The sequence below is a fragment of the Aliiglaciecola lipolytica genome (genome assembly GCF_018860635.1).
Taxonomy (GTDB): domain Bacteria; phylum Pseudomonadota; class Gammaproteobacteria; order Enterobacterales; family Alteromonadaceae; genus Aliiglaciecola; species Aliiglaciecola lipolytica_A.
The window spans coordinates 1-57,671 of sequence record NZ_JAHKPT010000016.1; the positions used below are offsets into that span (position 1 = coordinate 1).

Sequence of the window (57,671 nt, forward strand, 5' to 3'; positions counted from 1 at the left end):
ACGGACGCTAAACAGTTGGCTAGCGCTCGTTCCTCGCAATTTTAGCCAACTATTTTTCGCCGCTTAGTAAGGCGTTAGATTTAATAGTGGTAGCGAAGTTGCGCTATTAGGATTGTATCTTCTTGATATTTATAAACGAGTCTATGTTCATCATTGATTCTGCGTGACCAATAACCTGAAAGGGCATGTTTTAAAGGTTCTGGTTTACCAAGTCCTTCGTATGGTTCACGCTGAATATCTTTAATTAATGTATTAATCCTTTTTAAAATCTTTTTATCCGTAGTTTGCCAATACAGATATTGTTCCCATGCTTTCGTTGAGAAGGTTAATTTCATTCAAGCAATTCTCTGGGGGTACCATTCCCAGCCTCTAACTCAACTATCGATTCTATTAAGGCTCTCGTGTTTGCTGGTGATCTGAGTAGGTAGGTAGTTTCTTGCATTGATTCATAATCATCTAATGACATCATCACAACAGGGCTTTCGCTCTTTCGTGTAATTATTACTGGAGCATGGTCGTCGCATACTTTTTCCATCGTTTTCGCTAGATTTGCTCTTGCAGCTGTATAACTCATTGCTTCCATTTTTCTGTACCTGTACTTTATTCTGTACCAAAAGTATAATTAAACCTAACAAACAAATCAACAAGGACTAAAAATGTTTGGCTCGGCTCACTTCGTTCGCTAGTATAGCCAAACGTTTTTAGCCCTTTATTTGAAGCGTTGGTATGACTCCCTTTGTCAATAAAAACCGAGTATCTCCCTGACATTTTTTCGGTCCATAATTAGTTATTCTTTCACTCAAATAAATTGAACTAACGCACTGAATGAGGCAGTAATGTTGTCGGTTGGTATGCTGGTATCCGAAGGTTACTTATTCAGTGAATAAACAGAGCTGACCTTACTCGTTTTGTCCCGCGCCGGTCACCGGTAGCACCTTCTCATCAGTCTATGCTCGTGGATCAATCACCTATTGATTCTGCCGCAATTCAATCTGGTAAGAAAACGAGTTAAAAAAACGCCATTTATTTTGCCGAAATAAACACACCTTGGGTTTTGCCGTGTCCGGTGTCTTGGTCGTATTGTTTATTCTGTAGTTGGTAGAATTTTACGAGTTTGGCGACTTGTTTGCTGGCTTGGGATTTTAATTGGCTGCATTGAAAATGGGGAGGCATGCTTTTTAGTTTTCGTTCAATGCTTTCACCAGCTTCAATCCAAATAGCCTGATGGCCTTTTTCGTGATCCAATAAAGCAGTGTAATAATCGTCAAAGGTTTGTTTTAAGCTTTCTGCTGCAGTTTTTCTGTTAGACATTTCGGGCATGGTATAAAGCCCCTCTAAATACACTTTGATGCCTACAAGTCGACATAGGTTGCCGCTAGTTTGTAATCCAAAAACCGGTGTTAACTGCCATTGAGTGCGACCGTGAAATAGTTGATTTTCTTTCACTACGGGGGAGTTTGCGCGCAATTCAATTTTAATTTGCGGTCGCGTCGTGGGGGCAATGGAATAGTGTTCGAACTTTTCAGTTAACACAACCTCAGAAAAAGCATTTAAGCTTGTAAACAGCAAGAAGCCGCAACTCACGCGCTTTATTCCAGCTAAAAACATCAATAATTCACCGTAACATCAAACGAATAAACTCTAAATTACGGCTTTATAGCCTAGATTGAAAGAGGTTTACGCTGACTATCCACTAGCTTGCCATGAATAATTCCTTTTATTTAGCTTAAGATTGTTATCAACCTGACAAATGCTAATTAATTGTATAAAATTTAAACAGGGAAGGTGGTGGTAACACCATCAATTTATAATGGAAAGGTTGATACTTTGAATACAGCTCGCACTAAAAGTAACCCTATGATTATGGTTAGCTTGATTGTCGCACTGCTACTTTTAATTGCGGCTATTGTGTATTCGAGTTCTAAACCCGCCACAGGACCAAAGGTCATCCATTTATCTTCAGGTGAATGGGCTCCGTATTCGGGAGAGTCTCTACCGCAAAAGGGAATTGCGAGTGTCATAGTCACCTCTGTATTTGAACAGATGGGCTATCGAGTCGATTTGCAATTTATGCCCTGGAGTATTGCCCAATCAAAAGCGGAATTGTCGCAGCAGGATAGTCAAATTCGAGGGACTTACCCTTATATCAAAACCGCAGAGCGAGAAAATCATTTTTACTTTAGTGAACCTATCATTGATGTTCCTAACGGGATTTTCTTTCACCTGAAACATACCCCACAGGCGGCCAACATTAGCGAACCGTCTGAGTTACAAAATTATGCGGTAATCACCTTGGCAGGTTACGAATACACACCTAGATTGGGACAGTATATTCCTAACAATACCTGCAATTTCAAAGATACGCTTCAGGGCTTTGAAATACTTGATGCTAACCAAAACTGGATACTGATTAGCGAAAAAAAGTTAACTCAAAGACAATTAGTTGAAGTAGCTAGTAGCGCAGAAGCAAAAAGGTTGAAGCTGACCGAAAGGGTACTTCAGGTTAAACAAGTGAACCCATTTCACTACAACCAAATAGATCCTCAACATTCTCAACCCCTTTATGCTTATCAATCAAGTGAACAGCAATTTCACTCAGGCAGTGAGTTAATCGAGAATAGTAATCTAATTGTTACCCCTGATGTCGCGTCTAAAACAGCAATAAAATCGAATCAGCCCACAGTTTGTCAAATGCCGATTAACACCGCGTTAATATGGCTGGCTTATACCTCTAAGCCTAAAGTTTTCATTGAATCTCAGCAAGTCGGTGAAACCTTATTAACCCAGTCGATGCCAACGTTATCGGCAAAAATAGGCTTTGCAAAATACGTTGATTATGTGCCGCATAGCGTGATGTTTTCTAAAAATAATCCGAATAATCTCTCACTTAGAAATCAGTTTAACCAGGTTCTAGATAATCTAAAAAGTAATCCGCAGGCCTATGACAGCTTGTTGACGCAAGTTGCAAATGAAATTGATATGGCTGATTCAGTGAAATTGGTATCAACTGGTGGTAGTGCCCTTGTAGAAGGGCAGCGGTATGATCCTCAATCAAATCGTTGTTCGCCAACCGAAGTATTTACCTTTCCAAAAGGAAGCAAAGCGTTGGTGCGTCAATGGCCTGAAATTTTCTTAAATAACGCACGCATACTCACACAGCAGAAAGTCATTGCCAGTGTGTTAAATGGTCCATTGGCGTCAAAAACCACTTTATATTGTTTTGAGCCAACCGCTGTGCAACTACAATAAAGTTTGTTACGGAGAACCTATGAAACGTAAAAAAAACAGTAGTTTTTTATCAAAATCGGCACCTTACTTACTGACAATATATTGTTTGGCGGTGCTATTATTCTTTCTTGCTGAGTTAAAGCTCTTTGGCCTTGACGAATATTTGAGGGCCACCAATCAGGTATTGATCTTATTTGCATTGTTGATCATGCCATTTGTGATTATCAATATGCCGAGTTTTATTCAGTCACTCACCTTGAAGGTTTCCGATAAAGAGTTTCATGTTCAGCTCAATGAATTGGAATCAAATTTTAGTCAAACCATTGGACGGGTGCAGCAACAAGTCAGTACATCGGAGCAGTCATTCTGGCCAATACTGGCTGGAGAAGATGTATTGGCGTCAAAACGTCTGGAAGGGCCTAATCCGAAAATCATCATTGGCGCTAAAAATGACCTCTCTCAGATGTTTTTTACAGAGCTTTTAGCGTTGGCTATAACCCATGAGAATTCACATATTGTCTGCGAAATACGTTATCCAAATGGTGATAGCATGCATAACTTCGCCGAACTTAAATACCGATGGCTGGATGTTTACATGGACTATACCGGTACCTGCCTGCAATATTTTAATATCCATCATAAAACCGAAACCGGCGGAATTAAATCACCAGATGAGCTCACTGAGGAGTTAAATCAATATGGACAAGGGTTAGGCATTCAATGGTTACCTAATTTAGGTTGCAGCGAAGATTATTGTTTAGTTATGACCCCTGAATACGCTGAATCTGAAGAAATAATCAGTATTAGCGATTTAAAAACCAAAGGCGGTAAACTGACGTTTAGTGCAGATCCTGAATTTATGAACAGAAAGGATTGCCTTTTAGGCTTGTTAGACTACGGTGTGAAATTCAAATCTGTTTTACCTTGCAGTGTTACCGATCGTTATTCAGCCAAAGAAAGTGGCGAAGCTGAAGTGTTTGTAGGTTACGAATCTGACCCACAAGTATCAAGAGGCGAAGTGACTATGCTAAAAGATACTGATCAGTTTTTTCCTCGTTATTTAGCTCAACCGTTAGTGTCAGCTGCGGTTTTGAAAAAATTTCCGGAGCTTGAAGCACGGCTGTTAATATTGCATGACTGCATGGATACAGAACAATTAAATGAGATTGTTGCCAAAATAGGAAATTCGAATAATGATCCTGTGCGAGCTAAAGAGGAAGCGAAAAAAATATTTAAACAGGCACTGAAAAAGCACCAACAAAAAAACACAATGCAGATTTAACGACTCTGTCATAAAACAATCAGACTCAATACTCAAGATAACAGGGCGTTTGCGACCTTAGAGGTAGAAGACCGACCAAGCGCTTGCATTATATTGTTTCCCGCATTCACTAGTTTTTCGATATCAATGCCGGTGTGTATACCCATACCATTTAGCATGAATACCACATCTTCAGTTGCAACGTTGCCAGAAGCGCCTTTTGCATAAGGGCAACCGCCTAAACCTGCCACCGCGCTATCGATGGTACTAATTCCTTGTTGCAACGCGATCAAAATATTGGCTAAAGCTTGACCATAGGTATCATGAAAATGCACCGCAATTTTTTCCCTCGGAATAACCTGTTGAACGGCTTCTAACATCTTACTGGTTTTAATCGGTGTGCCAACACCAATAGTGTCGCCAAGTGACACTTCATAACAACCCATAGCCAATAAATGTTGTGCAACCTCTGCTACTTTTTGCGGCGCGATATCGCCTTCATAGGGGCAACCTAACACACAAGAAACATAACCTCGAACTGGCATGTTGTCTTTTTTAGCTTGCTCAACAATGGGAACAAAGCGCTCTAAACTTTCGGCAATAGAACAATTTATGTTTTTCTGTGAAAAGGTTTCAGAAGCCGCGCCAAATATAGCCACCTCATCCACATTTACCGATTTGGCATTGGTGTAACCTTGTAAGTTGGGAGTGAGCGCTGAATAGGTTATACCCGGTATTCGCGTTAACTCTCGAAATAATTGAGTACTATCAGCCATTTGTGGCACCCACTTAGGTGATACAAAGCTACCTGCTTCGATAAATTTTAAACCAGCCAGGGCCAAATCATCAATTAGCTGCAGTTTACTGGCTAAATCAATCAGTTGTTTTTCATTTTGTAGACCATCTCTGGGACCTACTTCGACGATTTTAACCTGTGTTGGATAACTGCTTGTCATAGGTTTACTCCTCGGCTTCAAAGTCGAGCAGCACAGCACCGCCATCTACAAGATCACCGGCGACAAAATAAAATTCTTTGACCACACCTGCTTTTGGCGCTTTGATGGCGTGTTCCATTTTCATTGCTTCCATCACCATTAACGTTTGTCCTTTTTCTACTTCCTGATTAACCTCTACTAATTGCGCAACTATGGTGCCATTCATAGGAGCCGCAAACCCGCCATGGTGATCATCTGCGTCACTGAGACCTAAATCTGCGGTATTGAGTTTACATTGGATGGCAAACTCTTTAGTAAATAGGGTCGTGAAGCCTTGATGGGGTTGCAGCTTCATCTGCAGATTTTGACCATTGATAGTGACGTCAAAGTGATGGCCATCAAGTTTGCCAACACATTCAAAACAACCTTCAGATGTGCTGACATTAATGACTGTGAAACCTAATTGGTTGCATGGTAAATACTCAACTGTCACTTCGATACTCTGCTGTTGAATATCAACGCTTAGCACTTCTGTGAACCGTTCGTTCATGCGCCAGTGGTTCTGTGCATGCCAAGGCGAGTTTTTATTATATGAGACTGACGTTAAAGCCTGCCGTTGTAATATTAAGTAGGTTACTGCCGCTGGGGTTATTAGTTCATGTTGCAGGGCGTTTTTGACAAAAAGTTCAGACTCATGTTGTTCAATAAAGTGAGTAGTTAACTGTGCTTGTTTGAAGGCTGGATGAGTTGCCAAGTTGTACAGAAAATCAATGTTTGTAGTAACCCCGTCAACTTGATACACACTTAAGGCGTCAGCAAGTTTGCTAAGGGCTTTTTCACGATTTTGATCCCATACAATTAATTTCGCAATCATAGGATCGTAAAAGGGTGTTACTTCGTCACCTTCTATCACACCTGTATCAATTCGAACGTTATCCGTTTCTGTTGGGGGCGATAACCGACTTAACAAGCCAGTAGAGGGTAAAAATTGATTATTTGGATCTTCAGCGTAAATTCGCGCTTCAAATGCATGTCCATTTATACTTAGTTGGTCTTGTTGTAAGGGGAGAGGTTCACCTTTGGCCACGCAAAGTTGCCATTCCACTAGATCTTGGCCGGTGATCATTTCAGTTACTGGGTGCTCTACCTGTAATCGAGTGTTCATTTCCATGAAGAAAAATTGGCCATCGGGTTCCAGCAAAAATTCTACAGTGCCTGCGCCAATGTAACCAATTGCTTGAGCGGCAGTTAAGGCTGCTTGACCCATTTGCTGGCGTAAGTCAGAAGTCATGCCTGGTGCAGGGGCCTCTTCAATGACTTTTTGATGGCGTCGTTGCACTGAGCAGTCTCGCTCAAACAAATAAACACCATTTTCATGGCTATCGCAAAACACTTGGATTTCTACGTGACGAGGTTGCGCTAAGTATTTTTCAACTAGCATAATGTCATCACCAAAACCTGACATGGCTTCACGTTTTGCCGCATCCAATGCGTCGTAAAACTCATTGCTATGAGCGACTTGTCGCATGCCTTTACCACCACCGCCGGCAGCCGCTTTTAGCAGAACCGGATAGCCCATGTCATCGGCATGTTTTTTTAACAATTCTGGAGATTGATCATCACCGTGATAACCCGGTACTAGCGGAACGCCAGCTTGCTCCATTATATGCTTAGCGGCCGATTTGGAACCCATAGCTTCTATTGCCGCAACAGGTGGTCCAACAAAGATAATATTATGTTGTTCACATAAACGACAGAACTGTGAATTCTCTGATAAAAAACCGTAACCGGGATGAATCGCATCCACGTTTAGTTTAATTGCCGCGGCGATAATCAGCTCGCCTTTTAGATAACTATCACGGGTTGGCGCGGGGCCAAGTCTGACTGCTTCATCAGCCATTTTTACATGCTGCGCATTGATATCAGCATCGGAATAAACTGCAACGGTTTTAATGCCTAACAATTTGGCGGTTTTTATAATTCGACAAGCAATTTCTCCGCGATTAGCGATAAGCAATTTGTCTATGTTTTTTAGGTCATTCATGATTTTTCCCGCCATGCTGGTTGTCTTTTTTCCAAAAACGCAGCTAATCCTTCTTGACCCTCTGCTGACACCCGTGTTGTCGCAATACGTAAACTGGTTTTCTCAATAAGTTCTTGGTCCAGTTGTTCGTCTTTAATATCAAACACTAATTGCTTGGCAGCGGCTACTGCGACAGGCCCGTTATTGATTATTTGAGTGACCAATAAATCAACTGTTGAATTTAATTCTTCCTCGGTAACCGCTTCACTGACTAAGCCCAAACGACGTGCTCTGCGAGCAGAGAAAACTTCCGCAGTCATAAAATAGCGGCGTGCGACTCTATCGCCAATCGCATCGATAACATAGGGGCTAATAGTCGCAGGTATCAAACCCAATTTAACTTCGCTTAAGCAAAATTTGCTTAAGCGGCTGGCAATGGCGATATCACAACAAGAAACTAATCCAACCGCACCACCAAATGCTGCGCCCTGAATTTTTGCAATAGTAGGTTTGGGCAGGGTGTAAAGAGTATGCAGCATATGCGCTAATGCATTTGCATCCGCTAAATTTTCTTCATAACTAAAGTTAGCCATGCGCTTCATCCAGTTGAGATCCGCGCCAGCGCAGAAACTCTTGCCATTGGCTTGTAATACCAGTACTCGCGCTTTGTCGTCTCTGGCCACCCGCTTAAAACAATCGGTAAGCAATGCAATAGTGTTATCGTCAAACGCATTGTGAACTTCTGGTCGGTTCAAGGTAATGGTCGCAACGCCGCGGGAATCAAGGGCGTAGATTACATCTTCTGAATGTGTTTGTAGGGTACTAGGAGTATTATTCATAACGGAAATCACCTTACATTCTAAACACGCCAAAGCGTGTTTCTTCAATGGGTTTATTGAGTGCCGCAGAAATTGAAAGCGCGAGCACAAAACGGGTATCAGCAGGATCTATTACACCATCATCCCAAAGTCGCGCGGAGGCATAATAAGGGTGGCCTTGTTGTTCATAGGTATCAATAATAGGTTGTTTAAATGCGTTCTCTTCTTCTACACTCCAGCTTTCGTCGTGCCGTTGTTTTTGATCTCGTTTGACTTGCGCTAGCACGCCAGCAGCTTGCTCTCCACCCATCACCGAAATTCGCGCATTTGGCCACATAAACATAAACCTAGGATCATAAGCTCGGCCGCACATACCATAATTTCCAGCGCCGAAACTACCGCCAATTAACACGGTAAATTTAGGCACTTTGGCACAGGCTACTGCGGTGACCATTTTAGCTCCATGTTTGGCGATTCCGCCCGACTCGTATTGTTTACCCACCATAAAACCGGTGATATTTTGTAAAAAAACTAATGGAATTTTTCGTTGTGCACATAGTTCAATGAAGTGTGCGCCTTTTTGTGCAGACTCTGAAAATAAGATGCCGTTGTTGGCAACTATTCCCACGGGATGACCGTAAATACGTGCAAAACCGCAAACTAGAGTAGTGCCGAACAGCGCTTTGAACTCATCGAACTCTGAGCCATCGACTACTCTTGCGATTATTTCACGGACGTCGAACGGTTGTTTACTGTCTTTGGGAATAACGCCATAAATATCGCTAGTGGGGTAGGCAGGCTCTTTAGGTTCAATTAAGTCCAAATAATTGGGTTTAGGTCGGTTTAGACGGGCAATTGCATTTCTGGCTAGTTGCAATGCGTGATGGTCATTGTTAGCTAGATGATCGACAACACCCGATGTACGGCAATGCACGTCACCACCACCTAGTTCCTCAGCCGTGACCACTTCACCCGTGGCGGCTTTCACTAAAGGTGGGCCACCTAAGAAAATCGTACCTTGGTTCTTGACGATTATGGATTCGTCAGCCATGGCAGGCACATATGCACCGCCAGCGGTGCATGAACCCATCACAACCGCTATTTGTGGAATATTTTGCGCAGACAAATTTGCTTGATTATAAAAAATTCGACCAAAGTGCTCCCGATCTGGAAAGACTTCATCTTGTCTTGGAAGATTCGCACCACCTGAGTCCACCAGATAAATACAAGGTAAATTATTTTGCTCGGCTATGGTTTGGGCGCGTAAATGCTTTTTAACGGTTAAAGGATAATAGGTGCCACCTTTAACCGTCGCGTCATTTGCGACTATCATACATTCCACGCCTGATACTCGACCTATCCCAGCTATTACGCCCGCTGCGGGGACATAATCTGCATAGACATTCCATGCAGCAAGTTGGGACAACTCTAGAAAAGGAGAGCCACTATCTAACAGCGCATTTACTCTGTCTCTGGGGAGTAATTTCCCTCTTGCGGTATGACGTGCATTGGCCTTATCACCGCCACCCAATTTAATTTTGGCGATAACTTCTTTTAAGTCGTTAACTTGCCGAGCCATGTTGGCAGCGTTATCGATAAACTCTTGGCTTTTAACGTTTAATTTGCTGACGATAGGGGGCATGCATTCGCTCCTAATCCGGTTAAGTAAAATTTAACCCCATTGTGATGACATCTAAATGTCAAAAGTTGGGAATTAGCGGGTTTCGTTAAATAATTCGCGACCAATTAACATGCGACGTATCTCTGAAGTGCCAGCGCCGATTTCATACAGTTTTGCATCACGCAACAAACGACCTGCTGAAAACTCATTGATATAACCGTTACCACCGAGTAACTGAATAGCATCTAAGGCCATTTTGGTTGCTAATTCGGCCGAATAAAGTATCGCGCCTGCTGCATCTTTACGGGTGGTCTCACCTCGATCACAAGAACGCGCTACGGCATAAACGTAAGCTCTGGCGGCATTCATCTGGGTGTACATATCAGCAACTTTGCCTTGTACTAATTGGAACTGACCAATAGATTGACCAAATTGTTTGCGGTCATGAATGTAAGGAACAACAAGATCCATGCAGGCTTGCATGATCCCAAGTGGTCCACCTGAAAGCACTAATCTTTCATAATCTAGTCCACTCATTAATACGCGGACACCGCCACCTTCTTCGCCAAGGATGTTTTCCGCAGGCACTTCGCAGTCTTGGAAAACAAGCTCACAAGTATTCGATGAGCGCATACCTAATTTGTCGAGTTTTTGAGCTTGGCTAAATCCAGCAAAAGATTTTTCCACTATAAAAGCGGTAATGCCTTTGGAACCAGCTTTTACATCTGTTTTTGCGTAAATGACAAAGGTGTGGGCATCAGGGCCATTGGTTATCCACATTTTGTTGCCATTGAGGATGTATTTATCCCCTTGTTTATCGGCTCGTAGTTTCATACTCACGACATCTGAACCAGCATTAGGCTCACTCATCGCGAGCGCACCAATGTGCTCACCAGATACTAGCTTTGGAAGGTATTTTTGTTTTTGCGCTTCAGTGCCGTTTTTGTGAATCTGATTAACACAAAGATTTGAATGGGCTCCGTAACTTAAACCGATCCCAGCAGATGCTCGGCTGACTTCTTCCATGGCGATAGTATGAGCTAGATACCCCATATCTGAACCACCATATTGCTCCGCAACCGTCACGCCCAATAAACCCATTTCACCTAGTTTAGGCCAAAGATGATTAGGAAATGCATTTTCTTCATCGGCTTTTTCTGCCAAGGGCGCTATTTCTGCTTGGGCAAAATTGTATACGTGATCACGAAGCATATCGATATCTTCGCCTAATCCAAAATTAAGTGTAGGGTAGGGAGCGTTCATCAAACTTATCCTTTATTTAATTGTTCAAGTTCGTCTTTGCATCGAGACTCAACTTCATCTAGCTCGATCATCAGGACGTTTATATCTTCAAGTTGTTGAATCAAAATGGCGCGTTTTTCTGTGGTCATTTCTAACATAGCTTGAAGCTGAATTTTTGAATTTTGGTGGCTGTCGTAAAGGTTAAAAAGGGTGCGCGTTTCTGCTAAGGAAAACCCCAATCGTTTACCACGCAAAATGAGCTTTAATCTAACTTTGTCTTTTTTACTGTAGATTCGAGTTTGCCCCGCACGTTGCGGAGACAACAACCCCTGTTCTTCATAAAAACGTATGGAGCGGGGTGTTACATCAAAATGTTTAGATAACTCCCCTATACTGAATGTGGGCGCGTCTTGTTCGACTCGAGAGCTGTGTTTCTCAGATTTATTATCAGCATTCATTTCGCATTCCTAAACGTGTAAAACGGCGATAGTGTGTATATGTCACAAGCTTGTATTTTTGTTTGTTTTAAAATTAAAGCTTACGTTTACGTTTACGTATACGTCAACTTGATGCCGAGAATAAACTACCTCAATTAGAAGATCAACTTTTTAACATTTCCCATTTAATATAGTTGATATTATTTATTCAGTTAAAACGAGTGAATAAATATGAAAAGCAAACATGACAAGAAGGTAGGTTAATAGATTAGCTTAGGGCAAAAATAACGGGCTTTAATTTGCCGCTGAATAACCAAAGTTAAGCGTCGGGTAAACAGCTTCGACTCACATTAAAAGTTTTACTGAGTAGCTAACAGCTTTAACAAGGTAAACTACTGATGTTGCGCAAAATATGCTTATTATTACTAATGCTAGTATTTCTAGTCTAGACAGTTTGATTTTTACGAACAAAATTGAATGCGATAAACCTTTTAAATAAACAAATCTAACAATTCTAAATTGAGTAAATAAATGCCAAGTCCTAAATCTTCACCTGCACAGCAAATTGATCAGCAAGCTCAACAATTAGATTCAACGGATAAATTGAGTGCGCTTAAAAGCCAGTTTGAATTGCCCGAAAACGGTGTTTATCTCGATGGAAATTCACTCGGCGCATTGCCTATTATTGCTAAACAACGAGCGCTAGAAACAGTTGAATTGCAGTGGGGGAGAGACTTAATTGCCAGTTGGAACAAGCACCATTGGATTGATCTTCCCATTACGGTAGGAGAAAAAATAGCGCGGTTAATAGGCGCAGGTGTTGGGCAAACTATATGTTGTGACTCCATCTCTGTGAATTTGTTTAAGTTGATCTGTGCAGCATTAGCTAAGCAACCGGGGCGAACGACGGTTTTATCCCAAGTTGATAACTTTCCAACAGACTTATATATGGTCCAAGGTATTGAGTCTTTGTTGAGTCAAGAACGCTGTCAGCTTAAATCGGTGAATGCAAATAATATAGAACAATCACTTACCGAGGAGGTGGCGGTTTTACTCGTAACCCAAGTCAATTATAGGACGGGCTACATTCATGACATGGCAAAGTTAACCAAATTAGCTCATGCTAAAGGAATTTTAGTTATTTGGGATCTTGCTCACAGCGCAGGCGTGCTGGATCTAAAACTTGACGATTGCCAGGTAGACTTTGCGGTGGGTTGTTCTTATAAATATCTCAATGGTGGGCCAGGCGCCCCTGGTTTTATTTATGTTGCTAAACGACATTTATCACATTTTAAACAGCCATTGAGTGGCTGGATGGGGCATAGTCAACCCTTTCAGTTCTCACCAACATTTGAAAGTGACAAGAGTATTTCACAATGTTTAACTGGTACACCTGCAATTATTTCTATGAGTATATTGGACGCTGCATTGGAGGTGTTTACGGCAGTGGATATGTCAGATGTAATGAGCAAATCTAAAGCCTTAACCTCGTTTTTTATGCAGGGTTTAAAAACACTTAAATTAGATCAAGAGTTAACCTGTATTTCACCTCAATCAGCAGAGTTGAGAGGCAGCCAAGTGGCGTTAACACATCCCTACGCATTTGCTATCTGTCAGGCACTTATTGCACATAAAGTTGTGGCTGATTTTCGTGCACCTGAGGTACTTCGTTTAGGTTTTGCGCCCTTGTATATTAGTTTCGAAAATGTTGCCACAGCATTACACAGGCTCAAAAAGATCATGCAAAATAAAGAGTATTTAAAAGCCGAATTTCAGCAACAGGGTAAAGTGACTTAAACAGCCTAATTACTTAAATTTTAATGATGGGTTAAGAATGAGTGGTCAGTTTATCGTTGTCTTTTATGATAAAGCGTTCTTTGTCAGCACTGAGTCTGCCGCCAATCTCATTCAATCGCTTACGATTACTGTTGCTTAATTCACGTTTGTCTAACTCATTAAATAGGCGCAATGTTTTCGCTTTTTTATATTCCGCTAAATTGGATTCCAATAACCCTTGCAGTAAATTTAAACCAAAGGCAGCTTCCTTAGGAAACAGAAGATAGGCTTGGTAGAAGTAATCTACGGATTCTTGATAACGTTGCTGATTGTGTAAATTCAAGCCCTGTTTGTTAAATTTGAGGGCTCTAGGGCGTCTTTCCCCTAACTCTTCTTCTTGCTGTGCAATTACCATTGAAGAGATGGTCTGGTCGGTTAGATCTTCTGTTTCTAACATTTTTTCTTCACAATCAAATAAGATTTGAGCCGCTCGCAATTCATCTCCTACACCTAACCATGCCTTTATGGCATCAGTCATTGTAGGGACATCTGCGGTCGTGAAGTCTTTTTGGTCTGCCTCTTCCAAAAGGGCTACGGCTTTATCTTGATCATTTTCTAACACGGCGACCAAAATGTTCATATAGTCACGTTTAATCGCAAGATTTTCTTCTAAATAATTGCGTCCTGCATTACCGATTAAAAATCGGGCTACTTGCAACGCGTTTGCTCTTTCATTTGCTTGTTTAGATTCTGCTATTGATAAGTAACAGCGCGCCAGTTCCAAGGATAATTCAGCGTATTTTTCACGTATATCTTTTGCGTTAAGCCGTTTTCGTTCCAACAAATCGATTGCTTTATCCATTTTGTTTTGCAACTGGTAAACATAGGATTTGAGCTTGGCCGCGGTCATTGAAAGTGCACTTTCTTTAATTAAGTCTATGTACTCTTCGGCTTCTTCATATTCTTTTCTACCAATACAAATTCGCGCAAGCCACTCGCAGGCTTTGTCATTGGTTAAGTGCGCACCTAGCATGTCTTTGAGTAATTCTTCACTGATTTCTATTTTGCCGGCTAAGTATTGAGCATGTATAACCCCCCATTTTGCCCAAATAACATTTTCTGCACTTTGTAACACGCTGTCATACAACGCAGTGGCTTCATCAAATCTTGAAAGCTTAAGGAGCAGTCTGGCGCGAATTTTTAACAGGGTAGTGCGGGACTTAGGTATCGAGTTGCTTTTAGCGATTTGTTCCAGCTTTTGTAGTGCGACATCCCAAAGCTTTTCATCCATCAGGGTTAGCACTGGCATCAGATGCCTACGAATTCTTAGTACGTTGGCGATGGTTTTTTCTAATATACGAATGGTGTAGGGCTTGATGACTAAGTCATCTGGATGGATATCAACAATTTGACCAATAATCAGTGGTAACCGGTCTGAGGTGACAAATATTAAACTGGTGGTGTTTTTTAACAGCTTTTCACGGTTCAACTCTTGAATAACTTCCACACCATTTTTATGATCACCAAGATGAAAGTCCATTAAAATCAAATCAAACTGACGAACCTTTAATGCTTTTTTGAGTTCTCTGCCGTGAATATAACAGGAGACATTCGAGTAGCCCATTTCTAGCAAATGGTTCCGTAAAAGAATTCGCGCCATGCCATTATCTTCAACTACAGCGATGTTGATTTTTGGTCCAACCACGATAATTTCTTCTTTCTGATCAATTTATTACGACAATATAGCAAGCATAGTATCAAAATAACAATGTACATTGCTATGGATAGATATTTATCCCTCGGCTTTTTACCAATTAGTTCGAAAAATCGGTAACTGGCAGCATTATATTGGCTGGTCTAGGATTACTGAAATGGTAAAAAAGTGGATTATTCATGATCAATATAACCCCATTTAACAAGTTTATGTTGTTGACTGTATACAGAAGTTGGCAGTATTTGATTATTTGATTTTAATTTACGTTAACGTTAAGGTGAGATTTTTGATAACCTTATTTACAAAGCATTAACACTGTCCATTTAATCGGTTTTCTAAAGGAAACTAGCATATGAATTTTGATTTAACCGAAGATCAAATCGCCTTCGTTGATACAGCGAAACAATTTGCAGATCAAGAACTTGCCCCCCACGCTGCGCATTGGGATAAACATCATATTTTTCCTAAGGAAGTAATTCAGAAAGCCGGTGAATTAGGCTTCTGTGCTCTTTACACCCCTGAAGATGCGGGCGGTTTACAACTTAGTCGTTTAGATTCAGCGCTTATTTTTGAACAATTGGCAAGTGGATGCACTGCCACCACAGCAATGATGACAATTCATAATATGGCCACTTGGATGATCGCGACTTGGGGTACTGAGACAGTCAAGTCGGCCTGGTGCCCAACGTTAGTGACGGGCGAACATTTAGCATCCTATTGTTTAACTGAGCCGGGATCTGGCTCAGATGCAGCATCATTGCGCACCTCTGCGGTAAAAGAAGGTGACCATTACCGTATTAATGGCTCTAAGATGTTTATCTCTGGTGCGGGAGAAACCGATGTTCTGGTGGTTATGGTCAGAACAGGTGACAAAGGCCCTGGCGGTATCTCAGCCGTGGTGATCCCTGCTGATGCTGAAGGGGTCATTTATGGTAAAGCAGAAGAAAAAATGGGCTGGAATGCTCAACCTACTCGGTTGATTACGTTTCAAGATGTTTTAATACCCGTTGATAATCTTCTCGGAGAAGAAGGGGAAGGGTTTAAATTCGCCATGATGGGACTCGATGGTGGCAGGGTAAATATTGCAACTTGCTCCATTGGTACTGCGCAACGGGCGTTGGAAACTGCTACTGAATATATGCAAACTCGCACTCAGTTTGGTAAACCCCTTGCGGCATTTCAAGCACTACAGTTTAAATTGGCTGATATGGCGACCGAATTAGTCGCGGCCCGTCAAATGGTAAGATTGGCTGCGTTTAAGATTGATAGCCAAAGCCCAGATAAAACGACTTACTGTGCCATGGCTAAACGATTTGCAACAGACGTGGGTTTTCAAGTTTGTAATGAAGCGCTACAAATTCACGGTGGTTATGGTTACATTCAAGAGTACCCACTTGAGCGTCATGTGCGGGATGTGCGTGTACATCAAATTTTAGAAGGTACAAATGAAATTATGCGCGTCATCATCGGTCGACGTTTATTATCAAACAGTGATAGCCAAATCCTTTAGGAGTTTAGATTATGGAATTACCTGTAGTTTTTGATATTCAGACTTGTAAAAATGGCAAATCTATTGGAATCGCAACGCTCAACAGACCTAAATCGTTAAATGCATTAGATTTGGAAATGGTTAATTTATTGCTATTACAATTACAGTCTTGGCAGCACAATAACGACATTGCCATTGTGGTTCTAGACAGTCGCGGAGATAGCACTTTTTGCGCCGGTGGCGATGTGGTTTCAATGTACAATGCAATGAAAGACTCTAAAACAGAACAAAATAATCCGGCTATGGTTCCTGAATTACTCGAAACATTCTTTAGCCAAGAATACCGTTTGGATTATCTAATCCATACTTATCCGAAACCTATTTTAGCGTGGGGCAACGGCATCATAATGGGGGGCGGACTAGGATTGTTGGCTGGGGCGAGTCATAGAGTCGTAACCGAAGATGCCTTGATTGCCATGCCTGAAGCAGCCATCGGTTTGTACCCTGATGTCGGTGGTAGTTGGTTCTTAAATAAAATGCCAAAAGGTGTGGGGCAGTTTTTAGGTGTCACAGGGGCGAAAATCAATTGTCACGATGCTAAATTTGCAAACTTAGCTGACTTTGTTATTCAACATCAAAATAAACTGCAGGTTTTACGTCAAATCAAAACTACTGATTGGACTGAAAATTTCGCGCAAAATGGTCAACTCTTAACTGCGCTGTGTGCTGAGTTTGCACAAACCTCAGGAGTTTGTAATTTGCACAAACACGCTGATCTATTAGCAGGTTTGGCAGACACTACTACTTTACAAGACTACATAGATGCTTTAACAGCAGTTTCAATTTCTGATGATAAGTGGTTCAAAAAAGCACAAGATGCAATTGCATACAATTCACCAATATCGATGCACTTAGTGTTTCAACAACTTCACAGAGGAGTCGACTTATCTCTAGCTGAATGTTTTCAGATGGAACTAATTATGTCTTGCCGATGCGGTACCTATGGCGAATTTCAAGAAGGGGTTAGAGCGTTATTAATTGATAAAGACCGTAAGCCAAAATGGGCATTTGCAAATATTGCTGAAGTTGATGAAAAAACACTTAATCAGTTTTTCACCTCTATGTGGCCAAATAATGGGAATCCATTAAATGATTTGCAGTTAGCAAGTTAAATATATTGATTGTTGTTAATCTGTGCTTAGTGCTCAAAAATGTTTAACAGTGATGGGTTAATAAATTCTTCGACTGTCATTAATTGTAACGATAAAGATTGAAAGGTGAACTATGGAACTGAAAAATAAAGTAATTGCAATTACAGGTGCAGCCCAAGGACTCGGGTTGGCAATGGCTAAAACCTTCGCCGATGCTGGTGCCCATGTTGCGATGCTAGATATGCAAGATATTGTGGTTAAATCTGCAGCTGAACAAATTTCTGAGTTAGGCGTAACCGCTAGAGGCTACGCTGTTAATGTTACCGATGAATCGGATGTGGAATACGTGTTTTCACAGATTAAGAATGACTTTGGTCAATTGAATGGCTTAATCAATAGCGCAGGTATAATGCGTGACGGTATGTTGTTGAAGATAAAGGATGGAAAAGTCGTTGATAAAATGTCAAAGCAACAGTTTCAATCTGTTATTGATGTGAATGTTACAGGTACTTTTTTGTGTGCTCGAGAGGCAGCCTCTACAATGATTGAAACCAACAGCTCTGGTGTCATCATTAATCTATCTTCAGTGTCTCGCGGTGGCAACATGGGACAAACCAACTATTCTGCCTCTAAATCAGCGGTAGCCACTATGACAGTGACTTGGGCCAAAGAGCTAGCTCGTTATAACATTCGTACCGGTTGTATCGCCCCTGGATTAGTGAACACCGCCATGGCAGCGCAAATGCGGCCGGAAATGATCGAGCGATTCTTATCTACCGTTCCTGCTGGACGCTTAGCGGAAGTGGAAGAATTGGGCCATGCGGCAAAATTTATATTCGAGAATGACTATTTTACCGGGCGTACACTTGAATTGGATGGTGGAACAAGGGTTTAATACCCCCATTCTCTAAACCGCTGGGCTTTAATCTAGTTTGGCTGAAAATTTAAGGTAGTCTTTTTACATGTGGATTTGTCCAGCTTGTCGTCTTCCATTGTCATTGGAAAGTGGTACTTGGCGTTGTGAAGCTAAACATAGTTATGATAGAGCTAAAGAAGGTTACGTAAACCTGCAGTTGGCACAGGAACGCAGCAGCAAAGCGCCCGGCGATAACAAAGATATGATTTTGGCTCGTCGTGAGTTTCTGCAACAAGGATTTTACGATCCACTTATCGCTCGTATAGCTGATTTAATTCAAGCCCAATGCCTCAGTCCTGAGATACATTTATTCGATGCAGGTTGCGGTGAAGGGTATTATTTAGAACAAATACGCAGACAATTAGAAAGTGCCAAGCATCAATGTATTGCAGCAGGGTGTGATATATCCAAAGTGGCGATACAGCGCGCTGCAAAGACTCATAAAGCATGTCAATTTGCAGTTGCTAGTACATTTAAAATTCCTGTTGGGAGTGAAAGCTTGGATGTCGTCATTCAAGTTTTTGCACCTTCTAGCGAACAAGAAGTGGCTAGGATTTTAAAGCCAAATGGATTATGGATTCTAGTTAACCCTGGACCTAAACACTTGCAGCAACTAAAAGAATCCATTTATGACGTATCAAAGCCGCACACACTAAACCAAGTAGACACAAACAATTTCACGGTTCAAAGTAGAGAGTCACTTGGTTTTGATTTGAGTTTTAGTCAACCTGAACAGCGTTTGGCTTTACTTAAAATGACGCCTTATTTTTGGCATACCAGTGAACAAAATAAAGCCCAGTTTTTGCAATCCCAGATTGATTGTCAAACGGAATTTGATATTCAAGTATTGAGGAAAAATAGTGACATCTAAAGCGTTATTTTTAGATAGAGACGGTGTCATTAATGTTGACCATGGTTATGCATCCCGCCCAGATGAAATCGACTTTATTGATGATGTATTTGCGTTGTGCACACGCTTCCAACAGCAGGGGTATTTAATTCTGGTTGTGACCAATCAATCTGGGATAGGACGCGGATATTACAGCGAAGAGGATTTTTTACTATTATCGAAATGGATGCAGTCAGAGTTTGCAACGCGGGGGATCACGATAGATGATTTTTTCTATTGTCCCCATCATCCATTAAAGGCAAAAGGAGATTATTTACAACAATGCCATTGTCGTAAACCAAACCCTGGCATGTTTGAACAAGCTAAGCAAAAATACAATATCGATATGGCAAAGTCGTTCATGATTGGTGATAACAAGACGGACATGTTGGCGGCGGCTAGAGCTGGGGTCACCAAGCGTTTTATTTATACAACTTCAGAAATCGCTGATGATACCAATATTGGATTTGAATGCATTGATAGCTTAAATCGAGTTTCCCCTGCGTAACTCAATAAAAATGCATTAAATGTTTAATTGCCTGACTTAACAGTCCGGTGTTAAGCGTCTCAATACTTTCTTCACCCGTCTCACGGTCAAAAATCTTATAGCTACCGTTAGACAATACTTCTATGCGATTGCTGTTTTGCATCACAATGACTTTACTGCCTTTAGTGCCAACCAACCAATTGCGACGAGGAGCCTGCATTGATTGTCCGATGGAGTAATCATCAGAAAGGGCTTTACAGCCTAAGTTTTCTAACACTGTAGCAGGGAAGTCCAAATGGCTAGATAAGGTTTTGTCGAGTTTGAAATTAGCATATAGCGGCACTTGCTGAATATCGTCTCGATTTGAAGCAAGCTTCGAGATTATCACTTGGTTGCCATTCAACACACCTGATTTTATCAATTGTTGAATATTTGCATTGGATACAAATCCTATGGCTAATTTCGGTTTATCGGAAATACTTGCGGCAACAAAGCTTTCAAAATTTGTGCTTAGCTCAGTCAATTTTGAATTTTCTAAAGATAAATCAGAATATAAAAATACCGGCAATCCTAACTTTTGTGGAAGTTCTACCATTAGTGGGGTTTTATTGGTTAACTCCGACGTATAAATTTCCGGTAAGCCAAACAAACTCGAAAATTGAGAAGAGTGGTGGTTCGAGCTTAAATCATAGTGATCGTTGTAGGCGGTTAATGCCCTGTTTTGCAGATTCAGATCAGCATCGTCAGTTTGGATAAGTAAAACAAATTGTTTGTTGGTATTAATACTGCAATACACTGGATTAGCAGGATAATTAATGCCATGGACACTTCGATCAAACTGCAAGGCTTTACGTTGCTTATAATTTTCTATGTCCAATAACCCATATTTTGACATCAGCGCTTTAGCTGTTGCTGGGTATGATAAAGGAAACAAATTATCTTGTTTTACAATAGGTTGATAGAGATTTGCATCGGCCCAAATATGTAAAGCATGACTGCATACAAAACAGGTTACAAATACACTGCTAATGGGCATACCTAAGCGGAATTTTTGTAATCGTTCAATTCTTTTCCACAGAGCATTGGCTAAAATAAGTTGAAATGACAGCCAAACTACAAATAAAAGGAGTAAAAACCCCCATTGTTGCCAGCCAAACGCATTAATAACCGGTTGAGTCTCACTTTTAATCAGATCCGCAGAGCCGAAATTTAGGTGCAATCCATATTTAGTGTAGAGCAATGCATCAAATGCTAAGAGCGCTAAGCCTATGGCGGCTATCGTTGAAGCCGCGCCACGTATAAGCCGAGACTTAGGGAAAGCATATATCAGAGGTAAAACTAAAATGACAAAAGCGAAAAAAGTTAAAAAGCCAATATGACTGACCCAATTGACTAATAAAAATGTTATTCCCAACAAAGAATCTGGCAAAGGCGATGCAAAAACGTAAATTCCTGCAATCACCAAAGCAACGACAATATTTGAAAGGGTAAACCAATGTCCCCAAGCTACTAGCTTGGTTAACATGATGCGCCGAGGCGTTTCTGAGAGTATCATTTATTTTTGATTTCCATTGATACTTTTCATCAAGATTTGTGTAAACTGAGCGGCCATTTTTTCGCGCTGGTTATCGTTTACTTGATGCAAAAAGATGTTGGTGATCACATTACCCAACGCCATTAAAGATAAGTCTCGATTTGCTTGGTTTTTTTCAAGGGCAAATACGATGTCATTCATTAGCGCTTCAAATTGAGCGTCTGAATATTTGGATTGTTGAGGCATGTTTGAACCTTTAAACCGATTTTTGTGAATAGTAACAAGTATTCGAACAGATAGTAACTAGGTGCCGTTTTTTCAATAGTCGGTTTTCTTATTTTCCATAACTTTTAGAAGGTTAGATTTTCATGAGCGCTGTTATTCAACACTTTGTAGTACATCAATTAGGGATTAATGAACAACAAGAGTTAACCGTTGTTCCCAAAAGCACCTGTTTTGACGTCACTCCAGATATTGAAACACTTGCACAGCAAATTAATCAAGTATTCAATCAAAAACCTGGCAAAGGGGTCGGTAGTTTTATTGATCAAGCTTCTCAGTCAACCGATTCGGCAGAACAAGATACGGTTAAAGCTAACGATGAATTTCGTTCAGAATTGCTGGCGATGATTGCAGAACCTGAAACCTTTATTGATTTTAGTGTTGCCAGTTGTGAAAAACTCAAAAAGAGTATGGTCGAAATGGCAACAGTGGAAACCGGTTTTGTTATCTTCAGCCATTATGAATTTTTAGCCACCGAATACCTAATGATTGCGTTGTTGAATACTAAACAGCACGTTGAAATCACTGAAAGATTAGAATTGACCTACAGTGATCATCTAGATCTAGCCAAAATGCAATTAGCGGTAAGAATCGATTTAACCCAATTAAAAACTCAACCCGAGCAAAACCGTTATATTAGTTTTATTAAGGGGCGAATGGGCAGAAAAGTCTCTGATTTTTTCATGCACTTTATCGGTTGCGAAGAACTTGTTGATATCAAACAGCAAAATAAGCAACTGCTGAAAACGGTAGACGAGTTTATCGCCTCTGAGCAATTAGACAAAGAAGAGCAGCAGCAAACACGGCAAATCGTTTCTGACTACTATAAAGCTAAATTGGAGCAAGGAGATGATATTCAAATTGAAGAATTGTCGCAAAGCCTACCCCAAGAAGATGGTCGCAATTTTGTTGATTTTAACCAACAAGCAGAAACGCCTTTGGAAGCTTCCTTTCAGGCCGATCGCAGTGCGTTAAAAACCCTTGCCAAGTTTAGTGGTCAAGGTGGCGGCATTAGTCTGAGTTTCGATAGAGTTTTGTATGGCGATCGAGTGCAATACGATGCGAATTCTGACACCCTATTGATTAAAGGGGTACCACCTAATTTGAAAGATCAGTTAACACGACATAATAGTTAGCTTTGTTGTGTTCAAACATGCCGATTTAGTTTGAATACGATATACTGACGCAATCATAAAACGATATTTACAACATCAAAATAACAGGACTTTTTTACACTATGCAGCTTTTTGTCAACGACTTAACCGTAATGGATTTTTCCTATCTTTGTGCACAAAGAGGGATGGTTGGTGAAAGTTGGATTGTCGATGTGATTTTAGATGGTGAACTTAATGAAGAAAGCATGGTGCTAGACTTCGGAAAAGTTAAGAAAGAATTGAAGTTTCTTATCGATGAATATGTCGATCACAAATTACTCGTACCAGCCGAACATGCTTTTAGCCAGATCAAACGCGATCCCAATACCGATGAAGTAAAAGTAGATTTTTTACGACCCAATGGTAAGTCGATCCATCTGTTGTGTCCTGCAGAAGCTTATGCTTTTGTTTACGCTTCTGAGGTAGATATAGATTCTGTTGGCCAATATTTAAAAGAAGTGATTGCCACACATCTGCCAAGCAATGTTGATGGTATTGAGTTAATTTTGCGTCCTGAAGTAATAGACACACCGTTTTATCACTACACTCATGGCCTAAAAAAACACGATGGTAACTGTCAGCGTATTGCCCATGGGCACCGCTCAAAGGTTGTGATTTATGAAAATGATAAATTGAATCTAGCGTGGCAGGCATATTGGGCTGAACGTTGGCAAGACATCTACATAGGGAGTGAAGAAGATATTGTTGACGGCCAACAAAGTGTTTTAGCTGGACAAGTAGAGAACACGGAAACACATTTTTTCTTCACCTATGAATCCTCGCAAGGTGAGTTTTCATTAGCTATTCCAAAATCTGAATGCGAAATTGTTAACACCGACTCTACGGTAGAATGTTTAGCCCAATACATGGCATTGGATCTGAAACAACAGAGTCCGCAAAGTCATTTTAAAGTATTCGCATTTGAAGGGGTTGGAAAAGGAGCCATCGCTTATGCTTAAAACGTTGTTTTGTTGTTTCTTGGGTTTGATATTGAGTGTTCATGCCTTTGCTATTGAATTGCAAGGGGAGCTTTCGCAAGGTGCACTGATACGAGGGAAAGCACCCGTAGGCAGTCAAGTTTGGTTGGATGGTAAAAGCTTAGAGGTTTCGGAACAAGGATATTTCGTTTTTGGTTTCGGGCGTGATGCCGCCCTTGAGCATGAACTAAGTTGGCAGGCGCCAGAACAACCTAAACAACAACAAGATATCATTTTAAAAAAGCGTGAATATGATGTTCAACGCATTGAAGGCTTACCTCCTAAAATGGTGACACCTCCGGAAGATGTGTTAGCCAGAATTCGCCTAGATAACCAACAGGTCGCAAAAGCCCGTGCGCTTCGAGACTCGCGCATCGATTTTATGCAATCGTTTATTTGGCCTGCTGAAGGACCAATTAGTGGCGTTTATGGCAGTCAACGGGTGTTAAACGGACAACCCAAAAGACCGCACTTTGGACTCGATGTAGCAGCACCTACGGGCACTCCTGTTTATGCTCCGGCTGCAGGCGTGGTGACACTCTGGGTACCTGATATGTATTATTCGGGTGGTACTATGATTATTGACCATGGTCATGGTGTTTCTTCTACTTTTTTACATTTGCATGCAGGTCATGTGAAAGTGGGGGAGCAGGTTGAACAAGGGCAGTTGGTTGCTGAAATTGGTGCCACTGGCCGAGTTACTGGAGCACATTTGGATTGGCGAATGAATTGGCAAAATCAACGAGTAGACCCAGCGTTACTCGTCCCTGCAAGACCTTCTGAATAAACTAAAATCTTTGCTAAAAACTGTACCATGGCTAACTTGTTTTGGTGATATATTTTGTATTGAGTCATAAACAAAGGTTTCTGCAATGAAATACGATTTAGACATGAGTACGATTATCGGGATCAAACCCATGAAGGCGTCTGAAGTGGTGAAAATACATCAAGTATTGGACGGATTTGAACCAAACGGCGTTGCCTTTGAAGATGTATTAAAGCAAACGAAGATGGATCCCGTGCGGTTAAGAGAGTTATTAGATAAATATCATTTTTACTTCACTGAAGTAGGTGATTCATCTCGCTATATCGTTAATCGATATCACTACGATGAATCAGATCTAGATGAAGTTATCGACAGCATAGAAAGACGGAATGTACGATTCGCAATCGCTAAATTTACGCCATTTTTCTTAATTGGTCTGGTTTTGTGCAGTGCCACTATTGGTTTTATGCTTTCGGCAATTGTGAATAAAAATGGCGGTTATTGGTAATTCAATCTCAATTACGCGCATCTGCTGGGAACATTCGACCTAGCTAGGTTTAAATAAATGCCAATAGTTTAGAGTTGGCAGTTTTAAAGCCACTGGCAAGTGGCATAAAACGGTTTGTTAAGGTAATTCGAAGTTATGCCAATTGGCGTGTTTCTTTTTAAAACATGAGCAAACAACAACTGGCTTACTGAGCGTTTAACCATAAAGCCTGTTTTTGTAGATTTGAAGTCGTTAAGTAAATTGTATCTTTGGCTGCATTTTTAATCGGCATGTCAAACGTTTTAAGTTTGCCGTCACGGAACACAAATAATTTCACTGTTGGTTGCTCGCTATAATTTTCTAACGTGGTAAATACAGAATCTTTATTCACTTGCCATTGTTCAATGGCAATTAGGTTATCTTTGATCTGTAAACCGGCTAAATACGCAGGTGAACCTTCTAAAACTTGTAAAATAGAGATGCCCGTTGCTGCAGCTTCGAAGCTTGCGCCAAAATCAATAGAGAGGGTTTCATCTGCAGGCTTTCCGCCTTTATCATTTGCATCTTTTCTTGCTCTGTAGTGCATATCAACACCGAAGTCTGCCAACAATTGCTCAGTAGGGAGAGGTGTTGTGGTATATAAAGCCGTTTCCAAAAATGCATCTAAATTGATGTTTAAATTTTGCTTTAAAATCGTTTGAATAGAGTCGTTTTGGGTACCAATATTGACGTAACCAAATTGCTGCCAAAGTCGTTTTAACAGGTCGAAAATGGTAAAACGATTGGCTGACTCTTTGCGTATTAACAAATCTAGGCATAGTGCTATTTCTGCACCTTTAGCGTAATAACTCACAATATTATTTGCGGCACTAGCATCTTGTTGATAAAAGCGAGTCCAAGCGTCATAACTCGACTCTGTAACCGTTTGTTTTAGATAACCAGGATTACGTTTGAGTCGGGTTAATGTTTGTCCAATAACTTCAAAGTAGCTAGGCACATCGATTAATTCACAGCGCAACAAGCTGAGATCATCAATGTAGCTGGTAAAACCTTCGTAAATCCATAGTTGTTCAGAATAGGTTTCTTTACTTAAATCTAAATCGATAAATTCCGCAGGCTTGGTTCGTTTAACGTGCCAAGTATGGAATAACTCGTGACTACATAAGCTTAAAAATGTGCGATAACCGTCGGGCATTTTATGTTGTTGTGCTTTGCTTGGAAGCTGATTGCGAGCGAATTGTAAAACAGTCGAATGACTATGCTCTAAACCACCAAACCCAGATTGACAGAGTAAAGTTATGAATACATAACGATTAATTGGCGTGTTTTCGTTAAACAGCGCCAAATGATGCTCACATATTTTTGGCAAGTCGCGACAAATTCTATCGGTATCAACTTGATGAGAGCCGGTCAAAACAAATTCAAATTCAACCTCCTGCACCTTGAAATAGGTAATATCCAGTTCACCTATTATCACTGGATGATCAATCAGAGTTTGATAATTATCGGCACTAAATTTCTTGGTTAATTTGTTTGATTGGGTTTCCAACATTGCTGTTGCAACAGACCAGGTATCCAACTTTGTTGCAGGAAGGTTGATCTCAACGCTGCAAGGGCCAGAGTAGCCCTCCACTTCAAAGAAAACGCTGGTGCCGTTAAAAAAAGCATATTCATCGCATATATAGGCGCTTCTTACTGACAAATCAAAGGCATAGACAATACTCTCGATATGAATCTTGCCACTGCCAGCTTTTACTTTCCAAGTTTGTTTATCTAATTTTTCAATATCTAAACTGTTTTGATTATCGTCGTACGCTTTGAGAGATACTATATTTTTAGCAAAATCTCGGATCATGTAACTTCCAGGGATCCATGCCGGTAACTTTATCTTGATATCAACTTGATCAGCAAAGTTGATGGTTTGAATAATTTTGAATGTGTGCCCAGCAATGGAGTCAACAGTTACGGAATAATGTACTTGTTCAAATGTTTGCAAAGTTGTGCTCTATTATAGTTTTATTGATTTAATCAACCGCCAGATAAATCACTTATTAAGTGACGGGACGAGATATCTTTAGCATAACCGATAGCCTTTGTTGAGTTAAGTTAAAAGCAGTTAAAGCATTGATATTATTCTCAGTTATGACAGTTAAAAGTTGTAGAGTCAGAGTTTAAATGATAAAAAACATACAACTTGTAAGGATTAATGGTTTTGATGACAATCAAAAGGTAACTTTTAGGAGAATTCGAAAAGGTGGCAATATCAAAGGACAAAGTAGGCTTAACGCGGGAGGATTTGCGTAAATTGCGTGCTATGCGACCCGGACTTTCTTTGGATCTTCAAGTTATGGCTGCTTCTGGGGTTAAAAGAATCAAGACTGAATTTGTTGGATTAGACGGCAGCCGCTGTTTAATTATTAAATTTCCTGATGAAGCTCGTTGGGGCAATTTACGGGATGTCATATATCCTGATAGTGTTTTAGTCGTGCGTTACATTCACGAAGAAGATGCCGGCGAAGTAGTCGCATTTAAAGTCAAGATTAATGTCATACTGAATAAACCAGGTAACTATATATTTACTTCGTTTCCGCTTTCACTTCAGTGTCATGCACTGAGAAGTGAGCAACGAGCCCAAGCCCACGTATTTGTGACTGTGGTAGAAACTGAATCTGATGTGATGTTATTTGATGGTTTAATAGTGGATTTGTCTTCAAGTGGCTGTCGCGTCTCAGTAGACCGTCAACTGGTGAAACAAAAATTGGCGCTAAAAACACACATCACCTTAGCGATTAAAAATCCAGACGGAAAAATATCCGAATTAACTGGTATAGTTATGAATCAAAAAGTCGATGAAACCCGTTTTTACTTAGGTGTTAAATTCGAGGCTTCAGAAAAAATTGTCGAAGGTTTGTTGCATCAACTGATGATAGCTTGACCTTTTACTGGGTGACATTATGGGCGTTGTCGTGGGGATAACTCCTAATTGAGTGGCATCACTATTAATAATAATAAAATTAAGATGTGCAGAGCTTTTGCTCCATTTACGAGGTATCTATGCGAAGAGTCGAAACGTTATTAAATGAATATGGCGAAAGTCATCAAAATAAAACAAATGTTTTAATCCACGGAATTGCCGTTCCGGCAATTTATTTTGTGACATTTGCATTAATTTGGTCTATTCCCACCCCTGAATTTTTAGATCATTTCGATATCACATGGGCCCATGTGATTTCTATTCCTGTGCTTTGGTATTACTTTAAATTGTCTGGCCCAATTGGGGCTGCAATGACGTTATTCACTATTTTATGTTTTGGCGGAATCCGGCTGTTAGCTTATTTGGATATTTCCGTATGGCAATTTAGCTTAGCGCTTTTTGTGGTGATGTGGATTTTGCAATTTGTAGGTCATAAAATTGAAGGAAAAAAACCATCCTTTCTTAAAGATATTCAGTTTTTATTAGTCGGTCCTGCTTGGTGGTGGGTACACTGGTTAAAACGTTTTAATATTCAATATTAAAACGCCGATTTGAGACATTTAAAAAGCCAGTTGATTGAGGCGTTCAATCACAGGTATTTAGTCTTTAACTGAATATCGCAAGTTGAAAAACTGCGGAAGTTCGACGGATTACTTACTTTGCGACAAACACAACTATGGTTGGGATTAACAACGAGTTTTTGATTATCTGCAAGGGTATAATAAACGCTTAATCTGTTCACTTGAGATTTACTTTGATCAATTGGCAAAAACTGTTCGAAAATCGTGAGAGGCTATTCTGGACCCTGCATACCGGAGGGTGGGCTGGTTTCGCGATTGTTTATTATATTGGTTCATTCTTACATGATGTACGCGGAATATGGATTTTTGTCATTGCACTAAATGCAATGGCAGGGTGGTTGTTAACCATACCTTTGCGCTACATATACCGTTGGGCTCATCAACAAACTGCATGGAAAATGCTACTTACTGTAGCCGTCAGTGCTTATTTTATTGCCTTATTCTGGGCCGTTCTGAAAAATATTAATTATTGGGAAATTTATAAACACGGTTATCGACCTGAAGCTTGGTTTATGTATTTCACTAACACCATTAATTCATTGATCATGGTGGTATGTTGGAGTGGATTGTATTTCGGGATTAAGAACTTCCAAATGCTGCAAAAAGAAAAGCAAAATGCACTCAAAGCGTCAACAATGGCCCACCAAGCACATTTGAAAATGCTCAGGTATCAATTGAATCCGCATTTTTTGTTTAACACTTTAAATGCGATCAGCACGTTAATTTTAATTAAAGACAATAAAACTGCTGAGGCAATGGTCAGCCGGTTAAGTGACTTTTTGCGTTATTCGCTAGATAAAGATCCGATTAAAAAGATTTCACTTAAGCATGAAATACAAGCCTTAGAGCTATATTTAGAGATAGAAAAAGTACGTTTTGATGATCGCTTAGACGTTGAATGGGATATCGCTGAAGATTGTAACCAAGCCTTGGTTCCCAGTTTAATTTTGCAACCAATCATCGAGAATGCGATTAAATATGCTATTTCTAAAATGGAAAAGGGCGGTAAAATAAAAGTTGTCGCTAAATCGTTTGGCCGCGATTTGATGCTCGAAGTAAGTGACAATGGCCCAGGTGCTAATATTGAAAATGGTCAATTAAATCGTAGCAATGGTGTTGGATTACCGAATATCCAAGAACGACTCAACTCATTGTATTCAAATAACTTTTCTTATGTCGTATCTCACAATCAGCCTACGGGTATAAAAGTGAGCATTCGAATTCCTTTTGAGGTGAATGAACATGACAACCAAAATTAAAGCGTTGATTGTAGATGACGAGCCATTAGCAAGAAAAGGCTTGGCAGTTAGGTTGCAAGAATTTGATAATATTGAAGTATTAGGGGAGTGCCAAAACGGCCTCGAAGCTGTTTCAGTGATACCTCAACTTCGTCCCGATTTGGTATTTTTGGATATCCAAATGCCAGGCTTAAACGGTTTTCAAGTGATCAATAAACTCAGAGAATTGCAGCAACCGGTTCCTATTATTGTGTTTGTTACCGCCTATGATAGTTACGCCATAAAAGCCTTTGATATTCATGCTTTAGATTATGTTTTAAAGCCTATCGATGAAAAACGCTTGCGGGTAGCAATCGAAAAAGTATCTGCGGTATTTGGACAAAATAGTGAAGGTGAACAAAAAGTTAAATTAGCTAAACTCGTCGCTGAATTTACCGGAGACGATTGTGAAGATATTTTACAACGTCTGGCATCAGGCGAAACTATTGATAACAAGCGTTATCCTTCTATTTTAGCCATAAAAGACGGTTCCGAAGTGACGCGAGTTGCCGTTGACGATATTCAATGGATTGATGCAGCAGGGGACTATATGTGTGTCCATGCTTCTGATGGTACTCACATAATGCGCCGCACTATGAAGGAACTAGAGGAAGAATTGGATCCCAGAAAGTTTGTCAGGGCCCATCGTTCAGCAATCGTCAATATTCAATATGTCACTAAAATGGTCAGTCATGTTAGTGGTGAGTATCATCTCGTACTGAGTAATGACACTGAATTAAAAGTGAGTCGCAGTCATAGAGATAAAGTGAAGGAAATGATCAGGGTTTAATAACGACACTTTTTGCTTAATCTGCAGTTCTTTTGGCTATAAACACAATTCTCGCAATGGCAGGCTCGCTGCACCGACGGCGACAGGACACTCTTGTACTCCAGCAGTAACTATTTTGGGAAGCGGTCTTTTTGCACCTCGTCGAAATTGAGCATAGACATCTATCCTTGGGATTAACTTTTCGGCCAAAGAAACGGGAATGTGACCTCCTAATACTATTGCTTGAGTATCTAATAACGCCGAACAGGCAGTTGCAACCAAGTCTAACGAATCTTGAACTTTATAGATCCATTCTTCTACACCAGGCCAATTGACATCAAAGTTATTATGCAAATTATAAATAGAGTGGACTTCTACGTTGTTTTTTATCAGTATCCGTTTTAACAACGCAAGATTGGGATGAGAATATATTTTAGAAGGAAGCATGTCACCTAGCTCACCAGCGTTACCATATGTCCCGCGTAAGACTTCGTTATTCGACACCAGTCCACCACCAAAGCCATAAGAAATGAAAAAATATACGAAGTTTTTATAATTTCGTCCAACTCCGGCGATTCCTTCACCAGCTGCAGCCCCTGTGGCATCATTAACTACCCAGGTAGGTAACTTAAATCGCAAGGAAACGATTTGTGCTATATCGACTTGAGCCCATTCTTCAATCAAATGGTGCGTGTTCATTTTACCGTCCATAGCACTGAAAAAACCAGATATTCCTACCCCCATTCCCAGTACCTTCGACTCGTCGATATGATTAACTTTAATCAGATCATTCACAATTAGCTCAGACTGGGATAATACGTTTTCAATACTCATGTCTTTTAGCTCTTGAAGACGTGTATCAACCACATTTCCTGCAAAGTCCATTAACGCGATGCCCACAGCGTCTAATAAAATTGATAAGCCAAAGCAATAAGCAAAAGTTGGGTTAGGTTCCAACTCAAAACTAGGGTTACCCCTTGATGATGAAGATATTCGGTCGGTTTGTAAAAGTACGCCTTTTTCCAATAAGTTTTTAACTAATCGTGAAACAGACTGTTGCGGTATCTTGGTGGCATCGACTATCGTTCTTTGGTTTACATTTTTAGACCAAAATACCAATTTAAGCACATCTCTTTCATTGTCCTGAAATAACTTCCCACCTTTACCTAGTTTAAAACTATTTCTTAGATAAACCCCGTTTTTAGAAGAAAGCATGTGCGACCTTATTTTTGATTTTAGTACTTATCATAATACAAGAAATTCGGAAAAGTTAGGCTCCGAAAGAAGTCTCGACTCTACTAAAGTTTGTAATTTATTGGCAAGGGCTAAGATTAAATATCTTGCAGATATTAACTAACTTATTTTTTTATACCGCTAGTTTACGCTAATTACTGAATTATTATCCTTAAAATTCAATGGTTTTAGTTTCTCCACTAACAACCCATATTAATTTTTACATATTGTTATGAGTTAAAAAAACACATAAAAATAAATAAATTATATTTTTACAACCCAAAAAGGGTTGTTGTTGTGTTTTTTTTATGTTCAAATATTAACAAGTACGCTACATAACATTAATAATTTGATTGAACTACGCACTTTGTAGTCTGCAACTACACTGGAGAAATACTAATGAAAATGACACCCATAGCTTGCGTTTTATCCATGGCTTTTACTGCGACAATATCAGCTCAGGAAAATGCTAACGATACTAATGCTGATGTTGAAAAAATAATCGTAACTGGCTCTAGCGTTGCTCGAACAGAAGCCGATACACCAGCGAAAACCACGTTGATAAACAAAGAAAATATAGCCAATACAGGGTTTTCTAGCCAAGCTGATATTTTAATGAGTGTACCCGGTATTAAAGTTGAAGGTGGTGGCGGAGAAGTGGCTACAAATGCATTTGTAAGAGGGTTGCCATCTGGTGGTCAATTTCAGTTCACACCGCTAAATTATGATGGAATGCCAGCTTTTCAATCCGGTATGACTTCTTCTGCACAGGATGTCTATTATCGCCCTGATATCGGCATCGAACGTGTAGAGTACGTAGGCGGTGGAGTTTCCAATTTATTCGGACCAGGTTCAGTGGCAGGTATTATAAATTACATTTCTCGCAAAGGTAGCGATGACCCAGAGAGCACCATTCAACTGGAAATAGCTGAAGATGGCAGAATCAGAACAGATTTTTTTAATAGCGGAGCACTGTCTAGCGACGATAATATATATTACGCATTGTCTGGTTTCTATCGTTACGATGAAGGTCCTTTAGATACCGGATTACCTACAAAAGGCTATCAAATCAGAGGGAATATTCGAAAAGAATTTGATGATGGTTTTATTACATTTCACGGTCAAATGATAAATGACAAAGTTCAGTTTTTCTTACCGCTACCTCTTGATGGAGCGAGCCGCGATAGGCTTATTGGCAATGATGGTTCTACCGTCTTTGTAGGGCAAACTGTAGCCGCCGCTGAACTAAGCTACCCAACCGCCAATGGTCAATATGAATCACCGATTCGCGATGGTGTATCTACAGAAGGTGGCTCGTTTGGTGTTGATTTTGAAAAAGAACTTACTGATAGCTGGCGTATCGCAGGTAAAGCGAAAGCCGCTAGCTATGATCATCAGTTTAACCTGTTCCTAGACGGAGATGGTATTGCTAATTCGCCAGAGCCTCTTGATGGATATATAAATAATTCTGCCAGAACAATTAATGGTGATGTATTAAGTGCGCTAGGAACAGCTAATTTTACTTGGTCAGAAACTGGATCAGCAGTGCCAGAGGATTATTTGTTATTTGGTAACCGTTTACTTGATCGACAGCGTGATGGTGATTTTTTTAGTACTGAATTCAACTTAACAGGTGAGCTAGAGGGTGGTGGTTTTGACCATACCGTCAACATAGGTACCTTTTTCATTCATGCTCAACAGATGGATTACAACATCATATCAAGTTACCTAGCTGATTTCAGTAATGGCAAAAATGCGCGATTAGTAGACCTTTCCTTTACTAACGCAAGTGGTGAAACGGTAATGTATTCCAGAAACGGTGTCATTGGACCGGGCACTAGTTACACTAACAAAGATTTGACCAGTAAACGCACGGCCTTTTATATCACCGATCAAATGGAAAACGAAAGTTGGGCGTTTGATGTAGGTATGAGAATAGAACGCGCAGTGGGGACATCCAAATCAGAAGGTAGTGAAGTAGTAGTGGTTTCAGATGATCCAAGCTTAGCACCTAATTTGCAAGTGAATACTACCGGTAACGGCAAGTTCACCTATGGTGAGGTCTCTACCACTGAAGCTGCATTTTCTGCCGCATTACTTTATAAAATGGAAGACAGTGATTTAAACCTATATGCAAACGCCTCTAAAGGTTATTTCTTCCCACAAATCAGAAGTATTACCTTTGATCCTAACGGAGAGCCACAAAGCTACGAAGGTGAAGATATTACACTGGGTGCAATCGGCTTTAAATATTTCCCTAAAGATTTATACATTGACGCTTCATTGTTCATTGCAAATTTGGACAACAGACGATCAGTTGATTTTGAAAATGACGGCTCGGGAGGACTTATAGAACTCGTAAAAACACAATCAACTGAAACCATAGGGGCTGAAGTCATTGGTCGTTATAACTTATCTGATGAAATCGTTGTTGAAGGTAATGTTACTTATCAAGATGCTGAATTTACTGAAGGTAATGACACAGGAAAAGTGCCTAGAAGACAACCTGAGTTCACCGGTAATTTAGCCGTTTCTTATAACAACGGATTTGTCGATTCAAGATTAGCACTTAGTTACTTTGGTGACGCATACGCTAATGACGATAATTCAGTCGAGTTGGATAGCCATACAATTGCTACATTTAACGCTGGATATACTTGGGAACTTAACAATGACCAACGGATCCGTGTGGGCGTGAATGTGTGGAACTTGTTTGATAACGAAGGAATTACAGAAGGCTCACCAAGACAAGGTAACAGTCAGGTTTCTGGTGGCGAATTTTTCGTTGGTAGACCTGTGTTGCCAAGACGCATCAGCTTAACAGCCAGATATGATTTCTAACTAAATTACGAATGCGTTCAGAGCGCTCGATAATTCGAGTGCTCTATTTAGCAGGTTTAAGATCATTCTGAGTCGAACCTACCTTTAAATTACAAGTTAAGTTGTGCAAATATGAATACTTTTGATTACGCCATTGTTGTTATATACCTTGTATTGCTTGTTGCTATGGGATTTAGCTTTCGCCAACAGAATACTAAAGACGATTATTTTTTAGGTGGTCGAACCTTGGGGTGGAAAGCACTGACCTTGTCGGTGATGGCTACTCAACTTTCTGCTATCAGTTTTGTATCAGCCCCTGCATTTGTTGGTCTACGAGAGGGTGGAGGGTTGCAGTGGTTATCATATGAGTTGGGTGTTCCGCTAGCAATGCTGCTCATTTTAAGTACTATTTTACCGGCTCTATACCGTTCAGGGTTTGTCAGTATTTACGATTATCTAGAGCAACGTTTTGGTCGCTCAACCCGAATTTTAATTAGTTTCGTGTTTCAGTTTAGTCGCGCGTTTGCTACCGGAATAATGATTTTTGCTGCATCACTTATTCTGCAAGGTACCATGGGAATCGAAGCTTGGCAGGCGATTGCATTAACCGGTGTGATAACGGTTTTGTACTCGTTGCAAGGTGGAATGAAAGCTGTGGTTTACGGTGACGCCATACAAATGATTATTATTGTTTTGGGCACTATTGCTTGTATAGTATTTGGCCTGCATTACCTTGGAGGGGTGGATGAATTCGTTAATAAAGTTGATCCTGCACGGTTAAACGCGATAAAGCCTGATTCCTTTGGATTTGATGGTGAAGGTTTTGGATTGTTACCAATGATATTTGGTGGATTCGTACTCTACGCATCTTACTACGGCTGTGATCAGACCCAAGCTCAACGGGCATTGGCCGCTTCAAGTACACGAGACTTAAGATATATGATGCTGGCGAATGCGACTGTGCGTTTTCCGATTACACTACTTTATTGTTTTTCCGGTCTAATTGTCGGTACTTTGGCGATGACTGATACCGGTTTCATGGCACAAATTTCCGCTGAAAATCCAGATTGGATGATGCCTCTTTTCATTCTAAATTACCTGCCTCATGGCATGATTGGTATATTGGTTGTGGCTATATTAGCTGCAGCTATGTCGTCATTAAGCTCTGCAATAAATTCTTTAGCAGCGGTGAGTATTGAAGATTATTGCCGTATTACAGGTAAAAAACTTGAGCCCAAAGAATATTTAAAGAAAGCAAAATATGTTGGTCTGATTTGGGGAGCCGTCACCTTGGCTTTATCTTTCTACGCAGGCGACATAGCGCCAACCGTAATTGAAGCAATAAATAAGGTCGGTTCAGTGTTTTACGGTCCTATTTTAGCTGTATTCCTGTTAGCTGTTGTGGACAAAAGTTTAGGTGCACGTGAAATTAACATTGGTCTTATTGCAGGTGTATTAATCAATATTATTGTTTGGTTAACAATGGACAATGTATTTTGGTTCTGGTGGAACTTTATCGGCTTCATTGTCGCGTCTTTAATGGCATATATTGTAAAAATGTTGATTGGTGGCAGTTATAAATCCCCCGTGCCAAGTATAGAAAAAAGCTTAGAGAAAGTATCTATTTTGACTAAGTCCGACATCATTATATTGTTAAGTTCGTTCATTATCATGTTGGCTATTTGTGCCTACATTCCAACATTATTCGCATAGGAGAATAAAATCAAAATGAATAACTCGCGCGCTTTTTTATTCTCATTATTTGAAACAGCCGTTCATGCTTGCCTTCCAAGTGTTTGCTTAGATAAGCATCTTGATCACATAGATACCAGTCGTGGAGTATGCGTAATCGGCGCTGGCAAAGCTTCAGCTGACATGGCCGCAGCTGTTTTTAAAAAATATGGCGATGCTTGCTATGGAAAAGTAGTTACTCGCTATGGTTATGGTACTGAATTGGCAACAGGTAATATTGAGATTTTATATGCTTCACATCCTGTTCCAGATAAAAATAGTTTGTTAGCAGGTAAAGCATTACTTGAATTGGTTGCACAGACTCCGCCGGATATTCCTATTATATTTTTGATTTCTGGAGGCGGTTCGGCATTAATGTCTATTCCTGTGGAAGGGGTAAGTTTTGCAGACAAAATGGAATTACATCGGTTCTTATTAAGAAGTGGCGCTTCAATCGATGAGATGAATGTCGTTCGCAAACAACTGTCAGCTGTTAAAGGGGGCAAACTTGCAGAAGCTGCAAAAAGCATTAGCCATACTTATGTAATTTCCGATGTGGTTGGAGATGATCCTAGCCTAATTGCTTCTGGGCCAACAGTGAAAGACAACAGCACAGCAGAGCTAGCATTAACAATACTGGAAAAATACAATTGGCAGCCGATTGATTCAATTTATCAATTTTTAACTAAGGCTATCAAGTCAAAATGCATTACACCTCCTTCGAATACAAGCCATTATACTGTTGTAGCAAATGCGCACCAAGCCATCGATGCTGCAGTTGCTAAAGCAAAAAATGCTGGCTGGGAGACACACGTACTCAATTATGAACAGCAAGGTGAAGCATCCAGGATTGCTAAAGAACATGCTGCTATAGCGTTGAAATTTAGAGATGATGGAAAAAAAGTTTTGCTTTTTTCAGGTGGAGAATTAACCGTTACCATTGACAGTGCTACCGGTGATGGCGGACCAAATCAGGAATATTTACTCGCGATGGCTATTGCTTTGGACGGTGCATCAGGAATATCGGTATTGTCCTGTGATTCTGACGGTGTCGATGGTAGCAAAGACATTGCGGGTGGTTTCATTGATGAATCCACATTGACTACCGCTAAATCAAAAGGGCTATCCCCTCAATCCTATCTAGCAAACCATGACAGTTTTCATTTTTTACAAGCGGTTGGTGGGTTGATAATCACTGGGCCGACTCGGACTAACGTCAATGATTTTAGAGTCATCATGATCAATTAAGGGCCGATATAAATCGTCCTGTATTCGAATTTAATAGATTCAAAATCAAATAGGTAGACACAGATTTTTAAAGTTAAAAAATTTTGCAATATTAAACCCAAAATGGGTTGTTAAGATTGGTCTAATAGCGGATAATTAAATTATATTAACTCAATATGGTTTGGGTGGGAGAGTATAAAGTGACAGAAGATAAACAATTATTTAATGCCGGTGCAGATATCTTAAAAAAGAACGACTTCGGTGGATACACAGTTCCTACCCAAGGACTTTATCCTTTCCAATGGAACTGGGATTCAGCGATTACGGCCTTAGGTTGGTTAAAATTTGATGAACCAAGAGCTTGGCAAGAACTGGAAGTGTTAATCAGTGGGCAATGGGATGATGGAATGATCCCGCACATATTATTTCATCGAGATTCAGATACTTATTTTCCTGGTCCTGATGTTTGGGGATCGGATAAAAAAGTTAAAAGCACTTCAATTTCACAACCGCCTGTACTGGCTACGATTGTGAAGATTCTGTGTGATGAAGTGAAAGATAATGATCTTAAAAATGAAAAATTAAAGGAAATGTTGCCAAGTTTAATACGATATCACTTGTGGTGGTATCGAGACAGAGATCCTGAATCTACCGGATTGGTAGCAAGTTATCATCCGTGGGAATCAGGTATGGACAATAGTCCAGCGTGGGATAAAACGCTTGATGCGGTTCCACAAGTAACTTGGGAGTATCAACGTCGAGATCTTAATCATATTGACGCAGCTGAAAGACCGCACAAAGAACAATATGACAGATACCTTTATCTAGTTGAGTTTTTCAAAAATAATCAATTCGATAGCGCTAAAATTTATCGTGATTGCCCGTACAAAGTAAATGATGTCAGTCTAATCTCGATACTTCATCGAGCTACATTGGATTTACTTGAAATCTGTCAACAATTGCATGTGGTTGATGATGAAGTTCAAGAGTTAAAAGCTAGAGCAGCGTTGACGGAAAGTGCAATAAGCCAACTATGGTGTGAAGAAACAAAGTTCTTTTATAGTCGAGATCTTATGACTGATTCGCTTTGTAAAATTAAAACCAACGCTGGTTTTCTGCCTTTATTTGGACAACTGGCAAGTATTGAACAGGCCAAATATTTAGCTGAAGAAGCACAGGCGTGGATGGCCGCTAGTCCTTACGCTATAGCCTCAACAGATCCAAGAGAATCAAAATATGAACCTCAACGTTACTGGCGCGGCCCCGTTTGGCTGCACATTAATTGGATGATAGCGTTAGGACTCGAATTTTACCAGTTTGAGCAAACATCGAGTCAAGTGAAACAAAAAACCAATGAACTGTTTAGAAAGTTTAAGTTTTATGAATATTTTAATGCTGATACTGGGGTAGGTTGCGGTGGAAATGACTTTTCCTGGACTGCTGCGATAGCAATGTATTGGTTGTTAGACTTATGAAGCCTGTCAGCCAAGCAGGGAAAGTCATTTGTTTCGGCGAAGCGCTTATAGATATGCTCTCCAATAAAGTGGCAAATTCGATTGAAACAGAAAATGAAACCTTTACTAAATTTGCAGGTGGTGCACCAGCGAATGTTTCAGTTGCTTTGGCTAAATTAGGCGGCAATAGTTATTTCTGTGGAATGCTTGGCAAGGACCCTTTTGGAACCTTCTTGTTTGATTCTCTAAAAACTCAACATGTAAAAACTGATTATGTTTTGTTTACTGAAAAAGCAAAAACTGCAATAGCATTTGTATCCTTGGATGAGCAGGGAGAAAGGACTTTTTCATTTTATCGACCACCTTCAGCTGACTTGTGTTTTGCCTGTCGCGATTTTGATAAACAATGGTTTACGGAAACAAGGATTTTTCATTTTTGTTCTAATAGCTTAACTGAATCAGACATTTTAGACACAACAAAGTATGGCGTTTCTTTAGCTCGGCAACACGGTGCTCTGATTAGTTTCGATGTTAATTTACGTGAGAACTTATGGCCCGTAAATGCCGATCCTTTTGGGGTTATTTGGTCCATGATAAGGGATATTGATGTTCTTAAAATTTCCCTCGAAGAATTAACTTTTTTGTGTGGGAAAAACCAGCAAAAACAGACTATTGAAAAACTTCTACAACGACGCTGCAAGCTTATTGTCATTACCGATGGTGGCAATAATTTACAATGGATATCTCAAACATCTCACGGCGAGATCGCGCCGCCAGTCGTAGAGACCATTGATGCAACGGCTGCAGGAGACGCCTTTATCGGAGGGCTATTATTTAAGCTGCAATATCACATCGATAATGTAGCAAGTTTTGAGGATTTACTGAACAACCCCATTGAATTAAATAGCGTGCTTCGATTTGCTTCAGCATGCGGAGCTCATGCTGCTTCGAAATATGGAGCTTTTCCTTCTTTACCCTCTATATCTACTCTTGAATTGCTAACAAAAGAGATAAATTATGAACTTTCCTGATTTCAGCCAAGCCAGTTTTTTACGTCAACATATTCGCAGTATCTTGGATTTCTATGAACCAAATGTGGAGGATCCTCATGGTGGCTTCTATCAGAACTTTCTAGATGACGGAAAGGTATATGATCACCAGACTCGTCACCTGGTAAGTTCAGCACGATTTGTTTTCAATTACGCTAGGGCTTTTTTAGAGTTTAATGACCCTAAATACCTGAAAAGGGTTAATTCAGGTATCGAATTTATTCGCAATGCGCACTTTAATCCTCAATTTAAAAGTTATGGTTGGTTGCTAAACGTAGAACAAGGGAAAGTCGAAACAAAGGATGACAATAACCACTGTTATGGTTTTGCATTTGTAATGCTAGCCTACAGTTGGGCAATTAAAGTGGGTCATTCAAAAGCCGAGGAGTATCTTGAAGAAACATGGTCGACTATGGAGCGGGTATTTTGGGATGCCGATAATTTATTATATAAAGATGAATTTGATGGCACATTGAGTAAAGATTCCGGTTATCGAGGACAAAATGCCAATATGCATACCTGTGAAGCACTAATCGCTGCTTATCACGCAACCAGTAAACAAAAGTTTTTAGATAGAGCGATGATACTGGCTGACAGTATTGTTAATAGACAGGCTGCACTAACCAATGGATTTATTTGGGAGCATTTTCATCGGGATTGGACTGTGGATTTGGAATATAACCAAGATGATCCCAAAAATCTTTTTCGTCCATGGGGGTTTCAACCCGGCCATCAAACAGAATGGGCCAAATTATTGTTGATGCTTTATCAACTCACTAACAAACCTTGGTTGTTAGAACGCGCCCAACAATTATTTACAAGAACCTTAGCAATTTCATGGGATGAAAAAAATAAGGGTATCGCTTATGGGTTTGATTTGCAGAATAAGATCTGTGATGGCGAAAAGTACTTTTGGGTGCAAGCTGAATCATTCGCTGCCGCTGCTTATTTATATGCACACACTAAAAAGCAAGAATATCTGCACTGGTACCAAAAGATTTGGCAGTATTCATGGGAACACATGGTTGATCATAAATATGGAGCTTGGTTTAGGATCTTGAGCAATGACAACCAAAAGCTTGAAAATACCAAAAGTCCGATAGGTAAGACTGATTATCACACTATGGGAGCTTGTTATGATGTTCTTTCACTTAGACTTTCAGATAGCTGAATAGAAGTGTGACGACCAACAGTGTTTGTTTAAGATGGATGTTGAATTAACGGGAAAGTTAATGCCGTAACCAACTATTGGCTAATAATTTTTAATAGTTTGGATTTCTTTAATGCAATAGATAGTTATCCCGGGCATGTTTTTTTACCTATTTACTGCTATTCATCGCACTGACAAGTAGCTCATTTTTAGCCTTGTTGTTGGTCGTATTTTTTCTGTTACTAACAGATTTAAACTTTTTACACTATCAAAGCGACTTATAGTTAACGGTACGTTAATTATGTAAAAGTTTTGTGTATGGACATAACCAGATCTGCGTTAAAAAACGCCTCAGGTGTCGCTATTTTAGTGGGTATTATCGCGTTCCTGGGACTTTATAGTCTATTTAAGTTACCGATTCAGTTATTCCCCGATATAGAACGGCCGACTATTTCCATCCAAACATTTTGGCGAGCAGCCTCTCCTCAAGAAATTGAGTCTGAGATACTAGAACCCCAAGAAGAGGTGTTGCAAGGTATTCCAGGATTACAAAATATGCGTGCATGGGCTAACCAGGGTAATGCTTGGATCAACTTGGAATTTGGTTTAGAAACTGACATGCAGCGTACTTTGATAGAAGTGATTAGCCGTATGAATCGCATTCCACCTTTACCTAGGGATGCACTGTCTCCAAATATAATGATGGGTGGCGGCGGTGGTGGGACTCCCGCACTTACTTATTTCTTCTTACAAAAACTTCCTGGAAATGAGCGTGAAATTTCACAATATGTAACTTATTTTGAAGATGTTATTCGACCTTCTCTTGAGTCCATCAATGGCGTGGCTAGAGTTCGCATGGAAAGTGGGGTAGGTGGCAATGAAGAGTTCCAGATTGTATTTGATCCCTATTTAGCCGCCGAGTTAGGTGTGGATATTACCAATATTTCCAGAATTTTAGGATCGTCCAATGATGTTTCTGGTGGTTTTGTTGATGTTGGCAGACGTAAATATACCATTCGATTTAGAGGTAAATATTCACCATTAGAAATGGGCGATATGATTTTAGAGTGGCGGGATGGCAGTCCTATTAAGCTAAGCGATATTGCCGAAATAAAAATTCAACGAGCGCAAGCTTCAAATTTCAGTGTGCAAAATGGTAACCCTGCTATTTCAATTCGCATAGACAGGGAAAATAAAGCGAATGTCTTAGCCACTTTAGAAGCTGTGAAATTAAAAGTAGACGAACTGAATCAAACGGTTTTGATTGATGAAAAACTAACAATGGCACAATCATTTGATGCTTCTGTTTTTATCTACCGCGCAGTGAACTTAGTCACCAGTAACTTAGTTATTGGGATTTTGCTATCGATAGCTATTTTATGGTGGTTTATGGGACAAGTTCGCGGAACACTGATAGTTGCGTTAGCCATTCCTATATCACTACTCAGTACTTTTGTCGTTTTGCACTTAACTGGACGTTCGCTAAATGTTATTTCATTGGCAGGATTAGCATTTGCCGTTGGAATGGTGTTGGATGCAGCCATAGTGGTGTTAGAAAATATTGTTAGACACAAACAGAAAAATGAACACGCTATAAAAACCGCTCAAAGAGCAACCAAAGAGGTCTTTGGCGCGCTGTTAGCATCTACCGCTACTACGGTCGCAATTTTTATTCCCGTTATTTTTTTGCAAGATGTAGAAGGCCAGTTGTTTGCCGACTTGGCGCTTACCATTGCCATTGCCGTGATAATTTCTTTTGTGGTTGCAGTTACTGTACTGCCTGTTGCTGCGAGCCGCTGGCTGCAGGTTGATTTACCACCAGATAGATTAACGAATGTGTGGGCTAAAATAACTGACAAAATCATGATGCTAAATGCAACGGCTAAGAAGCGCTATATAACCATTTGCTTACTAATGGTTGTACCAATCACGTTTACTTTAGTGTTGATGCCAAAATTAGATTATTTACCCCCAGTTAAGCGTGATGCCATTGATTCATTTTTTAACTTTCCGGCAGGGGCAAGTGACAATTTTATTCAACAAGAAGTGATGTCAATTGTGGTTGAGCGACTCAAACCTTATATGGCTGGTGAGAAAGAGCCCGCACTTAAAAATTACTACATTATTACCTGGCCGAATGGCGGAACATTGGGAATTCGAGCAAAAGACCAAAACAATGTCAGAGCGTTAGAGAGTTTAGTTAGAGACGAAATTTTGAAAGATCTGCCGGATACTGAGCCTTTTACAATGCAAGGCAACTTGTTCGGTGGTTTTGGTAATGGTAGAAGTATTGATATGCGCTTACAAGCAACTAACCATGAAGGGCTTACTGTTGCCGCTCAACATGGATTAGATCTACTTCGAGAAGCATTTCCTGATGCGAATGTACGAGCTAACCCAAGTCTTGAGCAAGCAGAGCCTGAGCTCCAGCTTTACCCTAACGATCACAGAATGATGGAAGTGGGAATGGATCGAACACGCGTTGCCAGCCTTGTGAGATCTATGGGGGATGGTATGTATGTAGGGGAGTATTTTGATGGTATCAAACGGATGAATATCATATTTAAATCCCAAGATTGGGGCAACCCTGAACAATTAGCCGTTACCCCAATCATCACGCCTAGCGGAGAGATGGTGCAGTTGGGAGAATTGGTCAATGTAGTGAGATCGGTTGGCCCAAGCCAAATTCAACGTGTTGATCGGCGCCGTACCTTAACGTTATCGGTTAATCCTCCTGAAGGTATGTCGCTCGAAGAAGCTATGGCAAAAATTAAACAGGATGTAGAACCTCAATTGATGGCAATGATGCCCTCTGACGGCGCGATTAATTATGGCGGAAGTGCGGATAGTTTAAATAAAGCAATCGCAACGATGAGTCAGAATTTTCTATTTGCAATGGCGCTACTCTTTGTATTGATGGCTGGACTATTTAAGTCGCTCATCGATAGCTTAATGGTGATTTTGAGTATTCCCTTGGCAACTGTGGGTGGCGTGATAGCGGTTCGATTGCTCAACATGATTAGCTTCCAACCTATGGATTTGCTCACTATGATTGGTTTTATTATTTTGCTTGGTCTGGTGGTGAATAATGCCATTTTGTTAGTTCATCAAACCCGTAATGGTGAGCGACAAGGCCTAGCTAGACAACAAGCTGTGCATCAGGCTTTGTTAATGCGTTTACGACCCATTTTTATGAGCACATTAACCAGTATATTTGGCATGCTGCCCTTATTGCTATTGCCTGGTGCTGGCAGTGTCATATACAGAGGCCTTGCTGCCGTTATCGTAGGGGGCATGTGTGTTAGTACAATATTTACATTATTACTATTACCAACATTGCTGTGTTTAAGGCAGGGCAGCCAAAGGCATTTAATCAATCCTAAAATGGCTAATGAACAGCCAATTGTCAGTCATTAACCAAACTCAATTTTATTGGAAAACAAAATGATAATAAAAAACAATAAAACGCTTTTGCTCTCGCTACTACTCACTTTTAGCGGCCACACATTGGCACAGCAAGATTCAGATACCTTAGTGGAAGTTGATGCTGTTTATAGCGAAATGATCTCACAACAAATTTGGGTACCGGGGACTGTGGTCAGTCGCAGTGACTCAAATATTGCTACGGAAGTACCTGGACGAATTACCTGGATGGCCGAGGTGGGTGATTTAGTTGAGGTCGGAGAGGTGTTAGCGAAAGTAGATGATCATATGCTGAAACTCAATTTAGAGCAAAATCAAGCAAACGTTGCTAAGTGGGAGTCGCGAGTCGATCTTTTGAGTCGTAAACAACAACGGTTCAGTAGTATGGCGCAACAGGCGAATACATCTAAAGATCAACTTGATGAAATCGTGTCTGAACTAGAAGTTGCAAGACAGGAGTTAAATCAAGCTAAGGTCGATCAAAAATTAACCCAATATCGGATTACACAAAGTCAAATCAAAGCCCCCTTCAAAGCAATGGTGGTGGAACGAATCCAAAGCCCAGGTGAATATATCTCAACTGGGCAAACAGTACTTAGAGTGGTCGACACAGGCAATATTGAAGCTTCTATTAAAGCACCGCTTTCAGCTGTTCCTTTTATCCAACAAGGTTTAGCGGTGAAGGTTGTTGTCGGAGAGTCTGAAAAATCACATCAAATTCGGGCCATTGTACCTGTTGGAAATGCCCGTTCGCGGATGATGGAAATTCGAGTTCAACTTACCCCTGATGAATATGCAATTGGTGGTGCGGTGCGTGTTGCATTGCCTCATAGTGAGTTTCATCAAGCATTGACTGTTCCAAGAGATGCGTTAGTTTTAAGAAAGTCAGGGGCGTTTGTGTATCAAATCGCCGGAGACAATGAAGTTAAACAAGTGGCAGTAACTGTAGGTATTGGTGTCGGAGAAAGGGTTGAAGTGTTTGGTGATCTTAACCATATTTCGCCAGTTGTTGTGCGTGGCGCAGAAAGACTAAAAGATGGTCAGAAAGTACGTTTTTCTGAGCAGTTGGAAGAGCTAGCCACATTGTGAAATGTGGCTAAGTCGAACACGGCGATTATCAGTTAAGGTCGCTTTAATATGTCGAATAGATCCTGTTGAATTTTAACTAAATAAGAATCTAATGGTTTTTTCTGTTGCCAACTCGTCTCTAATTCACTGCATACCAACTGTTGATTAATTTCGCCCACCATTACGCCTGTCTTGCCTTCCAGTGCCATTTCAACAGCAAAAGCCCCGAGTTTGGTAGCTAGAACTCGATCCTGTGACACTGGAGAGCCCCCTCGTTGTACGTAACCGAGAATCACTGGGCGACATTCTATTTGGGTTTTTTGGCTCAGTATCTCAGCTAACTTTGTTACCCCCTCTGGCCACAAGTTTTCTGCTATTACGACAATATAACTGCTATTCCCTCTGCGCTTTTTCACCGCTTCGATATGGGCAATAAGGTTTTCTAGTTCATCCTCACAACTGCGGGATATTTCTGGCAGCATAATATGATCAGCGGCAGAGGCGATGGCGGCATTTAAACCGATAAAACCGGCGTGACGTCCCATCACTTCGATGAGAAAAATCCGTTCAAAGGCATCGGCTGTGTCTCTAACTTTATCGATGGAGTCTAAGGCCGTTTCGATTGCGGTGTAATAGCCTATAGTGGCGTCTGTCCCATCTACATCATTATCTATTGTGCCAGGTAATCCTATTACTTGACCTGACCAATGTTTAGCAAGATGCTTTGCTCCGCGAAAAGAGCCATCACCACCAATTACCAATAAGGCTTCAATTCCAAGCGCATCCAAATTTTTCGCTGCCGTTTTAGCAGAATCATTGGATTTAAAGCTTAAGCACCTTGCGCTGTTTAAAATCGTGCCGCCTCGTTGAATGATATTTAATACATTTTTGGCTCTTAGGTTTAAATATTCTTGCTCTAATAACCCATTGTATCCATGACGATAGCCGTAAACCTCTAGTCCATAACGTAGACTGGTGAGAACAATTGCACGGATACAAGCATTCATGCCGGGTGCATCACCGCCTGAAGTGAGAAGCGCGATTTTACGCATGTATAATACCCCTTAGCTGACTAAATAATTTAAACCTTTGCTAAACATAGCCTTTTTATTGAAAACTATAAAGATTTAGCAGAGCAGGTGTCATAAGTGACATAGTTATTAAAACTGTAAGAATTGATGTTTCACTATTGCCTCACTGTCACTAGTAAGCAATGATGCAAATAAGAATAAAGATACTTAGAACTACTAGAGATGTTACTTACTATGTTTAAACGTTTATTTTGCACTTTTTGCTTAGCGGCTGTGTTATTACTCACTGGTTGTACTTCAAAATTCGCATATAACAATATTGATTGGTTGTTGTATTGGTACGTGGATGATTATGTTGATCTAGATAAGTCTCAGAAGCAAATGTTAGACGCAAAAGTAGAAAAGTGGTTGCTTTGGCATCGACAAGATGAGCTTTTGCGCTATCGGCAACATTTAGAAGATTTAAAAACAGACATACAAAATGGCGTTTTAAGTTCTCAGCAGTGGTTAACTCATTTCGACCGAGGAAGTGCCCACTGGAAGCGCTTTAGAGGTGAAATTAGCCCTGAGTTGTCAGAATTGTCGTTGCACTTAAATGACCAACAAATCGATGACATGTTCGCTGCATTGGAAAAGGATAATCTGAAACAAGAGAAAAAGCGCAACAAAATGTCTAAGCAGCAGCGCATAGAAGACTCTATAGAAAATACTCAAGAGCAAATTAAAGAGTGGCTAGGCAAGTTGTCGAATCCTCAGAAAGTGCTAATAAGTGAATATGTCAGTGATTTTAAGCCTACTTTTGAATACTGGATGTCATATCGACGGGAAATTCAGAACGTTACAAAAACCTTAATGTTATCTCGACATCAAGTTGATGACTATGCGAGTAAATTGAATCAGTTGATGCAAAATCCAGATCAATTTAAAAGCTCCGAATATCTGCAAGCAAACGAATATAATCGAATCAAATATGCCAATTTGTTAAATGCCTTAAATATGACCTTAACTGAAAAACAAAAGAAACATATGAAAAATAAATTAAATGATTTAATCGAAGATATTGATGATCTAATTCAAGATTAGAGTGTTAATTTTTTGAAAGTAAAATGTGTTTATTTTAATCCTTAGGTCGTGTTTTTACTGCTTTGAGTAGTCTTTTTGCTTATTTTTCAAATGTATACAGTTGTTAAATAAGCGGTGAAATTTCATACCCTTGACTGATTTTCTTCTTAACTTACTGGTTAGCCAGTTTCTTATAAAGTTCTTGATGTTGCAGTTGTAATGTTATATTAGTATGACATTACATCTATATATCTATCCAAAACCATCCACTAAAACATAACAACGGGAACTCAAAAATGAGAGAGTACAATAATAAAAAATCTAGTTTTACGGGTCGTAAATTGCTATTGGCTTCGTCAATTATCTTTGCATGCCAAACGCTTCATGCTCAGGAATTAGAACGGATCACAGTAAGTGCCCAATACAAAGAAGAAGATTTACAGACAGTTCCCATTGCGATTACGGCATTGAATGAAGAAGAAATCGAATTGCGTAATATGACTGACGCGCTTTCGATTGGTGAAGCTGTACCTAATATTTACATTGCTAAAAATGTTGGTTCAGCAAGTGGTATGAAAGTATTCCTTCGAGGTATCGGAGAAGACGAATCTCGTGTGGGGGTTGATCCTGCGGTAGGTATTTATGTGGATGGTGTTTATATTGGTCGTCAGACAGGGGCATTGTTAGATTTAGCGGATATTGAATCTATAGAAGTATTGCGTGGCCCTCAAGGAACACTATATGGTCGAAACTCCAATGGTGGTGCAATCAGAGTCACCACTAAACAACCGAGTATTTCAGATCGAACTATTTTAAAAATGTCATTGGGTTCAGATCAATTAACCGATGGTTATTTAATGGTCAACAAAGGTCTAACAGACAAGCTAGCCGGTCAAGTGTCAGTATTCAGTAAAAGTCGTCGTGGATTCATAAAAAACACAGATAACGGCGAATACCTAGGTGATGTAGACAAACTAGGGGCGCGTGTAGCGCTTGCTTACTATGGCGATGTTTGGGATTTATCTTGGTCAGCAGATTTCATGAGAGATAACTCAGAACCTGGTTACTCCTCGTTAGTGCTAGACGATGATGGTGATATATTCACCATTAATCAAGCTGAGTTTCCAACAAGTGGGTTAGTTAATGGTGAAACAGAGTTGGGTGAATATTATAATCACTTATATCAAAGCGGCACCAGTTTTAAAGCACACCGTACCTTTGGCAATGAAATTTCGTTTGATTCAATCACCTCTTACAGACGTTTAGATCAAAGAATGTTAACCATTGTAACTTTGCCTTTCTTTCAAGACGTTCATCAAAACCAGATGAGTCAAGAATTTAGATTTGCTAAAGACGCTGAAGATTACAGTTGGGTTACAGGTGTTTATTTATTCCGCGAAGAAGCCGATCAGTATACTGAATTTGTTTTCGGTGGTGCAGATATCGACTTGTTAACTGAATCGGCTGGTTTGTTTGGTCAATATACATATAACGTATCTGACAAGTTACATGTGACTGGTGGTGTTCGTTATACGTGGGAACAAAAAGATTTTGATGCCGCACCAACTGCAGATTATTGGAGTTCACTTGGTCAAGCAAATGCTGGGCTACAAAGTGATCAATGGGGTAAATTCTCATGGAAAGGGGTAGTTTCATACGATGTAAATGACGATATGATGACTTACGCATCGATAACCACTGGTTTCAAATCAGGTGGTTGGTCACCAGATAGTTTTGACCCAGTACAAGAAGAGTCGGTAATTACTTATGAAATGGGTATGAAAAGCGATTTATCTAAATCTTTCCGTTTAAACGTAACTGCTTTTTTCAACGATTATACCGATTTACAAACCAGTGGTTCAACCGCTAATGGCTTTACCCGAATTAATGCGGGTGACGTAGAAACTTACGGTATTGAAACCAATATTACATGGCAAGCTACGGAAGATTTAACCATAGATGCATTTGTTGGATTGTTAGAAGCTAAGTATGTTTCACTTACTGAAGAAGCAACATTCTTTGTTGAAGAAGACTTTGATTTAAAACAGGCGCCACCAGTTAGTTATGGTGTTAACTTCAACTATGTTAAAGAAGTAGGTGATGGTCAACTAATTTACAATGTGCAATATGCGTATACAGATGATCAGTATAACGATTTAGCTACAACTGAACTTATTAAGCGCGAAGCAACGGACATTTTAAATGCGCGAGTAGCTTACAAGTGGGGTACAGACATAGAGTACAATGTTGCATTATGGGCTAAAAACGCACTGGACGAAGAGTTCGCTGCATCAGGCACTACCGGTAATTTAGCCATATATCCTGGTGACCCTAGAACCTTCGGAATAGACTTTTCAATAAACTATTAATAATTAGAATTAAACTGTAAATTTCCATAATAATACGGTTAAATAGTGAAATTGAAACTCGAAGAATAGCCAACGGTAATAAAATTATGAGAATTAGGTTAAACGGATTTTTCCTAGCTCTAATTACGGCTGTTCTTTGGGGTGTTCTACCGGTTTTCTTGCAAATATGTCTACAAGCTTTGGATAGTATGACGATCACATGGATTCGTTTTTTATTCGCCGGGCTTGTGGTTTTTGTCTTTCTACTTAGTACAAATGCGTTACCGAGCATATGGAAACAAGTGCCTAGAGCACAATTTATTTTAATAGTCGCTGCATTAGCGCTGGTTGTTAACTATGTTTCTAATGTAAAAAGTCTAGATTATGTAAATCCCGAAACGGTTCAAGTGGTGATGCAAATAGCTCCTATTTTATTGATGTTAGGGGGCATCGTTTTTTTCAAAGAACGACTTAATCGACTTGAAATCACCGGAGCGATAATTTTATTTTTGGGTTTGGGTTTATTTTTTAGTCCCAAGTTAGATTTACTCTTTTCATCTATCAATTCTTATAATTCAGGCATCATGTTGGTTGTTCTAGCCGCGGTAACTTGGGTCGCCTATGCTCTGATGCAAAAAGTCTTGTTACGCTCATTTACTGCCAAGCAATTAACCTTACTGATTTATTTAATTGGTATTCTTGCGCTTACTCCTTTTATCCACTTATCGGCCATCACGGATTTAAATCAGCTGCAATACTACGCTTTGCTATTCTGTTGTTTGAATACTGTAATTGCCTACGGCTGTTTCACCGAAGCATTGAATATTTGGAGTGCAGCAAAAGTGAGCGCAGTGATTGCAACAGGGCCATTGTTTACATTTTTGAGTGTGGTGATCGCTCAACAACTTCTGCCTGAGCAATTTAGCTTAATTGAGCTAGATAGTTATGTCATTTTTGGGGCTATTTGTGTTGTATGCGGTTCCATGACAACGGCTTTAGCAAAACGTAAAGTTGTAAAACCAGTTGTTTAACTAAGGGTTTTGACTAAACAGTATTAGTCGAATTAGTTCGAACTCTAAATCTGTTTACAGGACAACCTTTTAATCAACGAGCAGGGGATCATTATCTTCTCTGACGATGGCTCTTTATTGTTGATGTTGTTCAACAATAACTTAGTCGCTTGTCGACCTATTTCATAAGGATTTTGAGTAATTACTGTGATGGGGACTTTAAAGAAGTCGGCCATAGGAATGTCATCAAAACCTAAAATCGACACGTCATCGGGAATAGATATATTTTCGGCATTCAACGCAGTTAATATATCTGTGGTAATCGCCAGATGTTGAGTGAAAAACACAGTTGGTGGATTATCTGCATCTAGTAAGCTGGTGGGGGAGTGTTCAAATCCAGTTTCACGGCGCCAATACTGAATGAGTTGTTCATCGAGTGGAATACCATGTTTTTGCAGCGCATCAGAATATCCTAAATAACGATCTTTTCGTGATTTAACATGTTTAAAATCTTGAGTGACAAAACAAATTCGCTTATGGCCTAATTGTATTAGGTACTCAGTTGCCTCAAAAGCCGCTTTTCGATAATCAGATATAATGATATTTTTTTCATTACCATCATGTTCAAGTTGAAAATGCACGATCGGTAAGCCACCGTCACTGTATCTATTGATTAAATCAGTATTCTTTCCCGACGAAGCGATAATAATGCCATCAACCCGCAGTTGGTATAATGTCTCTAATGATTTCGCTTCAACTTTTGGATCTACGTCAGTGTTATAAATTAATAAATTGTACTCACTGGTTTTACAAAAATCGTCAATTCCTCGAATGGTACGGCTCGTATAGAAACCTGTTATGTCCCTAACTATCACCCCAATGGTTTTTGTCTTATTCATTTTCAGGCTACGAGCAATAGGGTTAGGCACATAATCCAATTCGCTAACGGCTATTTTTATCCGTTCCTTTGTCTTTTCAGACATGTAGTCGAAACGGCCATTTAAGTACTGAGAGACAGTACTATTTGACACCCCAGCTCGTTCAGCCACATCAATGAGTTTAGTTTTTGCCATTTAAATATTTCTTGAAAGGTTCTGATTAGTCGAATATTGACATTCTGCAACAATATGTTAACTTAATCAACTAAACCGTTTTAGTAAAACGTTTTTGTTTTTGTATCCTATTGATAATATTAGGCAATCTAACAAGAGGCAAAATGTGGAAATTTCTAATATTGAATACTTAGTCATCATTGGCTATTTAGCGTTGATTGTTATCGTTGGTTTTGTTTTTAAAAAATTCTCAGCTAATACCGATGACTATTTTAAAGGCGGTTGTAAGGGCACCTGGTGGCTTGTTGGTAGCAGTGCCTTCATGAGTGCTTTTAGTGCGTGGACCTTTACCGGTGCTGCTGGCATTGCTTACGAATCAGGATTTTCTGCGATGTTTATCTTCTTCGGTAACGTGCTGGGGTTCTTCGTAAACTTTTTGTTTATGGGCCCTTGGTTACGGCAAATGAGAGTGACAACATTTCCTGAGGCCATTGCCAGTCGCTTTGGTGAAACAACCCGTGATTTTTACGCCTATTATGAAGTGCCTATTCGTATTTTGTATTCTGCTATGGCGCTGTATGGACTTGGCATTTTTTGTTCCGCAGTGTTTGGTTATGACATCAACTATGTGATTGTAGTCTGCGGTGTCGTTGTACTGCTTTATTCTGCTACCGGCGGACGTTGGGCTGTGATGGCCACTGACTTTCTGCAAGGATTAATCCTCGTTCCTTTAACTTTAATCGTTGCTTGGTTGTGTTTGGACGCCCTAGGTGGAATCAACAATTTGTTTGCTGAGATTGAGGCGCAAGGTTTAACCGAAGAATACAGTATGGTCAATTCTGCGACCTTATTTGGAGGGGCTTATACTTGGGGCTGGGCGAGCGCAATGATGGCCAAACAATTCATCGTTTTCAATTCCATGAATGCAGCACCAAGATACTTTTCGGTAAAAGATGGGCGAGAAGCGCGCAAAGCCGCTTTGTTCTGCTCAATATTAATGTTGTTAGGTAGCTTAATTTGGTTTTTACCCCCAATCACCGCACGACTTTTATACCCTGAACTTGTTATGGCATTTGATATAGCTAAGCCCGCTGAAGCGAGTTATGCGGTTGCCAGTATCAGCTTATTACCTGTGGGGCTAGTAGGGTTGATCGTGGTCGCTATTTTAGCGGCAACTATGAGCTCAATGGATACTGGCTTAAATACCAACGTGGCGATTTTGATAAAAGATATTTATCCCAAGGTCTCACGCAAATTACGCTGGCAATCTAAAGGCGAATCAGAGCTTTTAAATTATGGCCGCACCTTAACTTGGGTTATGGGTTTCTTAATTGTACTTTTGGCGCTTTATTTTGCCCAACAAGATGGTTCTGGGATATTCGAAATCATGTTGCAAGTGGGCACGTTGTTGTCGATGCCAATTACGATTCCACTATTATTGGGCATGTTTATACGGCAAACACCTTGGTGGGCAGCGCTTTTATCTATCGCCTGTGCGTTGCTATTTTCTTGTTTAGCTTTCTTCGAAGTTCCTTTGAGCTACTTAGGGTTTTCGCAGTCTTATAGCGATGCCTTTGAATGGAATTTTCAACAACAATTTTTTGGTGTGTTAGGTACAGGCACATTTGGCTTTTTGGTATCTATGCTATTTGCACCAGCTTCGAATTCCGCCCATCGGAAAATGGTAGATAGGTTCTTTAAAAATATGAAAACCCCCATCGATTTTGAAAAGGAAATAGGTGAGGGGAATGATCTTAGCCAATTAACCGCTATTGGCCAGTTTGGCGCGGCAGTAACAGGATTCATCGCCTTAATGTTGATAATTCCTAATCCGATAGAAGGCAGAATAGCGATACTGGTACTTGCGCTAATAATAGGAGCAATCAGTGTCTTAATGCTAAAAGCCGGTAAGCCGCCCGCAGCCGAGATTAAATCAGTAGCACCGTAATTCAAATTATGGCGCTCATTTACTCTAAGAATTGCAATTTATTAACGATTATGACTTTTGAATACAGGGATTAACCATGAACTACTTACTTATTAACGACCAACTTGAAGTGCTTAAGGCGGAGCTTAAAACCACCCGCAAAGAGCATTTAACTCGGCTTATTGAGCAGTGTCGTTTATATGAAGACGAAGTGCTCTCAAAAGAGCATCCACATACTAGTATTACTTATATGGGGATGGCCGCGGCAAATTTAAGTTTGGCATATCTACTCACTGAACAAGAACATTATTTGATTGAGGCTAAACGCTGGATCTTTACCGCAGTTGATTATGACGTTTGGGGGTATGGGTTTCTGGTGGACGTTGATCTCAGTGCTTCATGGATGCTATTTGGTTTAGGCTTATCTTACGACTGGCTCAAAGATCATCTCACGGACGATGAACGCACTAAGTTTCTAAATAAATTGATCCTGCAAGGCAATAAAATTTTTGACTATGGACAACAAAACCTCGGACATTGCTGGTCTACTAATTATTGGCAGAACCATAATTGGATAAATTATTCAGGCCTGCTAACCACCGCTTATGCGATTCGCCCTGAACATGAGGGCGCACAGGTATGGATTGACGAAATTAAAGATAACTTTAACAAAGTATTTGATTATTTGCCTGAGGATGGTTCTAACTACGAAGGCACCGGGTATTGGCGCTTTGCGATGAATTTTTTTTTAGTTGCTGCAGACTTGATTCGTAAAGATGGTGGTACTGATCATTTTAAAACTGGCTTTATGCAGAATACGTTTGATTATCGACTTTATCAGTCTGCACCGAATTGGGAAGAGAACATTAACTTTGCGGATGTACACGATAAACGCAGCTCTCATTCAATTTGTGCATACTACAAGATAGCATCTGAGTATAACAACGGTCAGGCACAGTGGCTAGGGGAGATGGTTCGCACCAAATTCCTGTTTAGAGAAGCCTATCAAAGTAAAATTTTTCCAGGTATCTTGCCAGAAGCCTTTCTTGAGTTAATTTGGTATAACCCTGAAATACAACAGCAATCCCCGGAGAATTTACCCCTCACCAAATATTTCCCTGATCTTGGCTTAGTGGTAATGCGTTCAAGTTGGGATACAGATGCGACTCATTTATCATTTAAATGCAGTCCTGCTGGTGGCCACAAACAATGGAAGATGAGCTGGGAGCTGGATAAAAAGAACGATTGGAAAACCCGCAGTCTTACTCATTATCACGTAGACTTTAATCAATTTATCCTTGTTCATAAAGGCGCATCACTGGTCATCGACGAAGGCTATAACCGAACTTCTAAAGCGGAAATTCATAATTTGGTTACCGTTGATGGTACCGGTTGTGTTGGTGAGAAAATATGGGACGAGGGAGACTTAAGTGATCCCGTACTATTTGACCTAAACTGCAAAGGTATTCATAACGTATGGCGCGATGTTCCTGAAAGTGCGGTCGCCCAAGTTGAGGCATTCTCTAATCAAGATGGTTATTGCTATGTGGTTGGCGAATCAAGTCGTATGTACTATCCAGAAATGCAGTTAACCCGTAATGCTAGGCATATTATTAATAGTGAATGTGGCTATTTTATCTTGTTAGATGAATTGGAAAGTCATTTAGAGCATACTTATACTTGGCGCATCCATTCTGAAAAATATGCTAAAAAAATAAGTCAAAATCAGTTTGAAATTGTTAATGGTAACGGCGCACTTAATGTATTTACCGCGTTTCCTGAAGCGAGGCAAACGAAAATAGATGAAACCTTAGTTGAAGAGATAATGACCCCGCAACGGCCAGATGATATTCGTCGGATTAGTTTAAAAACACTGTTAATTGAAAATCCTGAAAAAACGAAAAATACTTACTTCCTCAATGTTTTTCAGCCTAAAGACGCAATTCAATCACAAAAGAGCAAGGATATTTCGGTTCAATCCCTTAAAGGTGAGAATTGCATAGGTGTTGAAATTAGCTCACCGCAGTTCACTGAAACCTTCTTATATTCCAGTGAAAATAAAATCGAGTATGGTGATATTAATGCTCAATCGAAATGGATATCCATCTTGCGCGATAAGGCCGGAAAAATCGTTAAAACAACAAGTTACGATGGTGTTTGAGCAAAACCTCTGGAAAGTATTACCTGTGATTACACTTATTATTAGGAATAGAAAATGTTAGATAAATTTAGTTTAGAAGGAAAAGTCGCTTTAGTTACCGGCTGCAAACGTGGGATAGGTAAAGCAATCGCATTGGGTTTTGCGGCTGCTGGGGCAGACATTATTGGCGTTTCAGCGAGCTTAGAATTACAAGGCTCGGAAGTAGAAAAGGAAGTAAATGGCCTTGGTAAAAAGTTTAAAGGTTACCAATGTGATTTTTCTGACCGCAAAGCTTTGTATGCATTCATTCAGGAGGTCAAAGCAGATTTTCCTAAAATAGATATATTAGTTAATAATGCTGGCACCATATTGCGCGCACCGGCCGCTGAGCATAGTGATGAACTTTGGGATAAAGTCATAGATGTTAATTTAAATTCGCAATTCATTCTAAGCCGAGAAATTGGAAAAGAGATGGTTGCCCGTGGTAAAGGCAAAATTATCTTTACTGCATCACTATTGACCTATCAAGGTGGAATTACGGTTCCCGGTTATGCTGCCAGTAAAGGTGCAATTGGACAATTAGTAAAAGCCTTGTCGAATGAGTGGGCAGGCAAAGGTGTTAACGTCAATGCCATTGCGCCAGGTTATATCGATACCGATAATACCGAGGCTCTGCGCAACGATGCAGTGCGAGCAGCAAGCATATTAGAACGCATTCCACAGGGCCGTTGGGGAACGCCTGAGGACTTCGAAGGACCTGCGGTATTCTTGGCGTCAGATGCCTCTAGTTATGTGAATGGCTCAATATTATTAGTCGATGGGGGATGGATGGGAAGGTAACTACTATTCCTAGCTAGCGCTACTCACAAATGAGCTAAATTGCCGGTCTATCTAATTACCATCGCGTTGTTAGATAGATTTGGCAGATAGTCAACTAATCCTAATTAGTTCTGTTTGGGTTTCTGACCAATCGGTGTTTCGTTTTTCTTGCAAATAGTATCGAATTCATCTCGGTAATACCGCAAATTTACGCATGCTTCTTCGTACTGGATTTTAGCGGTAAGTGCTTGTTGGGGATAATCTGTTTTAAGCATAGTCTTACGTAATCTTTCGCATTCTTGATGCTGTTGTTTGACTTCTAATACTTCTTCACAAGGA

47 protein-coding genes (1 of these 47 running past the window's edge) are annotated in these 57,671 nt (G+C 40.2%); 30 read left to right on the forward strand and 17 right to left on the reverse strand.

Translation table 11 applies throughout. From position 1 onward, the window contains the following. Positions 1 to 80: 80 nt before the first annotated feature. The 3 genes from KO530_RS06570 to KO530_RS06580 all read right to left on the reverse strand — a co-directional run bounded on the left by KO530_RS06570 (position 81) and on the right by KO530_RS06580 (position 1,608). Entirely contained in the window at positions 81 to 335 is a 255-nt protein-coding gene (locus KO530_RS06570; protein WP_216047621.1) for a Txe/YoeB family addiction module toxin, read from the reverse strand. Next, positions 332 to 574, reverse strand: a complete 243-nt coding sequence (locus KO530_RS06575; protein ID WP_252728951.1) for a type II toxin-antitoxin system Phd/YefM family antitoxin — start codon at positions 572 to 574, stop codon at positions 332 to 334. Before KO530_RS06575 ends, KO530_RS06570 begins: the two co-directional genes overlap by 4 nt. Positions 575 to 1,023: 449 nt before the next feature. Next, a complete protein-coding gene (locus tag KO530_RS06580) occupies positions 1,024 to 1,608 on the reverse strand; it encodes a DUF922 domain-containing Zn-dependent protease (RefSeq protein ID WP_252728955.1) in 585 nt (194 codons plus the stop codon). Between the two features lie 219 nt (positions 1,609 to 1,827). Between KO530_RS06580 and KO530_RS06585 the strand changes: the two genes are divergently transcribed. After that, a complete protein-coding gene (locus KO530_RS06585) occupies positions 1,828 to 3,249 on the forward strand; it encodes a hypothetical protein (protein WP_216047624.1) in 1,422 nt (473 codons plus the stop codon). Positions 3,250 to 3,268: 19 nt separating this feature from the next. Next, positions 3,269 to 4,510: an ABC transporter substrate-binding protein gene (locus KO530_RS06590; protein WP_216047625.1), complete on the forward strand. Its 1,242-nt coding sequence runs from the start codon at positions 3,269 to 3,271 to the stop codon at positions 4,508 to 4,510. 32 nt (positions 4,511 to 4,542) lie between these two features. On the opposite strand, the gene KO530_RS06595 is transcribed toward KO530_RS06590, so the two are convergent. From KO530_RS06595 to KO530_RS06620, 6 genes are all read right to left on the reverse strand, one after another. Next, positions 4,543 to 5,445 carry a hydroxymethylglutaryl-CoA lyase gene (locus KO530_RS06595; protein ID WP_216047626.1) on the reverse strand — a complete coding sequence of 301 codons (903 nt, stop codon included), beginning with the start codon at positions 5,443 to 5,445 and terminating at the stop codon, positions 4,543 to 4,545. A gap of 4 nt (positions 5,446 to 5,449) precedes the next feature. Beyond that, a complete protein-coding gene (locus KO530_RS06600; RefSeq protein ID WP_216047627.1) occupies positions 5,450 to 7,468 on the reverse strand; it encodes an acetyl/propionyl/methylcrotonyl-CoA carboxylase subunit alpha in 2,019 nt (672 codons plus the stop codon). Then, positions 7,465 to 8,286, reverse strand: coding sequence for an enoyl-CoA hydratase/isomerase family protein (locus KO530_RS06605; protein WP_216047628.1), 822 nt, complete (start codon positions 8,284 to 8,286; stop codon positions 7,465 to 7,467). The genes KO530_RS06600 and KO530_RS06605 overlap by 4 nt, the downstream gene beginning before the upstream one ends. Before the next feature lie 13 nt (positions 8,287 to 8,299). After that, positions 8,300 to 9,907 carry a carboxyl transferase domain-containing protein gene (locus tag KO530_RS06610; protein WP_216047629.1) on the reverse strand — a complete coding sequence of 536 codons (1,608 nt, stop codon included), beginning with the start codon at positions 9,905 to 9,907 and terminating at the stop codon, positions 8,300 to 8,302. Positions 9,908 to 9,979: 72 nt separating this feature from the next. Next, positions 9,980 to 11,149 (reverse strand): isovaleryl-CoA dehydrogenase, encoded by a 1,170-nt coding sequence (locus KO530_RS06615; protein WP_216047630.1) that lies wholly within the window; start codon positions 11,147 to 11,149, stop codon positions 9,980 to 9,982. Positions 11,150 to 11,154: 5 nt separating this feature from the next. Next, complete coding sequence (locus tag KO530_RS06620; protein ID WP_216047631.1) at positions 11,155 to 11,586, reverse strand: MerR family transcriptional regulator; 432 nt, start codon at positions 11,584 to 11,586, stop codon at positions 11,155 to 11,157. A gap of 510 nt (positions 11,587 to 12,096) precedes the next feature. Between KO530_RS06620 and kynU the strand changes: the two genes are divergently transcribed. Beyond that, positions 12,097 to 13,362 carry a kynureninase gene (gene kynU / locus KO530_RS06625; protein WP_216047632.1) on the forward strand — a complete coding sequence of 422 codons (1,266 nt, stop codon included), beginning with the start codon at positions 12,097 to 12,099 and terminating at the stop codon, positions 13,360 to 13,362. Positions 13,363 to 13,393: 31 nt separating this feature from the next. Here kynU and KO530_RS06630 read toward each other — a convergent pair whose 3' ends face one another. Beyond that, positions 13,394 to 15,046: a response regulator gene (locus tag KO530_RS06630; protein WP_216047633.1), complete on the reverse strand. Its 1,653-nt coding sequence runs from the start codon at positions 15,044 to 15,046 to the stop codon at positions 13,394 to 13,396. Positions 15,047 to 15,407: 361 nt separating this feature from the next. Between KO530_RS06630 and KO530_RS06635 the strand changes: the two genes are divergently transcribed. From KO530_RS06635 to gmhB, 5 genes are all read left to right on the forward strand, one after another. Next, positions 15,408 to 16,565, forward strand: a complete 1,158-nt coding sequence (locus KO530_RS06635; RefSeq protein ID WP_216047634.1) for an acyl-CoA dehydrogenase family protein — start codon at positions 15,408 to 15,410, stop codon at positions 16,563 to 16,565. Between the two features lie 11 nt (positions 16,566 to 16,576). Next, positions 16,577 to 17,716 carry an enoyl-CoA hydratase/isomerase family protein gene (locus KO530_RS06640; RefSeq protein WP_216047635.1) on the forward strand — a complete coding sequence of 380 codons (1,140 nt, stop codon included), beginning with the start codon at positions 16,577 to 16,579 and terminating at the stop codon, positions 17,714 to 17,716. A gap of 112 nt (positions 17,717 to 17,828) precedes the next feature. Next, positions 17,829 to 18,590: an SDR family oxidoreductase gene (locus tag KO530_RS06645; RefSeq protein ID WP_216047636.1), complete on the forward strand. Its 762-nt coding sequence runs from the start codon at positions 17,829 to 17,831 to the stop codon at positions 18,588 to 18,590. A 67-nt stretch (positions 18,591 to 18,657) separates the two neighbouring features. Next, complete coding sequence (locus tag KO530_RS06650) at positions 18,658 to 19,482, forward strand: putative RNA methyltransferase (RefSeq protein WP_216047637.1); 825 nt, start codon at positions 18,658 to 18,660, stop codon at positions 19,480 to 19,482. Further along, a complete protein-coding gene (gmhB, locus tag KO530_RS06655) occupies positions 19,472 to 20,008 on the forward strand; it encodes a D-glycero-beta-D-manno-heptose 1,7-bisphosphate 7-phosphatase (protein WP_216047638.1) in 537 nt (178 codons plus the stop codon). Before KO530_RS06650 ends, gmhB begins: the two co-directional genes overlap by 11 nt. Position 20,009: 1 nt before the next feature. On the opposite strand, the gene KO530_RS06660 is transcribed toward gmhB, so the two are convergent. Both KO530_RS06660 and KO530_RS06665 read right to left on the reverse strand, forming a co-directional pair. After that, positions 20,010 to 21,542 (reverse strand): DUF3413 domain-containing protein, encoded by a 1,533-nt coding sequence (locus KO530_RS06660; RefSeq protein ID WP_216047639.1) that lies wholly within the window; start codon positions 21,540 to 21,542, stop codon positions 20,010 to 20,012. Next, a complete protein-coding gene (locus KO530_RS06665; protein ID WP_216047640.1) occupies positions 21,543 to 21,767 on the reverse strand; it encodes a DUF1414 domain-containing protein in 225 nt (74 codons plus the stop codon). It lies immediately after the preceding gene. Positions 21,768 to 21,889: 122 nt separating this feature from the next. On the opposite strand from KO530_RS06665, the gene yejK reads away from it, so the two are divergent. The 4 genes from yejK to KO530_RS06685 all read left to right on the forward strand — a co-directional run bounded on the left by yejK (position 21,890) and on the right by KO530_RS06685 (position 25,208). Beyond that, positions 21,890 to 22,939 (forward strand): nucleoid-associated protein YejK, encoded by a 1,050-nt coding sequence (gene yejK, locus KO530_RS06670; protein ID WP_216047641.1) that lies wholly within the window; start codon positions 21,890 to 21,892, stop codon positions 22,937 to 22,939. 101 nt (positions 22,940 to 23,040) lie between these two features. Then, positions 23,041 to 23,916: a 6-pyruvoyl trahydropterin synthase family protein gene (locus KO530_RS06675; RefSeq protein WP_216047642.1), complete on the forward strand. Its 876-nt coding sequence runs from the start codon at positions 23,041 to 23,043 to the stop codon at positions 23,914 to 23,916. Next, entirely contained in the window at positions 23,909 to 24,721 is an 813-nt protein-coding gene (locus tag KO530_RS06680; RefSeq protein WP_216047643.1) for a M23 family metallopeptidase, read from the forward strand. Before KO530_RS06675 ends, KO530_RS06680 begins: the two co-directional genes overlap by 8 nt. Before the next feature lie 85 nt (positions 24,722 to 24,806). Continuing rightward, the gene (locus KO530_RS06685; protein ID WP_216047644.1) at positions 24,807 to 25,208 is read left to right on the forward strand and encodes a hypothetical protein; all 402 of its coding nucleotides are present in this window, start codon (positions 24,807 to 24,809) and stop codon (positions 25,206 to 25,208) included. A gap of 184 nt (positions 25,209 to 25,392) precedes the next feature. Here KO530_RS06685 and KO530_RS06690 read toward each other — a convergent pair whose 3' ends face one another. Continuing rightward, positions 25,393 to 27,183 carry a M61 family metallopeptidase gene (locus KO530_RS06690; RefSeq protein WP_216047645.1) on the reverse strand — a complete coding sequence of 597 codons (1,791 nt, stop codon included), beginning with the start codon at positions 27,181 to 27,183 and terminating at the stop codon, positions 25,393 to 25,395. A 258-nt stretch (positions 27,184 to 27,441) separates the two neighbouring features. On the opposite strand from KO530_RS06690, the gene KO530_RS06695 reads away from it, so the two are divergent. The 4 genes from KO530_RS06695 to KO530_RS06710 all read left to right on the forward strand — a co-directional run bounded on the left by KO530_RS06695 (position 27,442) and on the right by KO530_RS06710 (position 30,809). Next, positions 27,442 to 28,122, forward strand: coding sequence for a PilZ domain-containing protein (locus tag KO530_RS06695; RefSeq protein ID WP_216047646.1), 681 nt, complete (start codon positions 27,442 to 27,444; stop codon positions 28,120 to 28,122). Between the two features lie 119 nt (positions 28,123 to 28,241). Continuing rightward, complete coding sequence (locus KO530_RS06700) at positions 28,242 to 28,703, forward strand: DUF962 domain-containing protein (RefSeq protein ID WP_216047647.1); 462 nt, start codon at positions 28,242 to 28,244, stop codon at positions 28,701 to 28,703. Positions 28,704 to 28,915: 212 nt separating this feature from the next. Continuing rightward, positions 28,916 to 30,001: a sensor histidine kinase gene (locus tag KO530_RS06705; protein WP_216047648.1), complete on the forward strand. Its 1,086-nt coding sequence runs from the start codon at positions 28,916 to 28,918 to the stop codon at positions 29,999 to 30,001. Then, positions 29,985 to 30,809, forward strand: a complete 825-nt coding sequence (locus KO530_RS06710; RefSeq protein WP_216047649.1) for a LytR/AlgR family response regulator transcription factor — start codon at positions 29,985 to 29,987, stop codon at positions 30,807 to 30,809. The genes KO530_RS06705 and KO530_RS06710 overlap by 17 nt, the downstream gene beginning before the upstream one ends. 36 nt (positions 30,810 to 30,845) lie before the next feature. Here the strand turns inward: KO530_RS06710 and KO530_RS06715 are convergent, their stop codons facing one another. Next, the gene (locus KO530_RS06715) at positions 30,846 to 32,003 is read right to left on the reverse strand and encodes an ROK family transcriptional regulator (protein WP_216047650.1); all 1,158 of its coding nucleotides are present in this window, start codon (positions 32,001 to 32,003) and stop codon (positions 30,846 to 30,848) included. A gap of 417 nt (positions 32,004 to 32,420) precedes the next feature. Between KO530_RS06715 and KO530_RS06720 the strand changes: the two genes are divergently transcribed. The 8 genes from KO530_RS06720 (at position 32,421) to KO530_RS06755 (ending at position 45,964) form a co-directional block, all read left to right on the forward strand. Continuing rightward, complete coding sequence (locus KO530_RS06720; RefSeq protein WP_216047651.1) at positions 32,421 to 34,862, forward strand: TonB-dependent receptor plug domain-containing protein; 2,442 nt, start codon at positions 32,421 to 32,423, stop codon at positions 34,860 to 34,862. 111 nt (positions 34,863 to 34,973) lie between these two features. Continuing rightward, positions 34,974 to 36,554, forward strand: coding sequence for a sodium:solute symporter (locus KO530_RS06725; RefSeq protein ID WP_216047652.1), 1,581 nt, complete (start codon positions 34,974 to 34,976; stop codon positions 36,552 to 36,554). 15 nt (positions 36,555 to 36,569) lie between these two features. Next, complete coding sequence (locus KO530_RS06730) at positions 36,570 to 37,820, forward strand: glycerate kinase type-2 family protein (protein ID WP_216047653.1); 1,251 nt, start codon at positions 36,570 to 36,572, stop codon at positions 37,818 to 37,820. Positions 37,821 to 37,999: 179 nt separating this feature from the next. After that, positions 38,000 to 39,274 carry an MGH1-like glycoside hydrolase domain-containing protein gene (locus tag KO530_RS06735; protein WP_303501934.1) on the forward strand — a complete coding sequence of 425 codons (1,275 nt, stop codon included), beginning with the start codon at positions 38,000 to 38,002 and terminating at the stop codon, positions 39,272 to 39,274. Further along, positions 39,271 to 40,284, forward strand: coding sequence for a carbohydrate kinase family protein (locus KO530_RS06740; protein WP_216047655.1), 1,014 nt, complete (start codon positions 39,271 to 39,273; stop codon positions 40,282 to 40,284). Before KO530_RS06735 ends, KO530_RS06740 begins: the two co-directional genes overlap by 4 nt. Then, entirely contained in the window at positions 40,271 to 41,473 is a 1,203-nt protein-coding gene (locus tag KO530_RS06745; protein ID WP_216047656.1) for an AGE family epimerase/isomerase, read from the forward strand. The genes KO530_RS06740 and KO530_RS06745 overlap by 14 nt, the downstream gene beginning before the upstream one ends. A 297-nt stretch (positions 41,474 to 41,770) precedes the next feature. Continuing rightward, positions 41,771 to 44,869: an efflux RND transporter permease subunit gene (locus KO530_RS06750; protein ID WP_216047657.1), complete on the forward strand. Its 3,099-nt coding sequence runs from the start codon at positions 41,771 to 41,773 to the stop codon at positions 44,867 to 44,869. Between the two features lie 27 nt (positions 44,870 to 44,896). After that, positions 44,897 to 45,964 (forward strand): efflux RND transporter periplasmic adaptor subunit, encoded by a 1,068-nt coding sequence (locus KO530_RS06755; RefSeq protein WP_252728953.1) that lies wholly within the window; start codon positions 44,897 to 44,899, stop codon positions 45,962 to 45,964. Positions 45,965 to 45,996: 32 nt separating this feature from the next. On the opposite strand, the gene KO530_RS06760 is transcribed toward KO530_RS06755, so the two are convergent. After that, positions 45,997 to 46,995 carry a 6-phosphofructokinase gene (locus KO530_RS06760; RefSeq protein ID WP_216047658.1) on the reverse strand — a complete coding sequence of 333 codons (999 nt, stop codon included), beginning with the start codon at positions 46,993 to 46,995 and terminating at the stop codon, positions 45,997 to 45,999. Positions 46,996 to 47,208: 213 nt separating this feature from the next. Between KO530_RS06760 and KO530_RS06765 the strand changes: the two genes are divergently transcribed. The 3 genes from KO530_RS06765 to KO530_RS06775 all read left to right on the forward strand — a co-directional run bounded on the left by KO530_RS06765 (position 47,209) and on the right by KO530_RS06775 (position 51,415). Continuing rightward, on the forward strand, positions 47,209 to 48,057 hold the full coding sequence (locus KO530_RS06765; protein WP_216047659.1) for a DUF6279 family lipoprotein: 849 nt from the start codon (positions 47,209 to 47,211) through the stop codon (positions 48,055 to 48,057). A 275-nt stretch (positions 48,058 to 48,332) separates the two neighbouring features. Further along, positions 48,333 to 50,405 carry a TonB-dependent receptor gene (locus KO530_RS06770; RefSeq protein WP_216047660.1) on the forward strand — a complete coding sequence of 691 codons (2,073 nt, stop codon included), beginning with the start codon at positions 48,333 to 48,335 and terminating at the stop codon, positions 50,403 to 50,405. An 86-nt stretch (positions 50,406 to 50,491) separates the two neighbouring features. Then, positions 50,492 to 51,415: a DMT family transporter gene (locus tag KO530_RS06775; protein ID WP_216047661.1), complete on the forward strand. Its 924-nt coding sequence runs from the start codon at positions 50,492 to 50,494 to the stop codon at positions 51,413 to 51,415. Between the two features lie 44 nt (positions 51,416 to 51,459). On the opposite strand, the gene KO530_RS06780 is transcribed toward KO530_RS06775, so the two are convergent. Further along, positions 51,460 to 52,467 carry a LacI family DNA-binding transcriptional regulator gene (locus tag KO530_RS06780; RefSeq protein WP_216047662.1) on the reverse strand — a complete coding sequence of 336 codons (1,008 nt, stop codon included), beginning with the start codon at positions 52,465 to 52,467 and terminating at the stop codon, positions 51,460 to 51,462. Between the two features lie 145 nt (positions 52,468 to 52,612). On the opposite strand from KO530_RS06780, the gene KO530_RS06785 reads away from it, so the two are divergent. The 3 genes from KO530_RS06785 (at position 52,613) to KO530_RS06795 (ending at position 57,353) form a co-directional block, all read left to right on the forward strand. After that, entirely contained in the window at positions 52,613 to 54,394 is a 1,782-nt protein-coding gene (locus KO530_RS06785; RefSeq protein WP_216047663.1) for a sodium:solute symporter family transporter, read from the forward strand. 76 nt (positions 54,395 to 54,470) lie between these two features. Then, positions 54,471 to 56,534, forward strand: coding sequence for a DUF4962 domain-containing protein (locus KO530_RS06790; RefSeq protein WP_216047664.1), 2,064 nt, complete (start codon positions 54,471 to 54,473; stop codon positions 56,532 to 56,534). A gap of 54 nt (positions 56,535 to 56,588) precedes the next feature. Then, positions 56,589 to 57,353, forward strand: a complete 765-nt coding sequence (locus tag KO530_RS06795) for a 2,5-didehydro-3-deoxy-L-galactonate 5-reductase (protein WP_216047665.1) — start codon at positions 56,589 to 56,591, stop codon at positions 57,351 to 57,353. A 104-nt stretch (positions 57,354 to 57,457) separates the two neighbouring features. Here KO530_RS06795 and KO530_RS06800 read toward each other — a convergent pair whose 3' ends face one another. Continuing rightward, positions 57,458 to 57,671 carry the 3' portion of a hypothetical protein gene (locus KO530_RS06800; protein WP_216047666.1) on the reverse strand. Its footprint extends 92 nt past the window's final position, so only the last 214 of its 306 coding nucleotides appear in the window; its start codon lies off the right edge, out of view; its stop codon occupies positions 57,458 to 57,460.

What these genes read in the sequence shown, in the direction of transcription:
- KO530_RS06590 (WP_216047625.1), top strand. Translation starts at nt 3,269, where the DNA reads ATGAAACGTAAAAAAAACAGTAGTTTTTTATCAAAATCGGCACCTTAC.
- KO530_RS06710 (WP_216047649.1), top strand. Translation starts at nt 29,985, where the DNA reads ATGACAACCAAAATTAAAGCGTTGATTGTAGATGACGAGCCATTAGCA.
- KO530_RS06615 (WP_216047630.1), bottom strand. Translation starts at nt 11,149, where the DNA reads ATGAACGCTCCCTACCCTACACTTAATTTTGGATTAGGCGAAGATATC.
- KO530_RS06635 (WP_216047634.1), top strand. Translation starts at nt 15,408, where the DNA reads ATGAATTTTGATTTAACCGAAGATCAAATCGCCTTCGTTGATACAGCG.
- KO530_RS06580 (WP_252728955.1), bottom strand. Translation starts at nt 1,608, where the DNA reads ATGTTTTTAGCTGGAATAAAGCGCGTGAGTTGCGGCTTCTTGCTGTTT.
- KO530_RS06745 (WP_216047656.1), top strand. Translation starts at nt 40,271, where the DNA reads ATGAACTTTCCTGATTTCAGCCAAGCCAGTTTTTTACGTCAACATATT.
- KO530_RS06595 (WP_216047626.1), bottom strand. Translation starts at nt 5,445, where the DNA reads ATGACAAGCAGTTATCCAACACAGGTTAAAATCGTCGAAGTAGGTCCC.
- KO530_RS06640 (WP_216047635.1), top strand. Translation starts at nt 16,577, where the DNA reads ATGGAATTACCTGTAGTTTTTGATATTCAGACTTGTAAAAATGGCAAA.
- KO530_RS06760 (WP_216047658.1), bottom strand. Translation starts at nt 46,995, where the DNA reads ATGCGTAAAATCGCGCTTCTCACTTCAGGCGGTGATGCACCCGGCATG.
- KO530_RS06680 (WP_216047643.1), top strand. Translation starts at nt 23,909, where the DNA reads ATGCTTAAAACGTTGTTTTGTTGTTTCTTGGGTTTGATATTGAGTGTT.
- KO530_RS06685 (WP_216047644.1), top strand. Translation starts at nt 24,807, where the DNA reads ATGAAATACGATTTAGACATGAGTACGATTATCGGGATCAAACCCATG.
- KO530_RS06755 (WP_252728953.1), top strand. Translation starts at nt 44,897, where the DNA reads ATGATAATAAAAAACAATAAAACGCTTTTGCTCTCGCTACTACTCACT.
- KO530_RS06645 (WP_216047636.1), top strand. Translation starts at nt 17,829, where the DNA reads ATGGAACTGAAAAATAAAGTAATTGCAATTACAGGTGCAGCCCAAGGA.
- KO530_RS06675 (WP_216047642.1), top strand. Translation starts at nt 23,041, where the DNA reads ATGCAGCTTTTTGTCAACGACTTAACCGTAATGGATTTTTCCTATCTT.
- KO530_RS06720 (WP_216047651.1), top strand. Translation starts at nt 32,421, where the DNA reads ATGAAAATGACACCCATAGCTTGCGTTTTATCCATGGCTTTTACTGCG.
- KO530_RS06620 (WP_216047631.1), bottom strand. Translation starts at nt 11,586, where the DNA reads ATGAATGCTGATAATAAATCTGAGAAACACAGCTCTCGAGTCGAACAA.
- KO530_RS06700 (WP_216047647.1), top strand. Translation starts at nt 28,242, where the DNA reads ATGCGAAGAGTCGAAACGTTATTAAATGAATATGGCGAAAGTCATCAA.
- KO530_RS06775 (WP_216047661.1), top strand. Translation starts at nt 50,492, where the DNA reads ATGAGAATTAGGTTAAACGGATTTTTCCTAGCTCTAATTACGGCTGTT.
- KO530_RS06750 (WP_216047657.1), top strand. Translation starts at nt 41,771, where the DNA reads ATGGACATAACCAGATCTGCGTTAAAAAACGCCTCAGGTGTCGCTATT.
- KO530_RS06790 (WP_216047664.1), top strand. Translation starts at nt 54,471, where the DNA reads ATGAACTACTTACTTATTAACGACCAACTTGAAGTGCTTAAGGCGGAG.
- KO530_RS06665 (WP_216047640.1), bottom strand. Translation starts at nt 21,767, where the DNA reads ATGCCTCAACAATCCAAATATTCAGACGCTCAATTTGAAGCGCTAATG.
- KO530_RS06605 (WP_216047628.1), bottom strand. Translation starts at nt 8,286, where the DNA reads ATGAATAATACTCCTAGTACCCTACAAACACATTCAGAAGATGTAATC.
- KO530_RS06660 (WP_216047639.1), bottom strand. Translation starts at nt 21,542, where the DNA reads ATGATACTCTCAGAAACGCCTCGGCGCATCATGTTAACCAAGCTAGTA.
- KO530_RS06780 (WP_216047662.1), bottom strand. Translation starts at nt 52,467, where the DNA reads ATGGCAAAAACTAAACTCATTGATGTGGCTGAACGAGCTGGGGTGTCA.
- KO530_RS06600 (WP_216047627.1), bottom strand. Translation starts at nt 7,468, where the DNA reads ATGAATGACCTAAAAAACATAGACAAATTGCTTATCGCTAATCGCGGA.
- kynU (WP_216047632.1), top strand. Translation starts at nt 12,097, where the DNA reads ATGCCAAGTCCTAAATCTTCACCTGCACAGCAAATTGATCAGCAAGCT.
- KO530_RS06575 (WP_252728951.1), bottom strand. Translation starts at nt 574, where the DNA reads ATGAGTTATACAGCTGCAAGAGCAAATCTAGCGAAAACGATGGAAAAA.
- KO530_RS06610 (WP_216047629.1), bottom strand. Translation starts at nt 9,907, where the DNA reads ATGCCCCCTATCGTCAGCAAATTAAACGTTAAAAGCCAAGAGTTTATC.
- KO530_RS06715 (WP_216047650.1), bottom strand. Translation starts at nt 32,003, where the DNA reads ATGCTTTCTTCTAAAAACGGGGTTTATCTAAGAAATAGTTTTAAACTA.
- KO530_RS06765 (WP_216047659.1), top strand. Translation starts at nt 47,209, where the DNA reads ATGTTTAAACGTTTATTTTGCACTTTTTGCTTAGCGGCTGTGTTATTA.
- KO530_RS06650 (WP_216047637.1), top strand. Translation starts at nt 18,658, where the DNA reads ATGTGGATTTGTCCAGCTTGTCGTCTTCCATTGTCATTGGAAAGTGGT.
- yejK (WP_216047641.1), top strand. Translation starts at nt 21,890, where the DNA reads ATGAGCGCTGTTATTCAACACTTTGTAGTACATCAATTAGGGATTAAT.
- KO530_RS06730 (WP_216047653.1), top strand. Translation starts at nt 36,570, where the DNA reads ATGAATAACTCGCGCGCTTTTTTATTCTCATTATTTGAAACAGCCGTT.
- KO530_RS06740 (WP_216047655.1), top strand. Translation starts at nt 39,271, where the DNA reads ATGAAGCCTGTCAGCCAAGCAGGGAAAGTCATTTGTTTCGGCGAAGCG.
- KO530_RS06570 (WP_216047621.1), bottom strand. Translation starts at nt 335, where the DNA reads ATGAAATTAACCTTCTCAACGAAAGCATGGGAACAATATCTGTATTGG.
- KO530_RS06770 (WP_216047660.1), top strand. Translation starts at nt 48,333, where the DNA reads ATGAGAGAGTACAATAATAAAAAATCTAGTTTTACGGGTCGTAAATTG.
- KO530_RS06725 (WP_216047652.1), top strand. Translation starts at nt 34,974, where the DNA reads ATGAATACTTTTGATTACGCCATTGTTGTTATATACCTTGTATTGCTT.
- KO530_RS06795 (WP_216047665.1), top strand. Translation starts at nt 56,589, where the DNA reads ATGTTAGATAAATTTAGTTTAGAAGGAAAAGTCGCTTTAGTTACCGGC.